The organism is Palleronia marisminoris (assembly GCF_900172315.1).
GTDB lineage: Bacteria > Pseudomonadota > Alphaproteobacteria > Rhodobacterales > Rhodobacteraceae > Palleronia > Palleronia marisminoris.
On the sequence record NZ_FWFV01000015.1, the window covers coordinates 1 to 52877 of the forward strand.

Here is a 52877-nt window from a genome sequence, read left to right on the forward strand (position 1 = left end):
GCCCCGGTCGTCATAGGGCGTCACGAGGATCCCCGAGATGCCCCGCAGGGCCGCATCCAGATCATGTGCCATCAGTAAATCTCCGGCTCGCCTGCCGCCTCGCCGTGCCCGCGTTCGAGGTAGTCGAAGTCGCAGCCCTTGTCGGCCTGGGTGACGTGCTTGGAGAACATGTGCCCCCAGCCGCGCTGGAACTTCGGCTCGGGCGGGGTCCAGTCGGCACGACGCCGCTCCAGCTCGGCCTCGTCGACCAGCATGTCGAGCGTGCGGTTCGGCAGGTCCAGTCGCACGATGTCGCCGGTCTTCAAGAGCGCCAAGGGGCCGCCGACGAAGCTTTCGGGCGCCACGTGCAGCACGCAGGCCCCGTAGGAGGTGCCCGACATCCTCGCGTCCGAGATCCGCAGCATGTCGCGATGCCCCTGGCGAACCAGAGCGGTCGGGATCGGCAACATGCCCCATTCCGGAAAGCCCGGCCCGCCGAGCGGCCCTGCATTGCGCAGCACCATCACGTGATCCGGCGTCACGTCGAGATCGGGGTCGTTCACCGCCGCCTTCATCTCGGGGTAGCTGTCGAAGACCAGCGCCGGACCCTCGTGGACGTGGTAGGCCGGATCGCAGGCGGCAGGCTTGATCACGGCGCCGTCGGGGCAGAGATTGCCGCGCAGCACCGCCAGCGATCCCTCGTGATAGACCGGGTTGGACAGCGGGCGGATCACATCGTCGTTGTAGACCTCGGCCCCTTCGAGGTTCTCTCCGATGGTCTTGCCGGTGACGGTGAGGCAGGAGGTCTCGAGCCGCTCTTCCATCTGCTTCATCAGGGCACGCAGGCCGCCGGCATAGAAGAAGTCCTCCATCAGGTAGTCCTTCCCGGCCGGGCGGACATTCGCGACCAGCGGCGTCGTGCGACCGAGCGCATCGAGGTCGTCGAGCGTCAGGTCCACGCCGGCGCGGCGCGCCATGGCGATCAGGTGGACGACGGCATTCGTCGAGCAGCCCGTGGCCATCGCGATGATGGCCGCGTTCCGGAACGCGGCGTCGGTCAGGATCTGGTCCGGCGTCAGGTCTTCCCAGACCATGTCGACGATGCGGCGGCCACATTCGGACGACATGCGCTGGTGCCCCGAATCGGCGGCAGGGATCGAGGAGGCGCCGGGCAGGGTCAGGCCGAGCGCGTCGGTGATCGCCGTCATCGTCGAGGCCGTGCCCATGGTCATGCAGGTGCCGACCGAGCGCGCGATGCCGCCCTGGATGCCGAGCCATTCCTCGTCACTGATATTGCCCGCACGACGCTCGTCCCAATACTTCCAGGCGTCCGACCCGGACCCGAGGATCTTGCCCGCGTAGTGCCCGCGCAGCATCGGCCCCGCCGGCAGGTAGATCATCGGCACGCCGGCGGTGATCGCCCCCATGACGAGCCCTGGGGTGGTCTTGTCGCAGCCGCCCATCAGCACGACGCCGTCTAGCGGGTGGCTGCGGATCGTCTCCTCCACTTCCATCGCGAGCATGTTGCGGTAGAGCATCGAGGTCGGCTTGGTGAAGCTCTCGTCCACCGACAGCGAGGGCATCTCGACCGGGAAGCCGCCGGCCATCTGCACGCCGCGCTTCACGTCCTTCACCCGCTCGGGGAAGTGGCCGTGGCACGAGTTCAGGTCGGACCACGTGTTCAGGATGCCGATGATCGGACGGCCGCGGAACTCTTCCTCGGCATAGCCCAGCTGCATCATCCGCGAGCGGTGCCCGAAACTGCGCAGGTCATCCGGGCCGAACCAGCGCGAGGAGCGAAGGGTGTCGGGGGTCTTCTTGGGTTTCGCGCTCATTCTCGTCTCCTGCCGGGCAAAATTCTCTTACATTAATGTATGCGCATCCATTGCTTGCGGTCAACCGCACCCCCTGCGCAATTTCGAATTCAGCGGCGCTTTTGGATGCTGTTGACAGAGTGCGCCGGTTGTGTTCGTTTAGCGTGTATGCGCATACATGCTGCATGACCACAACGGCCAACGCGACTGGCCAAGGGAGGAAACCATGACCATCACCCGTAGATATCTTCTTGCCGCAGCATCCGCCGCCGCGATGCTCGCGCAACCGATGATGGCTGCCGCGCAAGATCTTCCGCGCAACATCCGGCTCGTGATCGGCTCCACCTCGACAGGGGGCGACACCTACCAGAACTCGGCCATCGTGGCGGACGCGCTGAGCGAAAAGCTGGGCGTGAACATCAAGGTCGATGCCGTCGGCGCGACCGAGGCGTTCAAGGCGCTCGACCGCGACAGCCGCGGTACCACGATGATGATGTTCCACGACCAGTCGTATCTGGGGAACCTCTACGGCGTGACCGGCTACGACAACCCGTTCGAGAACTACACGGTCGGGCCGACCGTCGCGATCAACCCCGGCAACGCCTATCTCGTGCCGAAGGACAGCCCCTACCAGTCGATGGAAGACATCCTGGCGGCGGCCGAAAGCGGCGAGCGGGTGCGCGTCGCCATCCAGCCCGGCGGCGTGTCCGAGATCGGCTTCTCGGCCATGAAGAACGCGGCCCGTCTGCGCTCGCCCGGCTCGGAAGAGAACATCGTCGCCGTCAACACGGGTTCGCAATCCGACAAGAACCAGGCGATGTGGGACGATCTGGCCGACGTCATCAACGGTTCGATCCAGGCCAACGAGCAGTTCACGCAGCTGCCCGAGGACGACCAGAAAGCGATGCGCTTCGTCTGGGTGACCGCACGTCCCGAGACGCTGGAGCAGGCGCCGGCCGAAGGAATGGGCGACACGACGCGCGATCAGCTGCTGCAATACGCGGCGCCGAACTCCAGCGTGCCTGTGAACGAGGAGGGCGAGAACTTCACCTTCGACAAGGAGTTCTTCTTCCTCTTCAACCAGGAGACCCCGCAGGAATTCATCGACGCCGTGGATACCGCGCTGGCGGAGATCTACGAGGAGGGGACGATCCAGGAGCGTCAGAAGGCGGCCTTCTTCATCCCGAACTACCTGCCCACCGAAGAGGCGCAGCAGCACCTGCAGGACAAGCGGAGCACCTACGAAGAGGTGATCTCGGAGATCTCGGGCGACGCGTCCTGATCGTCTGAACCGTTCGCCCGGCCGGCTCTCCGGCCGGGCAGCTACCTTGGGGAGGGGCAAATGAACATCACCATTGACTTCGAGACGTCCCATCTGGTCTTTCCCACGGTGATCGGCGTGATCCTCGCGATACTGGGTCTCGCGATCCTCGTCCGCGACCGCCGGAGGATCGCCGCCGCCGGTAGCTATTGGCGCGAGACGCTGGGCTGGATGGACAAGAAGCGGTTCTTCGGAACGCTCGTCCTGACGCTGATCTACTTTTCGTTGATGGTCCCGGTCGGGAACTTCTGGCCGAACACCGGATACGGCTTCCTTTTCTGCTCGGTCCCCTTCGTCTTTCTGTCCGGCCTTCTCTTCATGCACGACTGGACCCTGCGCGGGATCATTCCCCTGGCGATCGTCGCTGTCGTCGGCCCGACATTCGTCTGGTGGCTGTTCACCTATCCCCTTTTCCTCACTCTGCCCTGAGGGTCCGATCAGATGTTCGAGATCATTACGCCCCTGTTCCTGTCGCTGATCGTCGGCGGCGTCTTCGTCGGCATCGTCTTCGGCGCCATCCCCGGCATGACCGCGACGATGGCCGTCGCCGTGTCGCTGCCGTTGACCTATTCCCTCGGGCTCGAGAACGGCCTTGCGCTGCTTCTGGGCCTCTATGTCGGCGGGATTTCCGGCGGGTTGGTGCCAGCGATCCTGCTCGGCATACCGGGGACGCCATCGTCGATCACGACGACTTTCGACGGGGTGCCGATGGCGCAGCGGGGCGAGGGGGAGGCAGCCCTCAGGATCGGCATCGTGTCGAGCCTTGTCGGCGGACTGATTTCGCTTCTGATCCTGTGGCTCTTTGCGCCGACGCTGGCGGATTTCGCCATCCGCTTCTCGTATGTCGAGAAATTCCTGATCATCTTCTTCGCGCTGTCGGTCATGGCGGCGCTGTCGTCGGACATGTTGCTCGGGATCTTCTCGGGGGTCCTCGGCGTCTTCGTGTCGCTGGTCGGCGTCTACGACATCTCGGACGGCGGCAACGGAGAGCTGCGCCTCGTGCCCCCCGGAACGGAATACTGGCTCGATGGGGGCTTCGCCCTGTTGCCCGTCCTCATCGGCCTCTTCGGCCTCGCAGCCATCCTGGAAGAGGCCGAGCGGGGCGTGCCCTCGGCCGCGTCATCGGACGAGATCGCGATCGGCAAATCGTCGAGCTTCTCGTTCTCGGTTTTCCGCGGGCAGACCTTGAACCTGATCCGGTCGTCCGGCATCGGCACCTTCGTGGGCATCCTGCCCGGTGTCGGCGGCTCGGCCGCCTCGATCATCAGCTATACGAACGCCAAGACGTTCTCGAAGCACCCGGAGCGCTTCGGGAAAGGCGAGCCCGCCGGCATCATGGCGTCCGAGGCCGGCAACAACGGCCTGACGGGGGGCGCGCTGGTGCCGCTCCTGTCGCTCGGCATCCCGGGCGACTCGACCACGGCGCTGCTGATCGGTGCCTTCACGTTGCAGGGCATCCAGGTGGGCCCGCTCTTCATCGGGAACAACCCGACCACGTGGAACGCGATGATCTTCGCCATGCTCATCGCAAACCTCGTGATGTTCGCGATGATGTACTTCGCGATCCGCTACTTCGCGCTGGTGGTCACGGTGCCCAAGCACATCCTCTTCCCCGTGATCCTGATGATGTGCGTGATCGGGGCATACACGATCAACTACGGCATCATGTTCGACGTCTGGACGCTTCTGATCTTCGGCGTCTTCGGATGGCTCGCGGTGAAGCTCAGGCTCGAGATCGCGCCCTTCATCATCGGGTTCATCCTGGGTCCGTCCGCAGAAGTCTATTTCGTCAAGAGCCTGGAATCGTTCGGCACCCTGTCGATCTTCTTCACCAAGAGCTGGATCGCGGTCGTCCTGTGGATCCTCATCGCCGGATCGATCGCGGGCTCGATCGCCATGTCGCGGAAGAAAGCCGGTCAGGTCGCCGATCCCTCTTGATCGTCAGTGCAATGCAGTGGTTCAAGACGCGATGCCCAATGATCGAATGAACTTCGCCCGACACCGCCGCGTCACCATGGAGGATGTGGGGCGCATGGCGGGGGTCAGCCAGGTGACCGTCAGCCGCGCGCTCAGCGACCCCTCGAAGGTCTCGCCGAAAACGCTCGAGAAGATCCGCGAGGCGATCGAGGTCACGGGATTCGTGCGCAACGCTGTCGCCGGCGCGCTTGCCTCGCGCAAGTCGCGGCTGGTGAGCGCGCTGGTGCCGTCGATCACCAACGTCGTCTATTCATCGATGATCCGGGCCCTGTCCGAACGGCTCAGGACGCACGGGTACCAGATCCTCCTGTCCGAGACAGGCTTCAGCCAGGCAGACGAGGAAGAGGCGATCCTGGCCCATCTGTCCCGCCAGCCGGACGCGATCATCCTGACCGGCATCCATCATTCCATGCAGGCCCGGCGGCGGCTGTTGGGGGCGGGCATTCCGGTGCTCGAGCTCTGGGATACGACCGACACCCCGATCGACCTCTGCGTGGGCTTCGATCACGCCGGCGCCGCCCGCGCGGCGGCCGGGTTCGCCCTTGAACGTGGTTATCGCAAGGCCGCGACCGTCACGGCATCCGACGAACGGGCCAGGCGCCGGCGCGCGGCCTTCGCAGACCGCTTCGCCGCGGGAGCCGTTCCCGACTTCGACGTGTGCGGCCCGGCCAGCATCGTCGCGGGCCGCGAGGGGCTCGCCCGGCTCCTGGACTCGCACGACCTGGCGGGTGGCATCGTCTACTGCAGCTCGGACATCATTGCGCACGGCGTTCTGATAGAGGCGCAATCCCGAGGCATCGCGGTCCCCGGAGATCTCGCGGTGATGGGGTTCGGAGACCAGGACTTCGCACGCCACCTCGAGCCGTCCCTGACGAGCGTGCGCATCGACCTCGAGCATCTGGGTCAGACAGCGGCCAACACCATACTCGACCGGATCGAGGGCCGGAACATCGCCGCACCCGTGACCGCCTTGAACTTCGAGATAATCGATCGCGCTTCGGTTTGAACCCGGCCAACGGAGCGCGCAGACCTTGATCGATGGGTCAAGCTCGTTGCGCGTGGGCTCGGCGCCGCAATATGTCTGCAAATGAGCCGGCACGCGGCTCGCCCGGATCGCCCGGTCTTCCTGAACCTGATCTGCACGAGATGGACGGCGCGCACACGGACCCCGGCGTCCCGGGGCGGGAACCCGAAGCGCTCGAACCTCGCGCGGATCGCAACCAGCCGCCGTTCGCACGCCGCGTTGACGGCATCCGACCGGTGCGCCCAACCTCGAAGCGTGAAATCGAGCTGCGGCTCGAACAGGTCCGGGTCGTGGAAGGCCATGACGAGGTTCAGGACAGTTTGGGTGAACGTCTCGGAATAGGCGCTGCGACATGTGTGATCATTTGTGTCATCCCTCGGTGCAGGACGCCCGGGAGGTGCACCATGTCGAACGACCCTCTTCTCCAGCCCTACGACCTGAAGCATCTGCGGCTGAAGAACCGGCTGATGATCACCAGCCATGAACCCGCCTACCCGGAGGACGGCATGCCGAAGGAACGCTACCGCGCCTATCATGCCGAGCGTGCCCGGGCCGGAGTGGCGTTGACGATGACTGCCGGATCGGCCTCGGTTGCACGCGACAGCCCGCCGGTCTTCAACAATATCCTTGCGTGGAAGGACGAGGTGGTCGGCTGGATGAAGCAGCTGACGGACGAGTGCCACGACCACGACTGCGCGGTGATGATCCAGCTTACCCACCTCGGGCGCCGCACCCGGTGGGACAAGGCGGACTGGCTGCCCGTCGTCTCGTCGAGCCACGAGCGCGAGGCCTCGCACAAGGCGTTCCCCAAGAAGGCCGAGGAGTGGGACATCCGCCGGATCGTCGGGGACTACGCCGATGCGGCGGAACGAATGAAGGTGGCAGGGCTCGACGGGATCGAGATTCAGGCCTACGGCCACCTGCTCGACCAGTTCTGGTCGCCTGCCACGAACGACCTCGACGGCACCTACGGGGGCAGCCTCGAGAACCGGATGCGGCTCTCGATGGAGGTGCTGGCGGCGATCCGCGAGCGGGTAGGGGAGGGTTTCCTGGTGGGCATCCGCTACGTGGCCGACGAGGATATGGCCGGCGGCATCACGAAGGAGGACGGGATCGAGATCTCGCAACGACTGAAGGCGAGCGGCCTGGTCGACTTCCTCAACGTGATCCGCGGGCATATCGACACCGATGCGGGGCTGACCGACGTGATCCCGGTGCAGGGCATGCCGTCGAACCCGCATCTCGACTTCGCCGGCGAGATCCGGGCCGCGACCAAGTTTCCCACGTTCCACGCCGCCAAGATCCAGGACGTGGCGACGGCGCGCCACGCCATCGCATCGGGCAAGCTCGACATGGTGGGAATGACCCGCGCGCACATGGCCGACCCGCACATCGTCGCCAAGATCCTGCGCGGCGAAGAGGCGCGCATCCGGCCCTGCGTCGGCGCGAACTATTGCCTCGACCGCATCTACCAGGGTGGCATGGCGCTCTGCCTGCACAACCCGGCCACCGGCCGCGAGCTGGAGCAACCGCACGTGGTGCCAAGGGCCGAGGTGCGCCGTCGTGTCGTCATCATCGGCGCCGGGCCCGCTGGGCTCGAGGCGGCGCGGGTCTCTGCGGAGCGCGGCCACGAGGTGATCGTGCACGAGGCGGCCAGCGATCCGGGCGGGCAGGTGCGGCTGACGGCCCGGACGCCCCGCCGGGCCGAGATGATCCAACTGATCCAGTGGCGGTTCGAGGAGTGCACCCGCATGGGCGTCACCTTCCGCTTCAACAGCTTTGCCGATGCCGGAACCGTGCTCGACGAGGCCCCGGACGTCGTCATCGTCGCCACCGGCGGGCTGCCACACACCGACGTGCTGATCGAGGGCAACCCGTTGGTCGTGTCGGCCTGGGACATCCTCTCGGGTGATGTCGCGCCGGGTGAGAACGTCCTCATCTACGACGATGCCGGTGACTACGCCGGTCTTCAGGCGGCCGAAAGGATCGCCGCGACAGGGGCGAAGGTCGAGATCGTGACCCGCGACCGCACCGTCGCATCCGAGGTGATGGCCATGTCGCTGACCCCGTCCATGCGCGAGCTTCAGCAGCGGGACGTGACCTTCACAGTGACCTGGAAGCTCGACGCGGTACGCAAGGACGGCAACGCTCTGCTCGCGACCCTCGGCAGCGACTATGGCGGCGTCACCCGGGAGCGACGCGTCGACCAGGTGGTGGTCAACCACGGCACGAGGCCGCTCGACCAAGTCTATTTCGACCTGCGCGACGGCTCAGCAAACCTGGGCGAGGTGGATTACGAGGCGCTGGTCGAAGGTCGCCCTCAGGAGGTGGTGCGCAACTTGGAGGGCACCTACCGGCTGTTCCGGATCGGCGATGCGGTCGCGGCGCGCAACACTCATGCGGCGATCTACGACGCATTGCGGCTGTGCAAGGTTCTTTGAGAGGTGATGGACGAAGACGATCTGAGCCGACGGGCGATCCTGGAAAGGCTTTGCCGGGAACGAGAGCTTCCTGTGGGCGCGCGGACCGATTGCGCAACCAGCGGTCGCGAAACATCTCGGGCTTCTGAAGGCCGCAGCACGAATTACAGCGCCAGGTGCCAGGCTTTGGCGCAGTTGCGTGACTGGACGGATGAAATGACCGGCTTCTGGGGGGTGACGACCTCGGAGATCCTCTGAAACGGACGGACGCATGACTGGAATTGACGCCGTGGAAAATGGACGCTCACCCCAACCGCGAAGGGCACCCGTCTGCGCATGGAGCGCGCGGGGTTCAAGGCGGACCAGAAACAGGCCTATGGTGGCGCGAAAGCGGGGTTGGGCGATGTTCTTCGACAAGCTGGAAAAGGTGCTGGACCTGCGACCCCGAGCCATCGCGGAACGCGCAGGACCTGCTCACAAGAGGGTGCCGACAATGACCGATGACGAAAAACCGAAGCTTCTGTCGAGCGGCAATCCCCAGATCCCGAAAGGTGACGGTGACGGACCGGTTCAGGCATACATCGCAGCAATGCCCGGCTGGAAAAGTGATGTCGGTCGCCGGATCGACGCGTTGGTCGAGCGCGCGTTTCCGGAGGTCAGGAAGGCGGTCAAGTGGAACACCCCCTTGTATGGCAAGGACGATGGGTGGTTCTTTTCGATGTATTGCTACAAGCGATACGTCCAGCTGACCTTCATGCGCGGAACGTCGCTATCGCCCGTCCCGCCCAAGAGCTCCAAGATCGAGGGCACCCGCTATCTCGACATCCATCAAGAGGATGAACTGGATGAAGCCTTGATCGAGGATTGGGTGAAACAGGCCTGCCGGCTGCCGGGTGTGTCCCTGTAGCGGTCGCGCCGTGAGAAACATCCGCATGATCGATGCCCGACCGACCAGTGCTAGCGCCCGCTTCGAGCCAATGGGTGCGGCCTTGGCAGGTTGAAAAGGGCGGTGAAGGTTCGACGCAGTTCCGGGTCTCCGATGACACGCACGCTGACTGCGTCGGGCTCCGCTTCCCCATAGAAGACGGCCGCGAGGGGCGGCGCCGACGGGGCCTCGAAGTGCAGATCGGGAGCTTCCGTCTCGCCGCGCTCCACCGGCATCGCGCCGTTCGCGAGCCGAGCGGTGAACTGCGCCGTGCCGATGGAGAAGACGACCGCGATCTCCATATCCCGCGCCGCCTCGGCATCCATCATCGTTCGCAGCGACAGCATGAACGAGGCGGGCGACAATGGCAGCGTGGGGTCGTGCAATGGCGAGGCGGCGGCCCAGCGGCCGAGTTCCCGGATGATCGGCTCGGCTTCGTGGCCCCACTCGGTCAGGCCATAGAGCTGCGCCGGCGTGGGTTCGGGCGCGGTCGTCCGGATGATCACTCCGCTGGCCTCGAGGCCGGATAGACGTTCGGTCAGCACCTTGGCGCTGATCCCCGGAAGGTTCGCGCGAATGTCGCTGAAGCGCTTTGGCCCGAACATCAGTTCCCGCACGATCAGCAGCGACCAGCGCTCGCCCAGAAGCTCCAGGCCGAAGGCGGTTCCGCATGCATCCTGGTACCAACGTCCGTGGGGGCCTGCCTCAGGCATAGTTACTTTTAGTGACTTCATAGTTGCTTTTTATAACGGTCCTCTCGTAGCTTGTCCATATCGACGGCGCGACTCGGAAGGCAACGCGATGTCACAGATGATCTTCATCAACCTGCCGGTGGCTGACCTCGACCGGTCGAGGGCGTTCTACGAGGCGGTCGGCTTCGTCGGGGATGCCAGGTTCACCAATCAATTCGCCGCCTGCATGGTCCTGTCGGACGAGATCCGGGTGATGCTGCTGACCCATGGCTTCTGGTCGGCCTTCACCGACCGCCGCAGGCTCGATCCCGCGGCCGAGGCGCAGGTTCTGCTCTGTATCAGCCGCGCGGACATGGCGTCGGTGGACGCCATGATCAAAGCCGCGGCGGCTGCGGGCGGCACGGCCGATCCTTGCCCGCCGCAGGACAACGGCTTCATGTATGGGCGCAGCTTTGGCGATCCCGACGGCCACATCTGGGAGCCCATGTGGATGAGCGCCGATGCGGCCGAGATGGGACCGGCGGAGATGGCCGATGCCGATTGACCCGAACGCACCGATCACGATCACCGCCTACGACTGGGTGCCGGACTTCGCCAAGGGGCAGGTCCGCGACCTGCGCGTCCGCTGGGCGCTGGAAGAGGTCGGAAGGGACTACGCTGTTCGCCTCCTTCCCCAGGGCCGGCAGAAGGACGCCGCGCATCGCACGCTCCAGCCATTCGGCCAGGTACCGACCTACGAGGAGGGCGACCTGACGCTCTTCGAAAGCGGCGCCATCGTCTGGTACATCGCAGAGCGGTTCCCCGGCCTCATGCCCGAGGATGCGGCGGGGCGGGCGAGGTCGCTCGAATGGCTCTTCGCCGCGCTGAACACCGTGGAGCCACCGATCACGGACCGGGCCACGGCGACACTCTTCGAGGCGGGGGAGCCGTGGTCGGCGCCCCGCCTGCCGGGGATCGACGCGCGGATCACCGAGCGGTTGCAGGAAGCGTCCGACAGGCTCGGCAGCGCCGCCTGGTTTGCCGGCAGCTTCAGCCCGGGCGACCTGATGATGGTCAGCGTCCTGCGGATCATCGAGGGCGAGGGTCTCGTCGAGGCCTTCCCCAACCTGGTCGATTACATCGCCCGGGGCACCGAACGCCCAGCCTTTCAGCGGGCGCTGACCGCGCAGATGGCCGGGTTCACCGGCAATCCGCCGCCCGGCTTCGAGACGCGGATGGCGGAACGGCAAGCACGGCAGAGAGAGATGACATGAGCTACGGGGCCGGACTCCTGGGCTCCATTCCGAACAAGGCTTGTGCCGAATGGGCACGCGCGGCCTCGCCTATCACGAAGGACTACCTCTTTCGGGACCATCGGCAGGGCAGGCGGCTTGCCAGACGTAACACCGCTCAAGCGCTCCGGAAAGGAGATTGACATGCCTGGCCGTCCCACCCTGGAACCCCGCAAGATCCTGCTGGCCGCCATCGCGCTCTGCGGCGTCTTGGCGCTTCCCACATCAGCGCAGGAGACTGGCGCTCGCGCCATGTCCGGCGATCTCGACATCTATTACGAAGTCCACGGTGACCTCGGCTCGGGCGACGTGCCCTTTCTGGTCCTGCATGGCGGCATGGGCTCGATCCATGGCGACTTCGGCGATCTGCTTCCGATACTGGCGAAACAACGCCCGGTGATCGGTGTCGAGCAACAGGGACATGGACGTACCGGCGGGCGCGCGACCCCGGTTTCGCTGGAGGCGATGCGCGCCGACACGCTCGCGGTGCTCGATGCGCTCGAGGTCGAACGCGTGCATGTCGTGGGCTTCTCCATGGGCGGTATGCTGGCACTCGACCTCGGCGTCGCCGCGCCGGACCGGCTCGAAACGCTCACTGCGATCTCGGTCAGCCAGAACGTCGATGGCATGCACCCCGCCATCGCCGAGATGAACCGCAACCCCGGGAGCCCGCCGTCGCCCGAGGTCCTGGAACTGATGCCGACCGAAGAGGATTTCGGAAAGATACAGGCGGGCTTCGCCGCGAACCCGGACGGCCCGGAACAGTTCCAGCGCACGTTTGCGCAGTTGCAGGCCTTCATGGTCAGCGATTGGGGATGGACCGACGAAGAACTCGCGTCGATCGAAGTCCCGTCCCTGATCGTGCTGGGTGACGCCGACTTCACGACGGTGGACCACGCCGCGCACATGTCGAAGCTGATCGGGGCGCAACTTGCCGTCCTGCCGGATACCACGCATCTGTCGATCATGCGACGCGCCCGATGGTTGGCGCCCCTGATCGAGAACCGGATCGCGACGGCAGGCGACTGACCGGAGGCCGCGTCGTCGAAAGACGCGGCGGCGGACCTTCCCTCGCCCGGCCGAGATGCGAGCTGCCTATCCCTGTCTTTCTTGAAGGCCGAGCAGTTCTGTGACAGACGTTGGTCAAGCGAGAACAGAGACAGATGGCACGATCGACTATCCATGATGTGGCGCGCGTCGCCGGGGTCAGCCTTTCGACCGTCGATCGCGTTCTGAACGGCCGGCACTCCGTCCGCCGCGCAACGAGAGAGCGGGTCGAGGATGCGATGCGCTCGCTCGACTATGTTCGGAACGCCGCGGCGGCCAACCTGTCCCGAGGCCGCAGCTTTCGGTTCCTGTTCCTGCTTCCGAGCGGCGCCAACAGCTTCATGCGCTTGCTCGAGAAGGAAGTCGTCGCGTATTCCGGCATGCTCGCCGCCGAAGGCGTCGAGGTCGTGGTGCGGATCGTCCCCCCGTTCGACGAAGGCGCCCTGCGCCAGGAGCTGATGGTCATCCAGCCGGACCAGTTCGACGGCGTCGCGTTCGTCGCAGTCGATTCACCGGGGGTGCGCGAGGCGGTGCGCCTGTTGCGGGAGAGGAAGCTGCCGGTGGTGACGCTGGTCTCGGATCTCCCCTCGGATCTGCGCGCGCATTTCATCGGGATCAACAATATCTGGGCCGGACGAACGGCGGCGGGGCTGCTGGGCCGGTTCTGTGGCGGTGCATCCGGACGGATCGCCGTCGTGGCGGGTTCGATGGTCGTGCAGGATCATGCCGAGCGATACCTCGGCTTTCAGCAGGTCCTCGGTGCAGATTTCCCGAGCCTGAAGGCCTTGCCGCCGATCGAGGCGCTCGACGATGCCAGCACGGCCGAGCGGCTCTTGACCCAGCTTCTGTCGACTGCGCCCGACATCGTGGGAGTCTACAGCATCGGTGCCGGCAACCGCGGGGTTGTCGCCGCGCTGGAACGCCTCGATACCTTGCCGCCGATCGTCGTGCACGAACTGACCGAGCATTCCCGGGGCTGGCTGCTTTCCGGCAAGATCGACGCCGTCATCCGTCAGGATCCGGCGCGCGAGGCGCGCTCGGCCGTTCGAACGCTCGTCGCTCTTTCGAACGGCAAGCCGTTTCACAAGGACGAGAACTGCGTCGGGATCGAGATCTTTCTGCGCGACAACCTTCCATAGACGCCGGGTTGCGCGCGGTGTTTTCTGGTCGCAAGCAACGAAGTCCGGAACCCCCTTTCATCTGCAATGAAATGAGGTACGTTAGTCAAGGATCGGGCACCTAGTGAATCGCCCGTCATGGGAGGAGAAATCATGAAGCTTTATGCAACCACCGCGCTTGCCCTGGCCCTTGGTACCGGGGCCGCTCAGGCCCAGCAGACGGAGGTCAACATCCTCCGCGTGCAGCCGGGCGACGATGAGCAGGTCTTCTATTCGGAAGTCGAGCGGGCCTACGAGGCCGAGCATCCCGACGTGGACGTCGTCTTCGAGTACATCGCGAACGAAGCCTACAAGTCGAAGCTTCCCACCCTGTTGCAGTCGGACGCCCGGCCCGACCTGTTCTACTCCTGGGGGGGCGAGACGCTTCGCGAACAGGCCGAAGCCGGGTTCCTGCGCCCCATCGGCGATGTCGTGTCCGAGGATGTCCTGTCGGGCTTCCCGCAAGCGGCGCTCGAGGCCTACACGGTGGATGGATCGCTCTACGGTCTGCCGCTCTACGCGACCGAGGTGATCTTCTGGGTCAACACCGAACTGACCGAACAGGCTGGCGTGGATCACGAATCCATCGAGACGTGGGACGACTTCCTGCAGGCCGTGCAGACGCTGAAGGACGCTGGCGTCACGCCGATCATCGCCGGCGGGCAGGACAAGTGGCCGCTGCATTTCTACTGGAGCTACCTCGCCCTGCGCGAAGGCGGGCCCGACGTCGTGACCTCTGCCATGGAAGGCGGCGAGATGAGCTTCGAAAGCGAAGCCTTCGTTGCCGCGGGCGAGGATCTGGTCGAGCTGGCCGAGATGGACCCGTTTCAACCTGGCGTCATGGGCACGACCTACGAGACCGCTTCGGGCATGTTCGCCGATGGCGAAGGCGCTTTCCACCTGATGGGCGACTGGGATTACTTGCCGATGCGCGGCCGTGCCACGGACGGAGAGGGGCTGTCGGACGAGCAACTCGCCATCATGGCGTTCCCGACCATCTCGGACCCGGTGACCGAGGGCGGCGCGAACGCGACGCTCGGCGGCATCAACGGATGGGCGGTCACGGCAGACGCTTCCGAGGCTGCGGTGGACTTCCTGACCTTCATGCTGAACCGCGAGAACCAGGAGACGATCGCCGAGCGGGGGATCTTCATTCCCATCGTCAAGGGCGCGGACCAGGCGCTGCAGAACGCCTTCTTCCAGCGTGTGGCCACGGACATCTCGGAATCCGACTACCACCAGATCTTCCTCGACCAGTTCCTGGGGGCATCCGTGGGTGCGACCGTGAACGACGTCTCGGCGGACCTGGTTGCCGGCGCGACGACGCCGGAGGAAGCCGCGGCCCGCGTGCAAGAGGCCTGGGACTTCCGCTGATCTGAACCCGGCGCGCCCCGTCAGGGGCGCGCCACGACCCCGGGAGGGCCCGACCAAATGTCCGATACCCCCGTGCCGCCGGATCGCCGGCCGGCATTCTCAGACCGTATGCGTCGCGCCGCGAGCAACGGCCGGCTGACCGCCGGGCTGATCCTGCTGCCGCCCGCGCTGATCCTCTTCACGCTCTTCGTGATCCTGCCGCTGGGCGAGTCGGGGATGTACGCCTTCTACGACTGGAACGGCTACGGCACGCCCGAGGATTTCGTGGGGCTGCGGAACTTCGAGCAGATGTTCGGCCACTCGGTCTTTTCGGTCGCCGTGGGCAACACGGTGAAGATCGTCGTCGTCTCGCTGCTGGTGCAGATGCCGCTGGCGCTGCTTTTGGCGCTGCTGATCTTTCGTCAGACCCCGACGAACGCGGTCTTCCGGCTGATCTTCTTCGTCCCCTACATCATGGCCGAAGTCGCCGCCGGCCTGATCTGGAGCTTCGTCTTCGACGGCAATTACGGCGTGACGGCGTCCATTGCCACGTCCCTCGGGGTGGAACGCTTCTTCATTCTCGCCGACCGCGAACTGGCCTTCTACGCGGTGATGACCGTGATCGTCTGGAAGTATTTCGGCTTCCACATGATGATCTACATCGCGGCGCTTCAGGGCGTGCCCGAGGACCACATCGAGGCCGCCAAGATCGAGGGCGCAAGCCGCACCCAGATCGTTCGCTACGTCCAGGTGCCGCATATCAAGCCGGCCATCGCGGTCAGCGCCTTCTTCGCCATCATCGGCGCGCTTCAGGTCTTCGACGTTATCATCCCGCTGACCAATGGCGGACCGAGCAACCAGACGCAGACCATCGTCACCTATCTCTACGAGTTCGGGCTGACCCGCCTGCGCATCGGTTTCGGCAGCGCCGTGGGCGTGGTGCTCTTCATCGTCGCGGTCCTCGTGGCGGTGTTCTACCAGCGCATCTTCATGAAGAAAGGCACGGCATGATCCGTCCAAACGTCTGGCGCAACGTCGCGCGGCTGGCGCTTCTTCTGGTGGTGGCGAGCTTCGTTCTCGCGCCGCTCTGGGCCACGGTGATGGGCGGCTTCAAGACGAATGCCGAGATCCGCACCTCGGCCTTCGGAATGCCCGACGCGTGGAACTTCGAATTCTACGGCGCCATCGTCACTGACCCGACCTTCTGGCGGTACCTCGGCAATTCGATGCTGATTTCGTCGGCCGCAGTGGTGCTGACGCTGATCGTGGGATCGGCCGCGGCCTACGTCTTCGCGCAGATCCGTTTCTTCGGGTCGGATTTCCTGTTCTCGTACCTGCTCTTGGGACTGATGTTCCCCTTCGCCACCGCGATCCTGCCGCTGTTCATCAAGATCCGCGACATGGGGCTGCTCGACACCTACTGGGCGGTGATCCTGCCGCAGACGGCGTTCGGACTGAGCCTTGCGATCCTCCTGTTCCGCACATTCTTCGCGCAGCTCCCGAAGGAGCTGTTCGAGGCCGCCTATATCGACGGCTGCGGCTACGTCCGGTTCTTCATCATGTTCACGCTGCCGCTTTCGACCCCGATCCTGGCGACCGTCGGCGTCTTCGTCTTCGTGCAAAGCTGGAACAACTTCCTGCTGCCCCTTGTGGTGCTGAACTCGCGCGAGGTGTTCACCTGGCCGCTGGGGATGATGCAGTACCGGGGCGAATACGTGACCCAGTGGAACCAGACGCTCGCATTCGTGACGCTGTCGCTGGTCCCGGCCGTCATCTTCTTCCTTGCCGCCCAGAAATACATCGTCGCCGGCCTGACTGGCGGCGCCGTGAAAGGCTGATCCATGAAGATCCAGAACCCGATCCTTCCCGGCTTCAACCCGGACCCCTCCATCGTGCGCGTCGGCGAGGATTACTACATCGCCACGTCCACATTCGAATGGTTCCCGGGCGTACAGATCCACCACTCGCGCGACCTGAAGAACTGGCAGCTCGTCACTCGCCCGCTGGACCGGGCCGAGCAGCTCGACATGCGCGGCGATCCCGACTCGGGCGGCGTCTGGGCGCCGTGCCTGACCCATGCGGACGGCCAGTTCTGGCTGATCTACACCGACGTGAAGCGCCGCGACGGGGCGTGGAAGGACAGCCACAACTACCTGGTGACCGCCCCCGCCATCGAAGGGCCGTGGTCCAATCCGGTCTACCTGAATTCCTCGGGCTTCGACCCGTCGCTGTTCCATGACGAGGACGGGCGGAAGTGGATTCTGAACATGATCTGGAACCATAACCGCAAGGGCGGAGACCGTTTCGGCGGGATCGTCATGCAGGAATATTCGGTCGACCGGCAGCGCCTCGTGGGCGAGGTTCACAACATCTATCGCGGGACGGATCACAAGCTGGTCGAGGGGCCGCATCTCTATCGCCGGGACGGGTGGTACTACCTGCTGACGGCCGAGGGGGGCACCGGCTACGACCACGCCGCGACGATGGCGCGGTCGCGCGACCTGTTCGGCCCCTACGAGACCGATCCCGCCAAGCACATCCTTACCGCAAAGGATACCGATCCCGATCATCCGCTCCAGCGCGCGGGCCATGCCGACATCGTCGAGACCCAGACGGGCGAGCATTTCATGGTCCATCTCTGCTCGCGCCCGCTGCCCGAAACGCGCAAGGCGGTCACCGGCGCGGGCATCCATTCCGACGACGTCCGCCGCTCGCCCCTGGGGCGCGAGACGGCGATCCAGCGCCTGACCTGGGACGAGGGCGAATTTCCCCGGCTCGCCCATGGCGGCAACGCGCCGGCGGCCGAGATCGACGGCCCCGAACTGCCCGAGGCCCCCGTCGAGCCCATCCCGGCAAAGCGCACGTTCGAGGACGGCTTGCCGCCCGAATTCCAGTGGCTGCGCAACCCCCAACGCGACCGGCTGTTCTCGGTCACCGAGCGGCCGGGCGTCCTGCGTCTGTTCGGTCGCGAAAGCCCCGGTTCGCAGTTCGAGCATTCCCTTGTCGCCCGCCGGCAGGACGCGCTGGCCTACACCGCCGAGACCGAGATCGAGATGACCCCCGGCGACTACCAGCACTTCGCGGGGCTGATCGCGTGGTACGGGCGGAACAAGTTCCACTACCTCGCCGTCACCGCCGACGAGGAGGGCGCGCGCGTGCTGACGATCTACAGCTGCGCCGCCGACTGGCCCGATGCGCGGATCAGCTATCCGATCGAGCCCGTGCAGCTGCCGGGCGAGGGGGTTGTCCGGCTCGGCTGCGACGTTGACGGGTCCGAACTTCGCTTCCGCTATGCGCTGGACGGCGAGTGGACCGACCTCGGCGTGGTGCTCGACCAATCGGCCATCTCGGACGAGGCCGGGAACGGCCCCGGCAACAACTTCACCGGCGCCTTCGTCGGCATGTGCGCCCACGACACCTCGGGGCGCGGGCGACCGGCCGATTTCCTTTCCTTCACCTACGAGGCCCGGAATGGCTGAAGTCCGTCTGGAGAACGTCACCAAGGCATTCGGCAAGCTGACGGTCATCCCCGACCTGTCGCTGACGGTGCCCGACAGGTCCTTCACCGTGCTCGTCGGCCCGTCGGGCTGCGGCAAGTCCACGCTTCTGCGCCTGATCGCGGGGCTGGAACGCCCGACCAGCGGCACGATCCGCATCGGCGGCGAGGATGTCACCGGCGAGGAACCCTCAAAGCGGGGCATCTCGATGGTGTTCCAGTCCTACGCGCTCTACCCCCACATGAGCGTCGCGCGGAACATCGATTTCGGGCTGCGGATTTCCAAGATGCCCGCCGAGGAACGCGAGAAGCGACTGGCCGAGGCCGCGCGCATCCTGTCGCTCGAGGATTTTCTGGACCGCAAGCCGTCCGAACTGTCCGGCGGCCAGCGGCAGCGCGTGGCAATCGGGCGGTCGATCGTGCGCAACCCAAAGGTGTTCCTGTTCGACGAACCACTGTCGAACCTCGATGCCGCGCTGCGGACGCAGATGCGGGTGGAACTGGCCGAGCTGCATCACTCGATCGATTCCACGATGATCTACGTGACCCATGACCAGGTCGAGGCGATGACGCTGGCCGACCAGATCGTCGTGATGAACAAGGGCCGGATCGAGCAGATCGGCTCGCCCATGGACCTCTACGACACGCCGGCCTCGCTTTTCGTGGCGGGCTTCATCGGTTCGCCCAGGATGAACCTCGTGCCGGGCAAGTCGCTGGGGCGGCCTGACATCGCCACCGTCGGCGTCCGGCCGGAAGACCTGGAAGTGACCGAGGGCGAAGGCTGGGACGCGACCGCCCGGGTGGTCGAGACGCTGGGATCGGATACCATCGCCCATGTGCGGGTGGACGGCGTGGGCGATCTGACGGTCCGCCTGCCGGGCCACATGCGGCTGAAGGACGGCGAGCGGCTGAAGCTTCGCGCGGATCCCGAACGGCAGCACCATTTCGACGAGGACGGCCGCCGGATCGAACGTGTGCCTGCATGAGCGAGACCAGCATCGGGATCATCGGCTGCGGTGTCATCAGCGGGATCTACCTCAGGAACATCGCGCGTCTGCCCGGCCTCGCGCTGCGCGCCGTGGCCGACCAACGCCCCGCGGCGGCCGAGGCCGCGGCCACGGAGCATCACGTGCCCGCTCTTTCGGTCGAGGCGCTTCTTGCCCGCGACGACATCGACATCGTCGTCAACCTGACCGTCCCCGCGGCACATTCGCCGGTCGGACGACAGGTTCTCGAGGCGGGCAAGCATCTCTACCTCGAGAAGCCGCTGGCAGCGACCTTGGGCGAGGCGCAGGAGCTTGCCCATCTGGCCGATGCGCGCGGGCTTCGCATCGGATGCGCGCCCGACACCTTCCTTGGCGGCGGTCATCAGGCGGCCCGCGCCGCGCTGGACGGTGGCCGGATCGGACGGCCGATCGGCGGAACCGCGACGATGATGGTCGCGGGGCACGAACGCTGGCATCCGAACCCCGACTTCTACTACAGCGCCCCCGGCGGCGGGCCGTTGATGGATATGGGACCCTACTACCTGACCGCGCTTGTCCATCTTCTGGGGCCGGTGCGCGAGGTCGCCTCGCTGTCGTCCCGGCCCCGCACCGTTCGCCGGATCGCCGCCGGCGACAGGGCGGGAGAGACCGTTCCGGTCGAGACGGATACCCACATCCTGGGCCTTCTCGCGTTCGAGGGCGGTGCGCTGGTTCAGCTTGCCATGAGCTTCGACGTGCAGGCGCATTGGCACAGCCCGATCGAGATCTACGGCACCGAAGGCTCCATGCGCGTCCCGGATCCCAACCGGTTCGACGGCGAGGTCGAGTTCGGGGACGGCGCCCCGCTCGCCGCCGCCGATCGCGCCCATGGCGCTGACAACTGGCGCGGTATCGGCCTTGCCGACATGGCCGCCGCGATCGGCGACGACCGGCCGCACCGGGCGAGCGGCGCCCTGGCCCTGCATGTGCTCGAGACCATCGACGCGCTCCAGCGCGCGGCCGACGCAAAGCGCACCATCACGATAACAAGCGACTGCGAGCGACCGCAGCCAATGACCGAGGAACTGGCATGAGCAACCCACGCGCATTGATCTTCTGGGGCGGTTGGGAAGGGCACGAGCCCGAATCCTGCGCCTCGATCGTCTCGGACATGCTCCGCACCGAGGGGATGGAGGTCACGTCGGTCGAGGGCACCGACGTTCTGCTCACCGGCGACCTGTCAAGCTATGCGCTGATCGTGCCGATGGTCACGCAAGTCGCGTCCGACAAAGGGGCGATCGGCCGGCTATGCGACGCGGTGCGACGCGGCACCGGCCTCGGCGGCTTCCATGGCGGGATGGGGGACGCGTTCAGGGATTCGCCGCCCTATCAGTTCATGGTCGGCGGCCAGTGGGTCGCGCATCCCGGCGACATCATCGACTACCGTGTCGAGGTCGCGCAGTCCGAGCATCCGATCACGACGGGGATCAATAGCTTCGACTACCGGTCCGAACAATATTTCCTGCATGTCGACCCGGGCAACGACGTGCTCGCCACCACGACATTCTCGGGCGAGCACGCACCAGAGACCGCCGGCACCGTCATGCCCGTCGTCTGGACGCGCCGATACGGCAAGGGTCGCGTCTTCTATTCCAGCCTGGGCCACCAGGCGCACGAGTTGTCGCACCCGGAGGCCCGCGAGATCCTGCGCCGGGGGCTGGTCTGGGCCGCGGATACGTCCAACGCAGGATCGTAGTGGGACCCTTTCGCCAAGACGAGCTGGATCGAGTCCCTCTTCCCTTGCAACGTCAGAGCAAGCCTCGGCCCGAGAGGTTGCGCATCAGAGCGCCGGTCCCGAAGGTCCACTCCGGCGCTTCCGTCGACAGGCGCACGATGTTGCGCAGACTGCCCAGCCTGTCTTCGCTGATCGTCACGACGTCGCCGACCTTGTGCGTGAAGCCGGCGGACGGAGCATCGCGATCCTGCGTCGGGGCGAAGAGCGTGCCGAGAAACAGCAGGAAACCGTCTGGATACTGGTGATGTCGGCCGATGGTCTGGGCGACGATATCGGCCGGGTCGCGGCTGATCTTGCGCATGGACGAGACCCCGTCCAGTTCGAAGCCGTCCGGCCCCTCGACGCGCAGGGTGACCTCGGCGTCGCGCACGTCGTCGAGCCCGTATGTCTCGTCGAAAAGGCGCAGCATCGGCCCGATCGCGCAGGAGGCGTTGTTGTCCTTGGCCTTGCTCAGAAGCAAGGCCGATCGCCCCTCGAAATCGCGCAGATTGACGTCGTTCCCCAGGGTCGCCCCCTTGATCTCGCCGCGGGACGTCACCGCGAGGACGACTTCGGGCTCGGGGTTGTTCCAGCGCGATTTCGGGTGCAGGCCGATCTCGGCTCCGTGTCCGACGGCCGCCATCGGCTGACACTTCGTGAAGACCTCGGCGTCCGGGCCGATCCCGACTTCGAGATACTGGGACCAAAGGCCCTCGCCCTGCAGCACGCGCTTGACCTCTGCCGCCTGGTCCGAGCCCGGAACCAACCCCGACAGGCTGTCTCCGATCACCTGGGCCACGCGGGCACGGATGTCGGCCGCGCGTCCCGGATCGCCCGCCGCCTGTTCCTCGATGACTCGCTCGACCATGGATTCCGCGAAGGTGACGCCCGCCGCCTTGACCGCCTGCAGATCGCAGGGGGCAAGGAAGGTCGGCTGGCCGCTGTCCCCGTCCGCGGCGGGATCGAGGATCACCACCTGTTCGCCCTGCGCATCCCGCGCGAAGGCGACCGTGTCGTCGCGTTCGAGCAGGTCGCGCACGGTCGGGACCTCGCGGCAGGTGATGTCGACCAGCGCCCCGTCCCGGAGCACCACGACACAAGGGCCACGACCGGGCCGCCAGAGCCGGCCCACGAACGTGCCGCCATCGGGAAGAACCATGTTCATGCAGGGATCCCTCCGTGCCGCGTGGGGTTGGACAGGTCCCTCGTCGAAGGGGGCCGGCGGCCCGTTCCGTCCTTGTCAGATTGCCACGATAGCGCCATCATTTCCTCCGCCACGCGGTTGCGCGTTCGATGGATTCCTATACCCAAGCAGGTGGACGCATCAACCGCCGCTGCCCGCACCAGCTGCCGGGCAACGCCGTTATCGGAGGGAGGACCGGGATGAGCAAACCAACCATCGGCTTCATAGGCGTGGGCTACATGGGCCACGGCATGGCGAAGAACCTGATCGCCTCGGGCTATCCGCTCGTCGTCAAGGGCAACCGCAACCGGGCCCCCGTCGACGACCTGGTCGGGCAGGGCGCGCAGGAGGGCGCATCCGCCCGCGAGGTCGCGGAACGCAGCGATATCGTGCATCTGTGCCTGTCGAACTCGGCACAGGTCGAAGCGGTGATCCGCGGGGAGGACGGCATTCTCGCCTCGGGCAATGCGGGGCTCGTGGTCATCGATACCACCACCGCCGACCCGACCTCGACGGACGCGCTTGCCGCCGAACTCGAGGCGGCGGGGATGACGCTTGTCGACGCCCCGCTCGGGCGGACGCCGAAGGAGGCCGAGGCCGGGACGCTCGACACGATGGTCGGCGCGAGCGCCGAGATGTTCGACCGCCTTCGCCCGGTGATCGAATGCTGGGCCGGCAACATCACGCATGCCGGGGACACCGGCGCGGGCCACCGCATGAAACTGATCATGAACTTCATTTCGATGGGCTACGCCGCGCTCTATTCGGAGGCGCTGGCAATGGGAGTCAAGTCCGGGCTGACCCCGCAGACGATCCACCGCGTGATCGGCTCCAGCCGCATGTCGAACGGGTTCTACGAGACCTTCATGGCCTACGCGATCGGCCGAGATCCCGAGGCGCACAAGTTCACCATCCAGAACGGCGCCAAGGACACGCGCTATGCCGCCTCGATGGCGCGCGATGCCGGGATCGCGAACCTGCTCGGCGCGGCCATCGCGAACAGCTTTCAGCTCGCCGAAAGCGCCGGGCATGGCGGCGACTACGTGCCGATGCTCGCCGACATCGTCGCACGTCAGAACGGAGTCGATCTGGCCGAGGCGGTACAGGCCGGGGGCGAAGGGTCTGCCGAAACGTGACGCTTCTCCGTAGGGACGGTCGGTCAAGATACTAGGGATGAGGGACGACATCATGAGTGATACACGCGCAAACCGCCGCTTCCGGTCGCAGGAGTGGTTCGACAACCCGAACAACCCGGGGATGACCGCGCTTTATGTCGAGCGCTACCAGAACCAGGGGTACACGCGCGAGGAACTGCAGGGCGAGAAGCCGATCATCGGCATCGCCCAGACCGGCAGCGACATCGCGCCGTGCAACAAGATCCACGTGTTCCTGATGGACCGGATCAAGGCCGGCATCCGCGCGGCGGGCGGCATCCCGATGGAGTTCCCGGTCCATCCCATCCAGGAAACCGGCAAGCGCCCCACGGCGGCGCTGGACCGCAACCTGACCTACCTGGGGCTGGTCGAGGTGCTTCACGGCTACCCGATCGACGGCGTCGTGCTGACCACCGGCTGCGACAAGACCACGCCGGCGCTGCTCATGGGCGCGGCCACGGCGGACCTTCCGGCGATCGCCCTGAACGGCGGCCCGATGCTGGACGGCTGGTGGAAGGGCAAGCGCGTCGGATCGGGCACGATCATCTGGGAAAGCCGCCGCCTGCTGGCCGAGGGCAAGATCGACTACGACGAGTTCATGAGCCGGGTCTGCGCCTCGGCGCCGTCGCTGGGCCACTGCAACACGATGGGCACGGCCTCGACCATGAACGCGCTGGCCGAAGCGCTCGGCATGACGCTGACCGGCCAATCCGCGATCCCCGCGCCGTTCCGCGAACGGATGGAGGCCGCTTACCAGACCGGCCAGCGCATCGTCGAGATGGTCTACGCGGATCTAAAGCCGTCCGACATCCTGACGCGGGAAGCCTTCGAGAACGCGATCGTGACCAACTCCGCGATCGGCGGTTCGACCAACGCACCACCGCATCTGGTCGCCGTGGCGCGTCACGCGGGGGTCGAGCTGAATACCCGCGACTGGCAAAGCGTCGGCTTCGACGTCCCGCTTCTTCTCAACATGCAGCCGGCGGGCGAATACCTGGGCGAGAGCTTCTATCGCGCCGGCGGCGTTCCGGCCGTGATGGCCGAGCTTGCAAGGGCAGGGCGTATCCACGAGGGTTGCATGACCGTCTCGGGGCGCAGCATGGGGGACAACCTCGCCGGGATCGAGGTTCTGGACCGGGAAGTGATCCGGTCCTACGACCGTCCCATGCGCGAGAACGCGGGCTTCCTCGTCCTGAGCGGCAATCTCTTCGACACCGCCCTGATGAAGACGTCGGTGATCTCGCCCGAGTTCCGCGCCCGCTTTCTCGAGCAGCCGGGCCACGAGGGCATCTACGAGGCGCGCGCCGTGGTCTTCGAAGGTCCCGAGGACTACCACGACCGCATCAATGACGCCGCGCTCGAGATCGACGAGGAAACGATCCTCTTCATCCGGAACGTCGGCTGCATCGGCTATCCCGGATCGGCCGAGGTCGTGAACATGCAGCCGCCCGATGCGGTATTGCGCAAGGGGGTAACCCACCTGCCGACGGTCGGCGACGGACGGCAATCGGGCACCTCGGAAAGCCCTTCGATCCTGAACGCGTCGCCCGAAGCTGTCGTCGGAGGAGGCCTGGCTTACCTGAAGACCGGCGACAGGGTCCGGCTGGACCTGAATGCCTGCACGATGGATGCCCTGGTGGACGAAGCCGAATGGCAGAGCCGCCGAGACGCCTGGCAGCCGCCCGAGATCCGCAACCAGACGCCCTGGCAAGAGATCTACCGGACACATGTCGGCCAGCTTGGCGAGGGCGGCTGCCTGGAACTTGCCACCGCCTACCGCGGAGTCAGTCGCGACCTGCCTCGCGACAACCACTGAAAGGCAAACGGGCCGGCCTTTCGCTTGGCCGGCCCGTTTCCCGTTGGTCTACCTGTACCAGAGAGCGATCTCGGGGAAGGCGATGACCAACGCAAGCGCCAGAACTTGCAACCCGATGAACGGCAAGAGTGACGTGAAGATCGTCCCGAGCGAAATATCGGGTGGCGCAACGCTTTTCAGGTAGAACGCGGCCGGCCCGAAGGGGGGCGACAGGAACGAGATCTGCATGTTCAACGAGAACAACACCCCGAACCAGATCGGATCGTAACCCAGCTCGACCACGATCGGCACGAAGATCGGCACGGTCAGAAGCGCGATGCCGACCCAGTCGAGGAACATGCCGAGCACGGTCAGGATCAGCATCATCACGATCAGGACCACCAGCCGGTTGTCCGAGACGCCGAGAAGCAACTGCTCGATGAAATCGATCCCGCCCATCAGGTTGTAGACGCCGATCAGGGCCGTGGCGCCGACGCCGATCCAGACGATCATGCCGCAGGTCCTGAGCGTCTGCAGAGCGGCGTCCGACAGAAGGGTCATGCTCATCTCGCGGCGCAGGACGATCGACAGCATCACGCCGATCACGCCGATCGCCGAGGCCTCCGTCACCGAGGCGATGCCGCCGTAGATAGAGCCCAGCACGAAGACCACAACCATCAGCGGCAGGATCAGGCCCTTCAGCAAGGTCAACCTCTCGGCCAGCGGGCGCGTATCGGTTTCGGTGGGCACCGGGGCCTTGTGCGGTTGGAAGTAACCGATCAGCAGAACGTAGCCGGCATAGAGCGCGGCAAGCATCACGCCCGGGACGAAGGAGGCGGTGAACAGCTCGCCGATCGACACGTTCGCGGAGAGACCGAAGATGATGAGCACGATCGACGGTGGGATCATCGTTCCGAGCGCACCGCCCGCGCAGACGATACCGATGGCGAGCTTCTTGTCGTAGCCCAGCCGAAGCATCTGCGGCAACGCGAGCAGGCCCAGAAGGACGATCTCGCCGCCGATGATGCCCGACATCGCCGCGAGGATCACCGCGACCAGAAGCGTCTGGACGCCGACCCCGCCGCGGACACGTCCCGCCACCAGCCGCATCGCGTCGAAGAGGTCGCGGGCGATGCCCGAGCGGTCGAGCAGAGAGGCCATCAGCACGAACATCGGCACCGAGACGAACACGTACTGCGTGATGAACGAGTAGATCCGGGTGGTCACGATGGGCACCGCCATCGTGCCGAACCAACCGAGGGCGAAGATCAGCGCCACCAGGATCGTGACGAAGGCCAGCGGCATGCCCGTGACCAGAAGGACGAGCAGCATCCCGAACATCATGAGGCTGCCGCCGCCGATGCCGAGGGAGGAAAGATCAAGCATCCTCGAAAGCCCTCTTCTCGTCCGCCCCTCGGGGCGGATCGTCATCCGGGTTGCGTCGAAGGTGACGGACGACCTGCAACGCGAACTGCAGTGTCATCGTGCACAGCGTAAGGAAGAGCACCGCTTTCACGATCGCCGGGGTCGGGGGGTTCCAGGCGCTGCCGCTGGTCTCGAGCCGGAACATCCCGGCGGGCGTGTAGAACGACCTGAAGGCGAGGCTCCACGCGGCCCAGGACATGAGGGCACAAGCCAGGCAGCCCACGATGCAGATGGCGACGTCCAGCCAGCGTCGGGCCGCGGGCGGGATCGCGTCGTAGATCAGGACGACCCGAATATGCTTGTCGATTGCGAGGCAATAGGCGCCTCCGAAAGCGAAACAGATCGCGGTCATGGCGATCGTCGTCTCGTGTACCCATGATGTCGGCGCATTGAAGGCGTATCGCATCGTCACTTCGTAAAAGGTGAAGAACGTCACCAGAAGGAAGGCGAGGCTGACAATCCGTCCGAGCGGCGCCAAAGCGGCCGAAAGCGGGTCCTGGGGCGTGACGGTCTCGTCACGCACCGTGTCGTCAGTTTCCATACGTGACCTCGGATGTTGGAGGCCGGGCGAGAGCGCTCGCCCGGCAAAGCCGAAATCGGCCGGTGAGTTCCGTCAGAGCAGGCCTTGCTCGGTCAGGTAGCTGGTCAGCGCATCGAAGACGCGCTGCGCGCTCTCGGAACGCCCGGCATATTCAGCCCACTGATCCTGCGCGATCTGACGGAATTCGCGCTTTTCGTCTTCACCCCAGCTATGGATGGTCACGTCGCCCTGCGCACGCAGCTCTTCGGCGACTTCCTCGTCGCGAGCGGAGATACGTTCTGCCAGTTCGTCCGCATACCAGACCACCGACTCGGTCAGGAGCTGGCGATCTTCTTCGGACATCTCGTCCCATGTCGACTTGCTGATCGACACTTCGTTCAGCGGCAGCGAATGGAAGCCCGGCCAGATCGGATGCTTGGCGACGTCGTGAAGGCCCATCGAGTGGTTCGTGGCAAGCGTCGTGGCGTCGGCCGCGCTGATCACGCCCTTGTCGAGCGAGGTGAACACCTCGGACTGGGGAAGGTTCACCGGCGAAGCGCCTGCCGCTGCGAAGGCGGACTGCACCATGCCTTCGGGCGCGCGCATCTTGACCCCGTCGAAATCCTCGACCGAGTCGATCGGCACCGCCGAGGGGATGGATTCCGCGGTTTGCGCCGCCGGGCCGATGAACTGCACGCCGTACGGGTTGAGGATCTCGTTGTAGAGCTCGGTGCCGCCGCCATCGTCGAAGAAGGCGCGCAGCTCTTCGGGCGAGGAATACGCCCCGACCGGGTTGCCGATCAGCGCGAAGGCGGCGTCCTTCCCGGTGAAATACGAGCTGTCGGTGATATGACCGTCGAGGATGCCGGCCCCGACCGCGTCGAGGGTTTCGTTGTATTCGACGATCGATCCGACCGGAAGCATCTCGACGCTGATCCGGCCGTCGGACATCTCACCGACATGTTCGGCCCAGGCCTGCTGAACCTCGAATGCAGCGGTACCGGAGTTGTCGCTGCTCTGGAAACGCAAGTCGAAGCTGTCCTGTGCAAGCGCGGCGCTGCTCAGCGCCGCCACTGCGACCGTTGCGGCAAGCATTGACTTCATCATCGTTCTCTCCTCCCTGAAATTCGCTCGGACCCCACCAAGCCGGCGGGCACTCCTCGCGAAACGATGGGGGGACTGTCTATCAAAGCCCCACGTGACGCAAGGATTCGGGCTGCGGAGCCGGGCGGGCCGCTCATGTGCTTCAGGCGTGCCGTCCGCTCGAGCGATCTACCACCGACGACAGGTGTCCGACCTCGTGATTCCAGGCCTTACGTCTGAAGCCACTTGCGCAGATCCTGTTCGGCGGTTTCGAGGCTCTCTGCATTGATCGCGCGCAGGCTGAGGGCACGGCTGATCGCGCGGGTGCGCTTGTTGACCGAGAGCGGCCCGGTATTCGACGGCAGATCGGTCACGCCGAGCTTGTCGTAGAGCGAAAGCAGCCGGTTCTGGACCGTGCGCAGCGACAGCCCCGTGCGCTCTGCGATCACCTTGTCCGGCAGACCCAGGGCCATGTCGAGCAGGACCGCATGTTCGCTGTCGGTCAGGGCGTCATGGGTGCGGATGTGGCGCTGCTGCGCGCGGTGGACTTCCTGATCCACGACGATCTGCCCCTCGAGCAGAACCGCGCGGAGGGCAAGCTGCAGCCGCGCCTTGGCCGCCGTCTTCAGCACGTATCCGTAGGAGGATGCGGCGGGCACGATCCGGGCGATGCCGCGCAGGTAGGCCTCGTCCGAATAGTTCGACCAGAACAGGATGCGGGTCTCGGGCCGCTCTGCCCAGATCGTGCGCGCGGCATCGACGCCGTTCCGGTCGGGCATATGCAGATCCATCACCGCCGCGCCGACCTGCGCGCGCCGCGCCGTCTCGGCGCCTTCGCGCCCGTTGGTCGCACAGAGGATCTCGGTTGCTTCGGGCAACGCCTCGCGGACGGTGTCGTAGAGATAGCGGGCGTGGAACTTGTCGTCTTCGACCAGAAGCACCTTCATCGGCCCGCTCCCTGCGCGAGGGGCCGAGACGCGCGGCCGGGCAGGCGCACCTCGATCCGGGTGCCGCCCTCGCTCCGGAGCCGGAACTCGGCCGCGATCAGCCGCGCCCGGGTGCGCATATGCGCCATGCCTCCGCGGGCGCGTCCGGTCGCGCAATCGGGCTCTTCCGGGGCGCCGCTTCCGTCGTCCTCGACGGCGAGCACCAGATCCGCACCGTCGCGCCACACCTCGACCGAGATGCGGCTTGCCCCGGCATGTCGGGCCGAATTGTTGATTGCCTCCTGCGCGATGCGGAACAGGGCGGTGCGTGCTGTGTCGTCGATCACATCGACCTCGCCGCCGGTGCGGTCCGTCACCGAAAGCTCCACCCTCGGATTGGCCACCGCGCGTTCGAGGTGAATCCGCAGCGCATGGGCGAAGCCGAACAGCTCCAGCAGGCTGGGCACGGCGGTCTCGATGATCCGCCGCAGGTCCTGGATGCAGTTCTTGAGCCGCGCCTGTATCTCGTCGCCGTCCGGTGGTGCGCCGTTCCCGCGCTCCAGATCGCGCATCAGGCGCGTCAGGTCCGCGAGCGTCTGGTCGTGCAGATCCATTCCGATCCGCTGACGTTCCTGTTCGAGCACGCGGGTCAGCTCCAGCGCGCCCTGCCGCAATCCTTCTTCGCGGGCCTGCGCCTCGGCGCGAACAATGGCGGCCTGCTTGGCCTTCTCGCTCTGGGCAAGCGAATAGAAGTAGGGCGCGAGCACGTCCGCGACGTGACGCACGCGTTCCACGGTCGACTCGTCATAGAGGTCGGCCTGCCGGGACGAGCAGTTCAGCGCCCCGACCGTCCGCCCGAGCACCTTCATCGCGACGTTGACGCGGCTGCGCAGGCCGTGGCGGAAGATCGGCTGCGAAATCGCCCCGGAATAGGTGTAGCGGGGGTCCTCCATCGCGTTTCCGGTCAGCAGGTGATCCGTCTCGCCCAGCAGGATGCGCCGGATCGGAGACAGCGCGACCAGCGTCCGCGACTGGCTCCACCGCGTGCGGATCCCGACCTCGTAGCTGGTGTTCCACTCGGCGCGGTCGTCGATCAGGCACACGTCGAGATGGTCGATCGCCACGATGTTCTCGATCTCGGCCTTCACGGCCCGCAGCGCGGTGCGGATCTCGACCTGTCCGGCAAGGTGGCTCGAGATGCGCAGCAGCGACTCGAGCGGATTGACGGTGGACCGCGCGGCGTCCTGATCAAGTTTGCCCATGTGTCACAAGCTCCTCTCCGGCAGCGCGCAGTCTGCGCCAACATCCCGCGCTCCAGCAAGCACCGGCCGGGGCGGCTCTGCGCAGGGCGGTTGCGGGAACCCGCAGATGGCATGCGGCCCCGTGTCTTTACTGGGGGTCAAAGCGCGCGCATCGTTGAATTTCATCTCGGGGGAGAGATGCGAGATCGACAATAACGGCGCAGAATTGCGCTGAGGGAGGAACCATGAATACCAAGGCGAAGCTCCTCGGAGCAGCGGCGCTTCTGAGCGTTGCAATGCCGGCGCTGGCACAGGACCAGACCGGCGATGCGCGCATCGCGCTGTCCAACAACTACGCAGGCAACTCCTGGCGTCAGGCGATGCTGGAAAGCTGGGAGAAGGTGGGCCAGCAAGCTGTCGAGGAAGGCACCGTCGCCGCCGCCGACACCTTCACCACCTCGGAAAACCAGGCGACCGAGCAGGCCGCGCAGATCCAGAACATGATCCTGCAGGGCTATGACGCGATCGTGGTCAACGCCGCGTCGCCCACCGCGCTGAACGGTGCGATTGCCGAGGCGTGCTCGGCCGGAATCACGGTGGTGTCCTTCGACGGGATCGTCACCGAACCCTGCGCCTGGCGCATCGCGGTCGATTTCCAGGAGATGGGCCGCCAGCAGGTCGATTACCTCGCCGAGCGACTGCCCGAGGGCGGCAATCTGCTCGAGATCCGTGGTCTCGCCGGCGTTTTCGTGGATGACGAGATCCATGCCGGCATCCAGCAGGGCGTCGAAGAGAACCCGCAGTTCGGGATCGTGGGCGAAGTTCACGGCGACTGGGCACAGGACGTGGCGCAGAAGGCCGTGGCCGGCGTCCTTCCCAGCCTGCCCGAGATCGTCGGCGTCGTGACGCAAGGCGGCGACGGCTATGGTGCAGCGCAGGCGATCAAGGCGGCCGGGCGCGACATGCCGATCATCGTCATGGGCAACCGCCAGGACGAGATGCAGTGGTGGGCCGATCAGCGGGATGCGAATGGCTACGAAACCATGTCGCTGTCGATCGCGCCGGGCGTGGCGACGCTGGCCTTCTGGGTGGCACAGCAGGTGCTGGAGGGGGCCGATGTCCCGAAGGACCTGACCGTGCCGTTCCTCAAGGTCACGCAGGACAATCTGGACGAGGCGCTGGCCAGCACGCCAGATGGCTCGGTGGCGAATGTGGAGTACAGCCTCGAAGACGCCAAGGCCGTGATTGAAGAAGCCCAGGCACAATAACGGCAATATCGATGGCAACCGATGAGTCACCTCTGGTTGCCCTATCGGACGCGCGCATGCATTTCGGTGCCGTGCGCGCGCTCGACGGGGTGTCGCTGACGATCCGGCCTGGCGAATGCGTCGGGCTGATCGGCCATAACGGGGCGGGCAAGTCCACCGCGGTGAACGTGATCAACGGCGGGCTCACCCCGACCGCCGGCACGGTCACCTACCGGACCACCGGCACAGGGGCGGCGAGCGCCCGGGCCGCGGGCATCCGCAGCGTGTTTCAGGAATTGTCGCTCTGCCCGAACCTGACCGTCGAGGAGAACCTGCGGATACCGCAGCGCGACCTGACCGGGCCGGGCTGGCGCCGGCGCGCGCGGCAGCGCATCGCGGACGCGCTCGACACCGTCTTTCCCGGTCACCGGCTTCAGCCCCGCATGACGGTCGGCGACCTGACCCTGGCCGAGCGGCAGATGGTCGAGATCGCAATCGGCTTTGCCGAGGGCGCGGTTCCGGCGCGGCTCGTGATCCTGGACGAGCCGACTTCGTCCCTCGACGCGTCGATCGCGCGGCAACTGCTCGATCACGTCCGTGACTTCTGCAATCGAGGCGGCGCCGTCATCTTCATTTCGCACATGCTCGGCGAGGTGTTCGACGTCGCCACCCGCATCGACGTGATGAAGGACGGCCGGATCACCGACAGCCGGCCGCGCAACGAATTCACGCAGCAGGGCCTGATCGACGCGATGGGCCACGTCGCGACGGCACCCGCCGAGGCGCGCAAGGAGACCTCGGCCGCCGAGCGGATCGGCGACGAGGTCCTGCGCACAGACGAGGGCCTGACCGCCCGCCGGGGCGAGATCGTCGGCCTGTCGGGCCTTGCCGGACACGGCCAGGCCGAGGCACTTGCGCGCTTCTTCCTGTCGCGCTCGAAGGGGCGTCGCCACGCGCGCCACCCTGAGGTGGTCTTCGTCGCCGGCGACCGTGGCCGCGACGGGATCATGCCGCTCTGGTCGATCCTGCGGAACGCCACCCTCACCACGCTTCCCGCGCTGTCCCGCCGCGGCATCGTCGATCGCGAGGCCGAGGATCGCCTGGGCGCCGACTGGAAGAAGCGCATCGGCATCCGGACCGACAACATGAACAACCCGATCCTGTCGCTGTCGGGGGGCAACCAGCAGAAGGTGCTGTTCGCCCGCTCGCTTGCCTCGACCGCGCCGATCGTGGTGATGGACGATCCGATGCGCGGCGTCGACGTGGGCACCAAGCGCGAAGCCTACGAGATGATCCGCGCCGAGGCGGCCAAAGGGCGCACCTTCCTGTGGTACTCGACCGAGACCGAGGAAGTCTGCCAGTGCGACCGCGTCTTCGTGTTCCGCAACGGGCGCATCTCGGCCGAACTGACCGGGGACGAAATCGATGAGCAGCACATCCTCGCCGCCTCGTTCGAGATGAAGGAACCCGCGGAATGAGCTCTCGCTTCCGCATATTGCTGCCGGTCCTGTCGCTCGCCGTGCTGCTGGCGGCCGTCTTCTACATGCAGCCGCGGGCGATGAGCTATTTCGGGCTCAACCTGCTGTTCAATCTGGCGGTGCCAATCGCGCTGGCCACCGTGGCGCAGATGATGATCATCATGGTCAACGACATCGACCTGTCCACGGGCACATTCGTCAGTTTCGTCGCCTGCGTCACCGCCACGTTCCTGAACGACGCGCCGCTGGTCGGCCTGCTGATCCTCGCGGGCGCCATCGCCGTCTATGCCGCACTGGGGGCGCTGATCGAGGCGCGCCAACTTCCGGCGATCGTGGTGACGCTCGGCATGTCCTTTGTCTGGGGCGGCCTTGCCGTCCTTATCCTGCCCTCGCCGGGCGGATCCGCGCCGGGATGGATCCGGGCGCTGATGACGGCGAAGCCGCCATTGGTGCCGATGGCCATCGTCGCCAGCGTCCTGTTGGCGGCCGTGGCGCATTTCGTCGTCATGCGGACCTCGACGGGAGCCATCCTGCGCGCCGTCGGCGGCAATGCCCGCGCGGTGTCTCGCTCGGGCTGGTCGGTGATCCGGTTGAGGGCAGGGGCCTACGCGCTTGCCGGGTTCTTCGGCGTGCTGTCGGGCATCACTCTGGTCGGGTTGACCACCTCGGCAGACGCCAACATCGCGCTGCGCTACACGCTCCTGTCGATCGCGGGCGTGATCCTTGGCGGCGGCGAGTTCACGGGCGGGCGCGTCTCTCCGGTGGGGGCGGTGATCGGGGCGCTGACCCTGGCCTTGGCGGGCAGCTTCCTGTCGTTCATGCGCCTTTCTCCCGACTGGCAAATCGGCGCGCAGGGGGCGATCCTGATCCTCGTCCTCGCGGTGCGGCTGGTCTTCGCACGAAACGGCCGGCGCAAGGAGGCACAGCATGGCTGACACCAGCGTCAACCGTCCGTCCTTCATCGCACTGAGCCGGCGCCCGTGGTTCTGGGCCTGGGTCGCCAGCGCAGCAGCCTACGGGGCGACGCTGCTACTGATCGACGGCGGCGGCGGCATAGACCTGATCCAGGCGGCGCTGACCTTCGCGGCTTTTTCGGCCATTGTCGGTATCGGGCAGATGTTCGTCATCACGCTGGGGCCTGGAAACGTGGACCTGTCGATCCCGGCGACGATGACTCTGGCCGCGACGCTTTCGCTGAAGTTCATGGGCGGGTCGGCGGGATTGATCCTTCCGGGCCTGGTAGTGGCGGTCGGAGTGGGCTTCAGCGCCGGCGTGGCGAACTACCTGCTGATCCGGATGCTTCGCATTCCGCCCATCATCGCGACGCTCTCGGCATCGTTCCTCTATCAATCGCTGGCGATCTGGTCGAACCGCGGGCTTCGGATCAAGCCCCCGCAGGCCCTGTCGGACTTCACCACCGGGACGCTTCTGGGGGTGCCGAACGTTGCCCTCGTCGGACTTGCCGTGGCGCTTGCCGCCTGGGTCCTGCTGGAACGCTCGACGTTCGGGCGCTGGATCTCGGCCTTCGGGCAGAACGAGCGCGCGGCCCGGCTCAGCGGCGTCCCGGTCGAGATGGTCCGCGCCCTGACCTTCATCGGCTCGGCAGTGCTGGCGGGATTCACGGGCTACCTTCTCGCCAGTTTCTCGGGCGGTGCGGCTCTCAACATGGGGACGGAGTACCTGCTGATCTCGATCGCGGTCGTCGTCATCGGCGGCTGCTCGATCGCGGGGGGCTATTCGAACGTGCCGGGGATCTGGGGCGGGGCCCTGTTCATGTTCCTGATCGTCTCGATGCTGAACTCCTACGGACTCGGTGCCGGCTTCCGTCTCATGATCACCGGCGCGATCATCATCGGGATCGTCGCCGCAGCCTCGGGCAGGGACCCCCAATGAACTTCGCGAACCCCTACGAGATCGTCGATCCGCGGTTCCGGGCCCTGATCCAGCCCAACGCGCATCTGCGGCAGTTGGCGACGGGGTTCGAATGGACCGAGGGGCCGGTCTGGTTCGCGGACCTGCAGGTGCTGCTCTTCTCGGACATTCCGGGGGACCGGATGATGCGGCTGACCCCGGACGGGCAGGTCGGGACGTTCCGGCAGCCCTCGCACTACGCCAACGGCAACACGCGCGACCGTGAAGGGCGGCTCGTCACCTGCCATCACGGCACGCGCTCCGTCACGCGGACCGAGCATTCCGGACAGATCACCGTTCTGGCCGACGGCTACGACGGCCGCCGGCTCAACTCTCCCAACGACGTAATCGTGCAGTCGAACGGTGCGATCTGGTTCACCGACCCGACCTACGGGATCCTGAGCGATTACGAAGGCCATGTCGCCGAACCCGAGCAGCGCGCAAGGCATGTCTTCCGCCTCGACGCGGATGGCTCGCTGGCCCCGATGATCGACGACTTCACGCAGCCGAACGGGCTGGCGCTGTCCCCCGACGAGCGGATCCTCTACGTCGCCGAGTCCGGGTCGAGCCACGATCCCGGCGTGCTGTCGGTGATCCGCGCGTTCAATCTGTCCGAGGGGCGCATCTCCGGCGGGAGGGTGTTCGCAGAGGTGGATCGGGGTCTGCCTGACGGCTTCCGCGTGGACAGCGAGGGCCGTCTCTGGTGCTCGGCAGCCGACGGGGTTCATTGCTTCGGTCCGGACGGCGCGCTGCTGGGAAAGATCCTGGTGCCGGAGGTCGTCTCGAACCTGTGCTTCGGCGGGCCGCGGGGGAACAGGCTCTACATCACTGCCACGACGTCGGTCTATTCCGTGCCTTTGAATGCCCGAGCAGCGGCGTAATGCCTGTTGCTGCCGCCCTTTCGTCCGCGAAAACGCGGCAAGCGAGTGTCGACTAGGGCCCGTAGCCGAGCTTCCCTCAGCGTCCTCGGCCGTCGAGTATGCCTATGAACCCTGCGGGCATTTCTTGTCGGATGCGGTGACCGTCCCGCTTGGAAACGTGCATCTCTGCAGGATCCGCAGCAGATACAGATCGTTCCGCGCGTTCCGGTGACGCTGCGAACGTCCTAGACGATAATCGCTTGGCCGTCCGGGAATTCGCCATAGACATACGTGACGCCCGCGAGAAACTCGGAGAACTTGACCCGCAACGGTATAGACTACCGGGTTACGGGTGCTCGGGAGAGATCCCTAGGCGGATCGGCCGGGGGGGCCGTGAGAATAGAAGCTGCAGCGTGTCTAGATGGAGGGACACTTCGTATACGACGCCGGCAATTCTCTTAAACGGCTGTATGTACCGTACTCGGCATTGAGGAACGGCGCGAGGATAACAGTGCGGTTCGGCTCTGAACCTTTGGCAGATGATTCGAGTTCGAAACGATCATGTGCCGCCGGCCGGTCAGTCAGCAGGCCACCCGAACCGCGGGCGGAGTTGCCATCGGAACCAACAGGTTCAACGTCCGCTTCTAAGCCGAGGGAGCCTTCCGAGAAACATCGCGTTGCGCTTCGAATGCTCGCTTATAGGCGGGTCGCTCCGAAGCCCGCGTGATGTAGTCGGACACCACCGGATACTCGTCGATGATCCCCGAACCCTCAAGCCTGCGTAATACGTGGACCATCAAGATATCGGCCGCACTGAAAGCCTGGAGCCACTCGGATTTGCCAAGGGTGGCAGCGAGTTGGTCTAGTCGGGTTCTGATCCGCTCATCCACCATTGCGAGCCTTTCGGCTTGCCAGCTTTTGCCCGCCTCGATGTATCTCACGTAGGCGCGCTCTACGATAGGTGGCTCAACCGTGTTCAACGCCGCGAACATCCAGCTTATTGCCTTCGCGCGTGTCGCTTTGTCCGTCGGAAACAGTTCCCCATGACGTTCGGCGATGTGGAATACGATGGCACCCGACTCGAACATCGACAGATCATCATCTTCGGAAGTCGGAATTTGCCCGAATGGTTGAAGCTTAAGATGAGCAGGTTCCTTCATCTCCTCGAATGTCACCAAGCGCACATCGTACGGCTGACCGGTTTCCTCAAGTGCCCAGCGGATGCGCATATCTCGGGCCAAGCCTGCGCCTCGGTCTGGGGATGTCTCGAACGCAGTGATCATCGGCATGTTGCGCGTGCTTGAAGTGATTCCGGGCCTTGTTTGCGATCCTATGTTTCAAAAAACCAAACCGTCACAAAGCACCGGCATTCGACACCAAGAGCTCGAAGCGGTAATCCGCCAAGCTGCTCGGACGGCCACTGCGCGCTTAAGGCCGACGTCACTCCCGGCGCGGAAGTGAGGTGTCAAACGCATTGCCGTTGTCCGCGCGGTGGCCACCACTCAGACAAACCGGTAGCCGCGACCCCTCGGGGGCCGCACACCGTCCCCAACGGGGGATCTCGGATTCACGCTCGAACTTCACGCCGTCCCCCTCAATCGCGAGGATAGCCTTGGCATCGATCGGCAAGACCTCACGATGTTGCGGGCTAGTCTTGAGTGGCGCGAACAACCTGCCTTTGCTGAAGACCGGCCTCGAGGCCGTCGGACCGGTGCTGTTCGTGTTGGCAGCAACCATGGCCGTGACGGGCTGGATGATGGGGCGCCTCTATTTCTACCTCAGTGACGGAGAGGATCGAGATTGCGGTCGAGGCGGCGATCCAGAACTGGCCCATGGAGTCACCCTGGACGTGATCATTGAGACCGCAACGGATTTCACGCGGATCGCGATGCCATCGGACCTCTATGCGCTAACGATGTACCTGACGATCCTTCCTTTCGTACTGATCAAATCAGGGCCTTGATCTGCGTTTGCTCGGAGACGTCGGCCTGAGATCGACCCGCGTTGTTGGCGCGCGCGGCGAACTCCACTCCTCGCCGCTTCGGGCGTGCCGTCGTGATGGAAATGGTCGGCTAGTTGGGGTGGCAGCTGCGGAATCCGGGCGGCCGGGGCGGGGACACTCTTGTGCGGAAGTCGAGACACCCAGCGCACCTACCACCTCGGTTCCGGCTGTCATGCGTTAAGTGGTCTTACCAATTGTGCCCATGTTTCGGAAATCTGTGTCTAGTGCAACAAGTTGATTTGAATATGAAAATCAACTTCTGCACTGTGAGAGTGTGGAGAATTCCCTAGTTGCGACGTAGAAAATGAGAGACCTATTGCGTGTGGTAGTACACTTGAGCCACCATTGAGGCGCTTTGGGAGGAGCAGGCGGCATGAACGAAGTCCTTGTCAGCGAGAGCAAGCAGCCCGGCTCGAAGCGGATCGTCGCGTATTTCAAGGAGCGACTGCTTCGCGGCGAACTGAAGGTCGGCGATCGCATCATGCCTGAGCGCGAACTCGCGGTTGAGCTGGAGGTGGGCCGGCCGCTGCTGCGCGAAGTTCTCAGGTCGCTGTCGATGCTGGGGCTGTTGGACGTACGGCATGGCAGCGGCACCTACATCGGCAAAGCCGACATCCGGGTCCTGTCCGATTTCTTCACTTTCTGCCTTTCACAAGAGCAGGACATCCTGGATGACACGATGCAGGCGCGCATGGCGATCGAATGCCAAGCGATCCGTTTGGCCTGCAGTCGTGCGAATGAAGCGGATCTCGCCAGAATCGGGCAGTGGCTGGGAGTTCTGATCAAGACGCTCGGCGATCCCGAAGAGGGTGGAAAGGCCGACTTCATGTTTCACCAGTCGATTGTGGCGGCGAGCCACAGCCGGTCTCTGACAACGCTCTATGGCGCGCTCGCCGAACTGCTACAGCTCAGCCACGTCGAGCGTCGAAAGACGACCTACAGAAATCCCGAGATCATCGGAGACCTGGGCGAGGCGCACCGCGAGGTGTTCCTGTCCATAGTCGCAAAGGACCCCGACCAGGCCGATCAAAGGCTTCGGGAACACTTCGCGATTGGCGACGAGGTCCGTCGCAAGAGCCTGATCGAAGCCTACAGGAAAGGCTCCGAAGGGGCATGAAGCTGAAATCCAAAGGGAGGATACCAGAATGTTCATGAGAACCGGCCAAATCATCGCGGTTGCCGCCGCGACGCTGACGGCGCTGCCCGCGGTCGCCCAGGAACTGCGCTATGCGCATGTGGGGGCGGAAGGCGACATCCAGACCCGTTACGCAGAAGAAGCCGCCGCTGAAATCGAGGAAGCAACCGACGGAGAGGTCACCGTTCAAGTGTTTCCGGCCAGTCAACTTGGCGGCGTCTCCGAGATGGTCGACGGAGTGCGGATGGGTTCGATTCAGATGGGGCATCATGATTTCGCGTCACTGGCTCAGATCGTGCCCGATGTATCTGTCTTCAACGCACCTTTCATCTACCGTGACGGAGCCCATGCGCTGGCGGCGACCGATCCCCAGAGCTCTCCCGCGCTGCAGCAGATCAACGAGCAGTTGATCGAGGAAGGCGACGTCAGGATCATCGGTCGCATTTATCGGGGCGCCCGGCACATTTCGTCGAACTTCGAAGTGAAATCGCCCGAGGACCTTGCGGGGAAGCCCTTCCGCGCCGTGCCGCTCGATCTTTGGGTTTCGATGGTAAAAGGGTTCGGAGCGACACCGACGCCGGTCGAAGTGGCCGAACTGCCAACCGCCCTGATGACCGGCCTTGTGGTTGGGCAGGAAAACCCGCTCACGATGATCACGTCGAACAGCTTGCATGAAGTTCAAAGCCATGTCGCGATGACCGGCCACATGCAGTCTGTCCTGGCCGTCTTCATCAACGAGGACGTGTGGCAGGGGCTTTCGGAAGAAAACCAGACAGCGATCACCGAAGTGCTGGACGCGAAAGCCGAAGAGTCGCTGCAATGGGCGCAGGACTCCGAGGAAGATCTTGTCGCTGAACTTGAAGAGGCCGGCATGACGGTCATCACCGAGGAAGACGGTCTCGACATAGATGCCTTCCGTGAAAAGGTTCTGGCGCAGATCAATACCGACTTCCCTGAGTACGAGCCCCTCATCGAGCAAATCATGGCGATCGAGTAAGGTTACGCAATGGGTCGGCATGCCATGCAAAAGCGTGCCGACCCTAAACCACGTCCCGGGAGATGAACGATGCGACGAATCCTCGAGATCATTTGCGTTCTGTTGCTGGGCGCACTCGTAACCGTGCCCTTCGTGCAGGTGATTGCGCGCGACGTGTTCGGTTCGGCCATTGTTGGCGCCGAAGAACTGACGCGGTTTCTGCTGATCTGTTCGGTATTCGCAGCTTATCCGCTGGTCGTGAATCACGGCGAGAACATCGTCATGGGCGAGTTGCTCGAAGCGTTGCCACCTCGCGCGAACAAGATCGTGAACTTTCTGATCTCATTCGGCGCCATTGCGACCTGTGGTTTTTTGGGCTTGGTCGCCATCATCAACATCTCGGAGAACCTGAATAACGCCACTCCGACGCTCAAGATCCCGTTCTGGATATTCATGGGCGCGACCGCCTTCGGCTTTGTCGGTGCCTGCGTCGTTCATCTTTTCAATCTTCGCCGCCAGCCCAAGGCACACAGTTCGGTGTCGCTCTGACATGGGTATCGCTCTGATCCTGCTCTTCCTGGCCCTCTTCATCGTCGGCTTTCCCGTCGTCTACGCGATCTTGATCCCCGCGATCGGCTACGTTCTTATCGAGGGTCTGCCGCTCGGCCTGCTGACACAGCGTGTCACATATGCCCTCGACAGCTTTCCTCTCGTCGCGGTCCCAATCTTTATCTTCGTCGGAAACCTGATGAACCTGGCCGGCGTGACCGACCGCATCTTTCGCTTCGCCGATACCTTGGTCGGTCGTCTGCCGGGGGGGCTTGCCCAGGTGAACATTTTCTCCAGCTTGATCTTTTCGGGTATGTCAGGCGCTGCTCTGGCCGATGTTGGTGGCCTTGGCCGGATCGAGATCGAGGCGATGAAGAAGCGTGGTTTCTCCACGTCCTACGCTGGCGCAGTCACCGCCGCCTCGGCGGTCGTGGGCCCGATTTTTCCGCCGAGCATTCCACTGATCGTCTATGGCTCGGTCACGAGCGTCTCGATCGTGCAGCTTCTGCTCGCCGGCATCGTTCCCGCACTGGTTTGCATCGCCCTGCTGATGGCGACCGCCGCCATCATCGCAATCGTCACGCAAATGCCCCGCGCGGAACGCTGGCCCACTTTCCGCGAATTGTTCGGCAGCCTGCTGCCCGCCTTGCCTGCGCTGTTTGCCCCTGTGCTCATGATCCTGGGCATGCTGCTGGGTCTCTTCACGCCAACCGAGGCGGCGGCGGTCACGGTCGTCTACGTCTTGCTGATCAGCACGTTGTTCTACCGCGAACTCACGTGGCCGCACCTGTGGGGCGCAATGCTCATGACCGTGCGCAGCACCTGCGCGATCCTGATCATCGTTGCGGCAGCCTCCCTGTTCGGCTGGATCCTCGCCGTCGAGCAAATCCCGCAGGATTTCTCGCGCTGGATACTTCAGTTCGCGGAGAACCCGATCGTGCTTCTGCTGATCGCGAACCTGATCTTCTTCATCGCGGGCATGTTCCTGGATTCCACTACGGCCACGCTCCTGGTGGTTCCCGTTATTGCTCCGCCGCTGGTTCTTGCGGGCATTGATCCGGTACATCTTGGGATCATCGTGATCTTCAATCTGATGCTTGGCCTGCTCACGCCGCCGATGGGACTGTCGCTATTTCTTATCTGCGATATCGCGAAAATCTCGCTACGCCAGCTTCTCAGGGCCCTGCTGCCGTTCTACGTTCCGCTCCTCGTGACACTTGTCATCATCACCTTCGCCGAAGATCTGGTTCTTTGGCTGCCGGGGCTACTTCGTTGATCAAACTGGAAAGGAAAATACATGCGCATCGTCATAGGCTCGGATCACGCCGGCTTCCCGCTCAAGGCAACAGTTGTCGATCATATCCGGAAACTTGGCCACGAGGTCGATGACGTCGGATCTTTCGATGATAAGCCGGTTGATTTCCCGGACATTGCGAAGCTGGTGACGAGTGCTGTCGCGGAGAAGAAGGCCGATCGCGGGATGCTCGTCTGTGGGACAGGTGTGGGTGCCTCGATCGCGGCGAACAAGGTCAGAGGAATTCGTGCCGCTGTCTGCCATGACATCCACTCGGCACACCAGTGTGTAGAACACGACGACGTCAACGTAATGTGCATCGGTGCCCAGATCGTCGGGCCTTGGCTCGCACTCGATCTAATCGACTCCTACCTGACGGCCGAGTTCTCGACGAACGAAGACTTTCGGCGCCGAGTGGAGATGTTGCACAAGATGGATGAGGAACGCTAAGCCGGAGCGAATTCATGTCTTCGGCTCGATCGACGGCAATCTCATCCGCCGCGTTGCCACAATTGCACGTCCAGGAGAAACTGTCCTATCGCCGGCGTACGAGAAGCATCCTAGTGGCAAGGGAGCGAACACGCTTCCGCGCGTGTCGTGATCGCCGCCTGGGGTATCGACTATGACTCCGAGCGACCGCACTTGGACTTGGGTTGCGAGACCCGATCGCCCGCCCCGCTGCTCGAGATGAAAGTTCCGCGCGTTGGCAAACGCTCCGATCACCAGCAGAAGCGCTCCCATCATGTGCAGAAGCGACGTCTCGGGCATTGGAACAAGTTCGACCAATAGATGCCCTTGTGGAAATCTTCTCGTTTGTGCGTCGTCACGAAGCGCGTCGAAGACTGGGTCGCATATGCGATGTAGATGCTGGCGAGACTCGGTAGATGAGGAGGCGCATGCTTGCCGCGTTGCGCGCGACCCAAGTAGGTAGGGGAGCCATGATCCCTCGGCTCCCCACGCAGTCGGTCGAAACGAACATATCCGCGGACTGTCAGACGACCTTGACTGTCAGCGTGTCGACACCGTCCAGCGAGGCTTTCATAACCTGACCCCGCTCGACAGGCCCCACTCCTGCGGGAGTGCCGGACATGATCACGTCGCCCGGCGCCAGCTCGAAGTAGTCCGAGAGGTAGGAGATCATCTCGGGCACTTTCCAGATCATCTGGTTCAGATCACCTTCCTGCTTGAGCTCGCCATCCACATGCAAGGTGATGGTTCCGGCATTGGGATGACCTACTTCGGACACCGGCCGGAGAGGACCGACCGGTGCAGAGCGCTCAAACGCCTTCCCGATCTCCCATGGGCGGCCCATCTTCTTCGCCTCGCCCTGCAGGTCGCGGCGGGTCATGTCGAGGCTGAGTGCATAGCCGTAGACATGATCGAGCGCGTCTTCGACGGCTATGTTCTTGCCGCCAGACTTCAGCGCGACCGCCAGTTCCACCTCGTAATGCACGTCCGAGGATTGCGGCGGATACGGGAATTCGCCGCTGGGATCGAGGTTGTCGGGGTTCTTCTGAAAGAAGAAGGGCGGTTCCCGATCGGGGTCGTGACCCATCTCGACAGCATGCGCGGCGTAGTTTCGGCCAATGCAGTACACCCGCCGCACAGGGAAAGTCGCATCCGTATCTGCAACCGGAATGGTAACGGTCGGCGGTGTCGGGATCACGTGCTCAGTCATTCTGATGCTCCATCCAAAAACTTGCTCCTGATGGTCGTAGCTTGCCGATTGATCGCGATCAATCCAAATCGTTCTTCGATTTGTGTCGACAGAGCCTGAAATGTGTGCACTCATGGTTGAAGGAAGCAGGTTTGCCGCAATTGATCGATCAATGTGGCTAGGCGGTTGTTAGGACTCTCCATGGACTCTGAGCAGGTTTCGGCGCCAAGTGCAGAGAGCGGCCTTATGCGGCTGCGCAGCTATATCGAACGACATGAACTCGCACCCGGCGACAGGCTTCCTGCAGAACGCCGATTGATCCCCGAGCTCGGGCTGAGCCGTACCGAGTTGCGCAAGGCTCTCGATCGGCTGGAACGTGACGGGGTGATCTGGCGGCACGTCGGCAAGGGCACGTTTTTGGCGGAGCCAGAGAGCGGCGCCGATCGGGCGATGACGGCGGTTGCGTTGGGTCGGAGACTGACACCGGTTCAGATGATGCGCGCGCGGATTTGCTTCGAGCCGGCGCTGGCGCGTGAAGCCGCGCTGAACGCCTCTGGTGCGGCGCTGCACCGGATGGCGGAGGTAATTGCGCAGAGTGAAGCAGCGAGTAGTTGGGAAGAATACGAGCGGAACGACGACCTGTTCCATGAAGCGATCGCCGGAGCGAGCGATAACCTGCTGCTGCAGGTCCTGTTCGACAAGCTGAACCAGGTGAGGCGGGCCGTGGCCTGGGGAAGCGTCAGACGCGAAACCCCGCATCCGGCACCCGATCACGGCAGCTTCGTCCAGCACAGGCGCATCCTAAGCACGATCTCGGAGCGGGATCCCGACGCCGCGCAGGACGCCATGCGGGCACACCTCAACGCAGTCTCGCGACGTCTTTTCGGAGGATGAAGACGTAACGGGAAAAACCGGGACGGAGGAGGTGCCGGCAGGACAAGAGGCGACGACAGCAACAACTGAACGAACGGGAGGATGATATGTCGATGATAAGAAGAGTGTTCCTTGGGGCCGCCGGTGGTATCTTCACCGCAGCAACCTTGGGTCTGACAACGCCGCTCATGGCCCAGTCCGACCCGATTGTCGTCGCAATGGGCGATATCGCCAGCGTCGAAAGCCTCAACCTGCTGATTGCCATGGAACGCGCGAAAGAGCGTGGCGTCCCGATGGAGATGACCTTCTTCAACTCGGAAGACGTGGCCGTACAGGCGGTGCTCAGCGGCCAGGCCGATATCGGTGTCGGCGCACCATATGCCTTCATCGGTAACTCGGGCGCGCCGATCCGGATGTTCTTCCGGATGAGCACGTTGCTGTTCTTTCCAGTCGTCAACAGCGAGGTCTATTCCGGCTGGGAGGATCTGGATGGCCAGGAAGTGACCGTCCATTCGCGCGGTTCGGGAACCGAGGCGTTGATGCGGCTGATGGAGGAAAAGCACGGTATCAGCTATTCGAATGTTTCCTACGTTCCGGGCTCCGAAGTGCGGGCGGGGGCGATGCTGCAGGGGACGGTGAATGCCACGATCGTCGATGCCGGCAACTTCCGGCTGTTGCAGGAGCAAGGCGGCGACAAGTTCATTCGTTTGCCGGTGGATGACGTCGATGCGACAGATGAAGCGCTCTACGCGAACACAAACGTGCTTGAAAACCGCGCCGACGAAATAACGATCTTCGTCGAAGAGCTGATACGCACCTGGGAAGACATCAACGCGAATCCGGCGATCGTCGGCGAACTGCGCGAGCAGTACAACCTGCTGCCGGACGTACCTGCCGAACTGATGGCAGAGGCCGTGCCATATTACGAAGAGGCAGTGGCGAGCGGCATTTATCCTGCTGACGGCGGATCGCCCGAGAACGTCCGCGAAGATATCGCGTTCCTCGCCGCGGCTGGTCAGGTTTCCGGAGATCCGGAGACAATCGACCCGGCGGACTACTGGACCTTCGCGCCGCTGGATGCGGTCCGCTAAGCCAGCCCCCGCTTCCCTCCCCACCCCGGTCACCGGGGCGGGGCACGCAGGTCCGAATGGAGCGATCTAACATGCCATCCATGCATACAGGGACAGCAGATCCCGGATTGAGCGAAGGCCCCCTTGGCGGTGCGCTATCGCGCTTTGCGTCGATGCCTGTCGTCTGGCGCATTTTGTCGCTGGCGATCTTCTTCACGGTCTGGGAGATTGCGGGGCGCAGCAATTTCAACTGGGCTTTTCCGAGCTTCAGTAAAACCCTGATGGCCTTCTTCGAAATGTTAGGCGATGGCTCCCTCGGAGCGGCCTACCTGCGGACGATTGAGCCGTTGGGGATCGGATTGGTGATTGCCCTGGGTGTCGGCATCAGCGCCGGCGTCATGATGGGCCTGCGCCGGGACGTGGAATGGTTAGGCCTTCCGATCTTCATCACCATGCAGGCTGCCCCGATGGCCGCGCTCATTCCGCTCGTCACCTATGTTTATGGCATCGGGCTCACGTCAAAGGTGCTCGCCGTGGTCATGCTCGCGATGCCGGTAATCACCATCAACAGCTACAAGGCTGTTCGCAACGTGCCGGCTTCTGCCGTCGACATGTGCAAGTCATTCATGGGCACGCGCCGTCAGCAGGTGTTCAAGATCATCCTGCCGGCGGCCAGCCCGATGATGTTCGCCGGAATCCGGCTTGGTGTCGCAGAGGGGTTCTCCGGCGTCGTGCTGGCAGAGCTTCTGATCACGCCGACTGGGATCGGAGACCTGATCACCTTCAACCGATCAATTGCGCAATACCCACATATGTACGCGGTCATCACCTCGATCGTCGTATTCGCAGTCGTCGCAGTCACACTTCTCCACCGCTTGGAAATGACCCTGTTCCGGCCCGAAAAAAGAGGCACTTGATGACAATGGCAAAACCCCTCGTCGCTGAAACGGCAGTCCGCGCGGAAGACAGCGATGCAGTGATCACGGTGCGCGGCCTGCACAAGGTCTATGGAAACAGCACCGTCGCGCTCGATAATATCGACCTGTCATTCATGCGGGGCCACCTGACAAGCCTGCTCGGCCCATCTGGCTGCGGAAAGACCACGCTGCTCAAGATCATCGCGGGGCTTCTGAAGCCGACGTCCGGCGAAGTGCTCGTGAACGGGAAGCCGGTTCGAGGTCCAGGGCCCGAGCGCGCCTTCGTTTTCCAGGACTTCGCGCTGATGCCGTGGGCCACCGTCCTTCGCAACGCCGCGTTCGGGCTGGAAGTGCGGGGTGCGCCCAAGGCCGAGCGCGAGGATCGCGCGCGCCACTACATCAACGAAGTCGGCCTGGCGGGATTCGAGGACAAGTACCCGCACGAGCTCTCGGGTGGGATGCGACAGCGAGTCGGGCTTGCCAGGGCGCTGGCGGTGGACGCCGACGTGCTGCTGATGGACGAACCATTCTCGGCGGTCGACGAGCAGACCCGGCGCAAGTTCCAGGAGGATCTGATCCGCCTGCGCGAAGTCGAGAACAAGACGTTCATCCTGGTGACGCATTCCATCGAGGAGGCCGTGTACCTCTCTGATCGGATCGTACTCCTGTCGCCACGGCCGGGTCGTGTTGCAGACATCATGGAGCCCGATATCGACCGCAACGTCGACCCCGACCTGATCCGCCGCGAACCCGCGTATCTGGATCTCATCGACGATATCTGGCGCGGTCTGCGTCACTACGTGGAGTAACTTCATGACCCTCTATGGATATCGCATTCCCAGCATGGCGGCGCTTCTCGTCTGGGCCGTCATCTGGGAGATCATTGGCCGCTTCGAACTGGTGATGCTGTTCCCGCCCTTCACGAAGGTGCTGGCAGCGCTCGGGGATGTGATTTCGACGCCAAGCTTCGCTGCAGCGGCGCGGATCACCATGTTCAGTTACCTCGCCGGACTCGCCATTGCCGTCGTCTTCGGGATCGCGCTCGGGATGCTTATGGGGTTGGTCAAGCCGGCGGACCGGCTCTTGAACATGTGGGTGAACATCTTTCTCTCTGCGCCCCTGTCTGCGCTGGTTCCAGTCATAATGATCCTTCTGGGCATGGGCACACCGACGGTCATCGCCACCGTCTTCATGTTCGCCGTCTGGATCATCGCATTGGATACACGGGCAGGCGTGCAGCATGTCTCACCTTCGTTGATGGAGATGTCGCAGTCATTCGGTGCTTCTCGGTTCAAACGCCTGAACATGATCCTGCTCGCGGCGCTGCCCGAAATCCTGGCGGGCGTGCGGCTGGGGGTCATTCGCGGAGTCAAGGGCGTGGTGATCGGGCAGCTTCTGGTGTCCATCATCGGGGTCGGGGCGCTGTTCAACCTCTATTCGCAGAACTTCCTCATGGCTCATTTCTGGGCGCTGATCTTGATACTCTTCGCCTTCGCGCTGAGCTTGGCTGCGCTGGTCGGTCGGCTTGAAACCAGGGTGGAATATTACGCGGGCTCAAGAGGATAGCCTGCCTATCGCACTTCGATGTCATGGAGTTTTTGCGATGATGCGCAGACGGGATGCTGGCTGCATGATCAGCGGCTAACCCACTGGGAAATATTGCGTACTTCGTACTCATGGCTGGGGTGGCAGGATGTCGATCCCACCGCGCCGGCCCAGCCCGCTTCCCGCGAAATGAAGGGCAAGGGGTCTTTCCAAGGGCGGCAGCCGCACTGCGCGAGATTGACTCATCCGCGCCTGGTCATTGCCGACGTGCCGTGTGTGCGCAAGGTCGCGGTGCCGGCGGATTTATCGAGAACGAGTCTCCGGCGGACCTGGGGCGGTTCAGTGGCCACGTCCTGGCGGAAGCAGATCAGACGGGCAGGGGGTGGATCATTGCGCGGGGGCGGCCAGCCTCGGCCCAGAGGAAGGCCAGCGTGATCGGCAGGCGGAAGCGCCGGGGGCCGGCGGCGCCAGGGTTGAGCCAAAGGGTGCCGCCCGTATCCTCGATGCCGGGCTTGTGGGAGTGGCCCGAGATCACGACGTCCCATCCCTCCGCTTGCGGATCGGCTTTCAAGGCATTGCGGTCGTGGATCATGTGGATCCGGAGACCTTCTATCGTAACGGTCGCCGTGTCGGGCAGGGCCTCGGCCCAGTCTCCGCGGTCGATATTCCCGCGGATCGCCATCACCGGGGCGATCCGCGCCAGGGCGCCGAGATGGTCGGGGTTGCCGATATCGCCCGCGTGCAGGATGCGGTCGACGCCCTCGAGAGCCTCGAGCGCCTCGGGGCGGAGCAGGCCGTGGGTGTCGGAAATGACGCCTATGCGTCCCAGCGGGGACGGCTGGCCGAGTGGGGCATGGACGTAGCTCCGTGCAGCTGAGAGATGGGCGGGGCCGAAGCGGGCGAGGAAGAGGTTCACGGCAATGGGGCATGATTGGCTTCCTGCGGGACCCAGCGCGGAACCCTGTACCGCGGTGGCCCAAGAGGCGATGGCGAAGACCGGCATCATCGACGCGGGCCCATCCCCGCCAACCAGCGCTTGTGCAATCGGCGTGAGGGGATCCCGGAACTCATCGAACTCGTTCAGGCTTCGAGATGGACTTCGGCTGTCCGTGGTATCGGCTGGACGCGAGTATCGACGCGTCCGCCGGGGGCAGGCAAAAGGGTCCGCGTCGCTTTCCAGCAGGCTGGAGAGATGAAAGAAACCGGCCCTGGGCTCCCGCTCTCGATCAGGCCCCGGGCCAGAAGCTTCATACACTTGAGCGGAGCATTCTCGGGATTTTCGTGACAGCCCGGTTCCTCGCAGTCTCACCGTCGAGGCTCCAATCGGACGCGGCGGTTCGCTGCACTCTGCACGAGCATTAGAATTGCGCCGAAAGCGGATTAGCGACGGACGGGCACGACCGAGCGGCTGCCGGATGTGTGGAAACGGGATTGGAATCGTGGCCATGGAACTGACCAACGTGGCGCGAGCCTCAGTCATCAAGGTTCACAGTACCCGTCAGAGTGATTTGCTCGAAGTCGCTGACGAGTATCCGCAAGCTGATCGTCCATTCCCCCGCGAGCGGCAGAAGCACGAAGGGCGCCGACCACCTGCCGCCCCCGACGCTCTCTGCGGTGGCCCGGATCGGCTCGAGCGCATCGTCGTTGCGGGAAAAAGAGACCTCCATCCCGCGCACTGCAAGCGGTGCTCCGTCGGCTTTGCTCAGATCGATCCTGATGTCGTTGGCGCCCACCGTTCCCGGCTCGACCCTCACTAAGGCAATCGCGGCAGGATCGTGGAGGTGCAGATCCAAGCCTGACACAGCGACGTCGACGGCTCGCGTGGGAGGCGTCAGCCGGAATCCTGCGGCGGCGATGAGGATCAGTACCGCGAGACAGATCTCTATCCGGATCGAAAACCGCATTGCCGCCACTGCCCGTACCGCGCCGGCCGTGACCGCAGATGTCAGCCGCAGTCGATTCCATGCCGCGAGCACCAGCAGCAGCGCGAAGAGGACGAGCTTCACGCCAAGGAGCCGCCCGTAGTCGGACTCGACCAGCGCCACGAAGCTTCCAGACTGCAGCCAGGCGAGCCCTGACCCGGTAATGACGAGGACCGCCACTGCGGCCATTGCTACGCTCGAGAACCGCGACAGGATACGCCCTGCCTGCGGTGTCGGCACCAGCCACAGCAGGGGGACCAGCGCGCCGATCCAGAAGAGCAGCGCCAGCGCATGCAGGAACACCAGCACTTGCGCCAGCCATGCCGGATCGGCGGTGAGGGCATGTCCGGCGACGGCGATCGAGCCGGCGCCGAAGCCGAACGCCGCGAGCTGCACCGCGGCGGTACCGTGACGGATCCGGCCGGAAAGGATGACCGCCGCGCCCGCCAGCAGGACGAAGAGGCACGACCAGGCAAGCGGGCTTTGTAACCCGGCCCGCCACGGTTGAAGCGTCAGCAGCGCAGGCACCGGAAGAGCGAATAGATCAAGCCCCTGCACCCCGATCGACAGCAGCGCCAGCAGGCCGGCGGCGACCGAGCCCGCCTGCTGGGTAACGCGGGCAGGCCCGGCAAGCGGTCTGCCGAGGACGAGCGCGGCGAACCCGGCACCACCGGCCCCGAGCGCGAGGCCGACGAAGACCGCAGCGCGCAACGCCACGGCGATGACGCCCGCTCGTTCGCCCGCCGCTGCGACCGGCGGCTCCGATCGCCTTCCGACCGAGAAGACGAGACTACCGCCGATCGGGTGCCCGTCCGCCGAAACGACGCGCCACGACAGCAGGCGCGTGCCTTCGTTCAATCCCTGCGGCGCTGCCACGACGATCTGCCGGTCGCGTGCCACGGCGCGGCCCTCGACGACCTCGCCGCCGGGTCCGAACCATCGGAACGCCGTCGGAGCGACGGGCTCGCTGAAGTCCAGGACCACCTCGGTCGGCTCGGTATCGAGCAGGACGTGCGCCGCAGGCTCGGTCTCACGCAGCTGGGCATGTGCCAGCACGGTCTGCGGCAGCAGGACGGCGAGAAGGAGGAGGACGAGGCGTTGCATGAGCATGGTGCCCCGGGCCCGAGCAGCCCGGGGCTCTTTCGGTCAGTCAGTCGCGGCGGGATGGACCATCACACCCGGCGCCGGCATCTCGAGGCCGTCACTCGACTGGCCTTCAGCGGGGATCTCTATCCAGCGTTCGACCGCATCGGCGCATTCCTGCACGACCGGCACGTAGAGCATTCTTTCGGCTTCGACGGTGTCGGTAATTCGTCCGCGGAACACGAACTCGTCGTAATGCGCATCGTCAAGTTCGCCTGACCAGACAATTTCCTGCACTCCTTCGGTCACGGTGATGCCGTGGTGATCGTGGGGCTCCGCATAGGGCGCAACCACACTCTTCAGGGTCCATCCCGCCTTGGGCATCGGCTTGACCGCGATCATGCCCGCGGGGATGCGCACACGGACGCGGAGCGTGGGCGTACCGTCGCAGCCGTGTCCGAGACGCACCGTCAGTTTCTCGGTGGCGTTCTGCGTGACGCTTTCCTGCTCGAGCGTGGCATGGGCAGGGGCGTTCTGGGTCGCGGCCACGAGCAGCGCCGCAGCAAGGGAAAAGGTTCTTGTCGACATCGGTCGATCTCCGGATTTCGGCATGTGATGCTCGCCCCGCAAGTTCGCTGAGGCTTCAGCGCCAGCCGAGCAATGCCGTGAAAAGTGGTCCCGCAGGACGGATGAAACGTCAGGCAGCGACACGTCGCGGTGGCGCGCGGGGCTGACATGGCGTCGTCCATGCCGCAAGGTGGCATGATGCCGAATACCCACCGGCGACCTGTTGCAGGGGCCGGCGGTGGACTTCAACGGTTGTGGGCCTCGAAGGCAGGTCCGCCGCCTTGGCCAAATGGCAATAGAGACAATCGTCGGAGCCACCATGATGGTTGTAGTCCAGCGGGATATTGCCGTGGTGATCGGCATGGGTGGCAGCATCGCTGCTCATGGCCGCAGGTGCCGAGATCGGCATCATCTCCATGCCGATTGCCGTGATTCCGGTCACGAGAACGGTCAGCATGAGGAGGATCGCGCGAACGCGCTGCATCACCATCTGCCTCCTGGTCGCATCGGGAACCCCCGCGCCGCTCTCGTCGGACCCACCGGAGCAGACACTCCGTGCGTATGCTAGAACTTTCTCCGCGAAAAGCGGCGCGGGCGACGGGATCCGCTCTGTGACGCCAGTATACCGCCTATTTCCGCTTCAGGCTCAAGTCGACCCGTTCGCCGCATATCCACGACACGATGCGGCGGCCATCAGCGGCTTCGCCACACCAATCCGAGGCAATAGGCGCAGGTGCCCATTACTGACGCTGCCGCCGTGCAAAGCCAGTTGACGTGCCGGGCGCCGCGAGATCGTCAGAATAGGGAACGGGAGGCGCCCACGCCAGCGGCTGGGAAAGCCCGAAGCGCAATGTTTGTCGGCTCCTGCCCGAACAGCACTGCGAAGCCGAACAGGCCGATGGTGATGAGAGACAGATTTTTCACGCCAGCCACGCCGTAGGGAACGCCCTGCATCCTCCGACAATGGCGCGCGACTCCTAGAATACCGCGGACCAGGAGCGGCTGATCGCCAAGGCCATCGACAGACAACAAGCGTCAGGTTCGACCCTAAGGCGGTGTTTCCGCCGCGCCGCAAGCTCGTAAAAGCCGCTCGAAAGCCGCGAAGAGGGCAGAATAGTACTATGACGCGCGCGCGCTAGGTGCTGTGATGATTTCGTTCGACCACATTTCAACAGGGAACATAACGATGAGAAGACTGATAGCCACGTCCCTCGCTCTCGGGACCATCGCCACCGTCGCCCTTGCCCAG

General features: G+C 64.5%; 51 protein-coding genes and 1 pseudogene. 37 read left to right on the plus strand and 15 right to left on the minus strand.

Going from position 1 to position 52877, the window contains the following annotated elements; genetic code table 11:
* Positions 1 to 71 precede the first annotated feature (71 nt).
* Positions 72 to 1814, minus strand: a complete 1743-nt coding sequence (gene araD, locus PAM7066_RS16960) for an L-arabinonate dehydratase (RefSeq protein WP_085855412.1) — start codon at positions 1812 to 1814, stop codon at positions 72 to 74.
* Positions 1815 to 2019: 205 nt separating this feature from the next.
* Between araD and PAM7066_RS16965 the strand changes: the two genes are divergently transcribed.
* From PAM7066_RS16965 to PAM7066_RS19420, 7 genes are all read left to right on the plus strand, one after another.
* On the plus strand, positions 2020 to 3075 hold the full coding sequence (locus PAM7066_RS16965; protein ID WP_085855413.1) for a type 2 periplasmic-binding domain-containing protein: 1056 nt from the start codon (positions 2020 to 2022) through the stop codon (positions 3073 to 3075).
* Between the two features lie 60 nt (positions 3076 to 3135).
* Positions 3136 to 3543, plus strand: a complete 408-nt coding sequence (locus tag PAM7066_RS16970; protein WP_085855414.1) for a tripartite tricarboxylate transporter TctB family protein — start codon at positions 3136 to 3138, stop codon at positions 3541 to 3543.
* A gap of 12 nt (positions 3544 to 3555) precedes the next feature.
* Complete coding sequence (locus tag PAM7066_RS16975; RefSeq protein WP_085855415.1) at positions 3556 to 5052, plus strand: tripartite tricarboxylate transporter permease; 1497 nt, start codon at positions 3556 to 3558, stop codon at positions 5050 to 5052.
* Between the two features lie 46 nt (positions 5053 to 5098).
* Entirely contained in the window at positions 5099 to 6097 is a 999-nt protein-coding gene (locus PAM7066_RS16980) for a LacI family DNA-binding transcriptional regulator (protein ID WP_245749744.1), read from the plus strand.
* Between the two features lie 422 nt (positions 6098 to 6519).
* Entirely contained in the window at positions 6520 to 8556 is a 2037-nt protein-coding gene (locus PAM7066_RS16985; RefSeq protein WP_085855416.1) for an NADH:flavin oxidoreductase, read from the plus strand.
* Between the two features lie 6 nt (positions 8557 to 8562).
* Entirely contained in the window at positions 8563 to 8793 is a 231-nt protein-coding gene (locus PAM7066_RS16990) for a hypothetical protein (protein ID WP_217639995.1), read from the plus strand.
* A 145-nt stretch (positions 8794 to 8938) separates the two neighbouring features.
* Positions 8939 to 9442 carry a DUF1801 domain-containing protein gene (locus tag PAM7066_RS19420; RefSeq protein WP_085855457.1) on the plus strand — a complete coding sequence of 168 codons (504 nt, stop codon included), beginning with the start codon at positions 8939 to 8941 and terminating at the stop codon, positions 9440 to 9442.
* Between the two features lie 50 nt (positions 9443 to 9492).
* On the opposite strand, the gene PAM7066_RS17000 is transcribed toward PAM7066_RS19420, so the two are convergent.
* Positions 9493 to 10173 (minus strand): winged helix-turn-helix transcriptional regulator, encoded by a 681-nt coding sequence (locus tag PAM7066_RS17000; RefSeq protein WP_175484712.1) that lies wholly within the window; start codon positions 10171 to 10173, stop codon positions 9493 to 9495.
* An 88-nt stretch (positions 10174 to 10261) separates the two neighbouring features.
* Here PAM7066_RS17000 and PAM7066_RS17005 point away from each other — a divergent pair, with 88 nt between their 5' ends.
* The 11 genes from PAM7066_RS17005 to PAM7066_RS17055 all read left to right on the plus strand — a co-directional run bounded on the left by PAM7066_RS17005 (position 10262) and on the right by PAM7066_RS17055 (position 21197).
* Positions 10262 to 10696, plus strand: a complete 435-nt coding sequence (locus tag PAM7066_RS17005; protein ID WP_085855418.1) for a VOC family protein — start codon at positions 10262 to 10264, stop codon at positions 10694 to 10696.
* Complete coding sequence (locus PAM7066_RS17010; RefSeq protein WP_085855419.1) at positions 10686 to 11405, plus strand: glutathione S-transferase family protein; 720 nt, start codon at positions 10686 to 10688, stop codon at positions 11403 to 11405. The genes PAM7066_RS17005 and PAM7066_RS17010 overlap by 11 nt, the downstream gene beginning before the upstream one ends.
* Before the next feature lie 162 nt (positions 11406 to 11567).
* A complete protein-coding gene (locus PAM7066_RS17015; protein ID WP_085855420.1) occupies positions 11568 to 12452 on the plus strand; it encodes an alpha/beta fold hydrolase in 885 nt (294 codons plus the stop codon).
* Positions 12453 to 12586: 134 nt separating this feature from the next.
* Positions 12587 to 13609: a LacI family DNA-binding transcriptional regulator gene (locus PAM7066_RS17020; RefSeq protein WP_085855421.1), complete on the plus strand. Its 1023-nt coding sequence runs from the start codon at positions 12587 to 12589 to the stop codon at positions 13607 to 13609.
* Between the two features lie 132 nt (positions 13610 to 13741).
* Positions 13742 to 15001, plus strand: coding sequence for an ABC transporter substrate-binding protein (locus PAM7066_RS17025; RefSeq protein ID WP_217639996.1), 1260 nt, complete (start codon positions 13742 to 13744; stop codon positions 14999 to 15001).
* Positions 15002 to 15058: 57 nt separating this feature from the next.
* Positions 15059 to 15991, plus strand: coding sequence for a carbohydrate ABC transporter permease (locus tag PAM7066_RS17030; protein ID WP_085855423.1), 933 nt, complete (start codon positions 15059 to 15061; stop codon positions 15989 to 15991).
* Complete coding sequence (locus tag PAM7066_RS17035) at positions 15988 to 16818, plus strand: carbohydrate ABC transporter permease (protein ID WP_085855424.1); 831 nt, start codon at positions 15988 to 15990, stop codon at positions 16816 to 16818. The genes PAM7066_RS17030 and PAM7066_RS17035 overlap by 4 nt, the downstream gene beginning before the upstream one ends.
* Positions 16819 to 16821: 3 nt before the next feature.
* Positions 16822 to 18459: a glycoside hydrolase family 43 protein gene (locus tag PAM7066_RS17040; protein WP_085855425.1), complete on the plus strand. Its 1638-nt coding sequence runs from the start codon at positions 16822 to 16824 to the stop codon at positions 18457 to 18459.
* On the plus strand, positions 18452 to 19462 hold the full coding sequence (locus PAM7066_RS17045) for an ABC transporter ATP-binding protein (RefSeq protein ID WP_085855426.1): 1011 nt from the start codon (positions 18452 to 18454) through the stop codon (positions 19460 to 19462). Before PAM7066_RS17040 ends, PAM7066_RS17045 begins: the two co-directional genes overlap by 8 nt.
* Positions 19459 to 20535, plus strand: a complete 1077-nt coding sequence (locus PAM7066_RS17050) for a Gfo/Idh/MocA family protein (RefSeq protein WP_085855427.1) — start codon at positions 19459 to 19461, stop codon at positions 20533 to 20535. Before PAM7066_RS17045 ends, PAM7066_RS17050 begins: the two co-directional genes overlap by 4 nt.
* On the plus strand, positions 20532 to 21197 hold the full coding sequence (locus tag PAM7066_RS17055) for a ThuA domain-containing protein (RefSeq protein WP_085855428.1): 666 nt from the start codon (positions 20532 to 20534) through the stop codon (positions 21195 to 21197). Before PAM7066_RS17050 ends, PAM7066_RS17055 begins: the two co-directional genes overlap by 4 nt.
* A 52-nt stretch (positions 21198 to 21249) precedes the next feature.
* On the opposite strand, the gene PAM7066_RS17060 is transcribed toward PAM7066_RS17055, so the two are convergent.
* Positions 21250 to 22380 carry a fumarylacetoacetate hydrolase family protein gene (locus PAM7066_RS17060; RefSeq protein ID WP_085855429.1) on the minus strand — a complete coding sequence of 377 codons (1131 nt, stop codon included), beginning with the start codon at positions 22378 to 22380 and terminating at the stop codon, positions 21250 to 21252.
* 218 nt (positions 22381 to 22598) lie between these two features.
* On the opposite strand from PAM7066_RS17060, the gene PAM7066_RS17065 reads away from it, so the two are divergent.
* Together PAM7066_RS17065 and PAM7066_RS17070 are read left to right on the plus strand one after the other, a co-directional pair.
* Positions 22599 to 23534, plus strand: coding sequence for an NAD(P)-dependent oxidoreductase (locus PAM7066_RS17065; protein WP_085855430.1), 936 nt, complete (start codon positions 22599 to 22601; stop codon positions 23532 to 23534).
* A gap of 52 nt (positions 23535 to 23586) precedes the next feature.
* Positions 23587 to 25368: an IlvD/Edd family dehydratase gene (locus PAM7066_RS17070; RefSeq protein ID WP_085855431.1), complete on the plus strand. Its 1782-nt coding sequence runs from the start codon at positions 23587 to 23589 to the stop codon at positions 25366 to 25368.
* Positions 25369 to 25416: 48 nt separating this feature from the next.
* Here the strand turns inward: PAM7066_RS17070 and PAM7066_RS17075 are convergent, their stop codons facing one another.
* The 5 genes from PAM7066_RS17075 to PAM7066_RS17095 all read right to left on the minus strand — a co-directional run bounded on the left by PAM7066_RS17075 (position 25417) and on the right by PAM7066_RS17095 (position 30563).
* Positions 25417 to 26733, minus strand: a complete 1317-nt coding sequence (locus PAM7066_RS17075; RefSeq protein ID WP_085855432.1) for a TRAP transporter large permease — start codon at positions 26731 to 26733, stop codon at positions 25417 to 25419.
* A complete protein-coding gene (locus tag PAM7066_RS17080; protein ID WP_085855433.1) occupies positions 26726 to 27313 on the minus strand; it encodes a TRAP transporter small permease subunit in 588 nt (195 codons plus the stop codon). The genes PAM7066_RS17075 and PAM7066_RS17080 overlap by 8 nt, the downstream gene beginning before the upstream one ends.
* Before the next feature lie 72 nt (positions 27314 to 27385).
* Positions 27386 to 28399, minus strand: a complete 1014-nt coding sequence (locus PAM7066_RS17085) for a TRAP transporter substrate-binding protein (RefSeq protein WP_217639997.1) — start codon at positions 28397 to 28399, stop codon at positions 27386 to 27388.
* 206 nt (positions 28400 to 28605) lie between these two features.
* On the minus strand, positions 28606 to 29322 hold the full coding sequence (locus PAM7066_RS17090) for a response regulator transcription factor (protein WP_085855434.1): 717 nt from the start codon (positions 29320 to 29322) through the stop codon (positions 28606 to 28608).
* The gene (locus tag PAM7066_RS17095) at positions 29319 to 30563 is read right to left on the minus strand and encodes a GAF domain-containing sensor histidine kinase (protein ID WP_085855435.1); all 1245 of its coding nucleotides are present in this window, start codon (positions 30561 to 30563) and stop codon (positions 29319 to 29321) included. The genes PAM7066_RS17090 and PAM7066_RS17095 overlap by 4 nt, the downstream gene beginning before the upstream one ends.
* Positions 30564 to 30787: 224 nt before the next feature.
* On the opposite strand from PAM7066_RS17095, the gene PAM7066_RS17100 reads away from it, so the two are divergent.
* The 5 genes from PAM7066_RS17100 to PAM7066_RS17120 are packed head-to-tail and all read left to right on the plus strand — an operon-like array spanning position 30788 to position 36059.
* Entirely contained in the window at positions 30788 to 31810 is a 1023-nt protein-coding gene (locus PAM7066_RS17100) for an ABC transporter substrate-binding protein (RefSeq protein ID WP_085855436.1), read from the plus strand.
* Positions 31811 to 31821: 11 nt separating this feature from the next.
* The gene (locus PAM7066_RS17105; RefSeq protein WP_085855437.1) at positions 31822 to 33267 is read left to right on the plus strand and encodes a sugar ABC transporter ATP-binding protein; all 1446 of its coding nucleotides are present in this window, start codon (positions 31822 to 31824) and stop codon (positions 33265 to 33267) included.
* Positions 33264 to 34202, plus strand: a complete 939-nt coding sequence (locus tag PAM7066_RS17110) for an ABC transporter permease (RefSeq protein WP_085855438.1) — start codon at positions 33264 to 33266, stop codon at positions 34200 to 34202. The genes PAM7066_RS17105 and PAM7066_RS17110 overlap by 4 nt, the downstream gene beginning before the upstream one ends.
* Entirely contained in the window at positions 34195 to 35160 is a 966-nt protein-coding gene (locus tag PAM7066_RS17115; protein WP_085855439.1) for an ABC transporter permease, read from the plus strand. The genes PAM7066_RS17110 and PAM7066_RS17115 overlap by 8 nt, the downstream gene beginning before the upstream one ends.
* The gene (locus tag PAM7066_RS17120) at positions 35157 to 36059 is read left to right on the plus strand and encodes an SMP-30/gluconolactonase/LRE family protein (RefSeq protein ID WP_085855440.1); all 903 of its coding nucleotides are present in this window, start codon (positions 35157 to 35159) and stop codon (positions 36057 to 36059) included. The genes PAM7066_RS17115 and PAM7066_RS17120 overlap by 4 nt, the downstream gene beginning before the upstream one ends.
* 623 nt (positions 36060 to 36682) lie before the next feature.
* On the opposite strand, the gene PAM7066_RS17125 is transcribed toward PAM7066_RS17120, so the two are convergent.
* Entirely contained in the window at positions 36683 to 37327 is a 645-nt protein-coding gene (locus tag PAM7066_RS17125; protein ID WP_085855441.1) for a glutathione S-transferase family protein, read from the minus strand.
* 365 nt (positions 37328 to 37692) lie between these two features.
* Between PAM7066_RS17125 and PAM7066_RS17130 the strand changes: the two genes are divergently transcribed.
* The 7 genes and pseudogenes from PAM7066_RS17130 to PAM7066_RS19670 form a co-directional block, all read left to right on the plus strand.
* Entirely contained in the window at positions 37693 to 38001 is a 309-nt protein-coding gene (locus PAM7066_RS17130) for a hypothetical protein (RefSeq protein WP_085855442.1), read from the plus strand.
* Between the two features lie 412 nt (positions 38002 to 38413).
* On the plus strand, positions 38414 to 39157 hold the full coding sequence (locus PAM7066_RS17135) for a FadR/GntR family transcriptional regulator (RefSeq protein ID WP_085855443.1): 744 nt from the start codon (positions 38414 to 38416) through the stop codon (positions 39155 to 39157).
* Positions 39158 to 39185: 28 nt separating this feature from the next.
* Complete coding sequence (locus tag PAM7066_RS17140) at positions 39186 to 40172, plus strand: TRAP transporter substrate-binding protein (protein WP_085855444.1); 987 nt, start codon at positions 39186 to 39188, stop codon at positions 40170 to 40172.
* Positions 40173 to 40241: 69 nt separating this feature from the next.
* Positions 40242 to 40700: a TRAP transporter small permease gene (locus PAM7066_RS17145; protein ID WP_085855445.1), complete on the plus strand. Its 459-nt coding sequence runs from the start codon at positions 40242 to 40244 to the stop codon at positions 40698 to 40700.
* A 1-nt stretch (position 40701) separates the two neighbouring features.
* The gene (locus tag PAM7066_RS17150; protein ID WP_085855446.1) at positions 40702 to 41976 is read left to right on the plus strand and encodes a TRAP transporter large permease; all 1275 of its coding nucleotides are present in this window, start codon (positions 40702 to 40704) and stop codon (positions 41974 to 41976) included.
* Positions 41977 to 41997: 21 nt separating this feature from the next.
* Complete coding sequence (gene rpiB / locus PAM7066_RS17155; protein ID WP_085855447.1) at positions 41998 to 42444, plus strand: ribose 5-phosphate isomerase B; 447 nt, start codon at positions 41998 to 42000, stop codon at positions 42442 to 42444.
* Between the two features lie 132 nt (positions 42445 to 42576).
* Positions 42577 to 42722 (plus strand): annotated as a pseudogene (locus tag PAM7066_RS19670) (integrase core domain-containing protein); the annotation flags it as partial.
* 263 nt (positions 42723 to 42985) lie between these two features.
* On the opposite strand, the gene PAM7066_RS17160 reads toward PAM7066_RS19670, so the two are convergent.
* A complete protein-coding gene (locus PAM7066_RS17160) occupies positions 42986 to 43672 on the minus strand; it encodes a fumarylacetoacetate hydrolase family protein (RefSeq protein WP_085855448.1) in 687 nt (228 codons plus the stop codon).
* Between the two features lie 180 nt (positions 43673 to 43852).
* Here PAM7066_RS17160 and PAM7066_RS17165 point away from each other — a divergent pair, with 180 nt between their 5' ends.
* From PAM7066_RS17165 to PAM7066_RS17185, 5 genes are all read left to right on the plus strand, one after another.
* Positions 43853 to 44545, plus strand: a complete 693-nt coding sequence (locus tag PAM7066_RS17165) for a FadR/GntR family transcriptional regulator (protein ID WP_246799794.1) — start codon at positions 43853 to 43855, stop codon at positions 44543 to 44545.
* Positions 44546 to 44631: 86 nt separating this feature from the next.
* Positions 44632 to 45615 (plus strand): ABC transporter substrate-binding protein, encoded by a 984-nt coding sequence (locus PAM7066_RS17170; RefSeq protein WP_090929510.1) that lies wholly within the window; start codon positions 44632 to 44634, stop codon positions 45613 to 45615.
* A gap of 107 nt (positions 45616 to 45722) precedes the next feature.
* Positions 45723 to 46511, plus strand: a complete 789-nt coding sequence (locus PAM7066_RS17175) for an ABC transporter permease (protein ID WP_245749746.1) — start codon at positions 45723 to 45725, stop codon at positions 46509 to 46511.
* The gene (locus PAM7066_RS17180) at positions 46511 to 47320 is read left to right on the plus strand and encodes an ABC transporter ATP-binding protein (RefSeq protein WP_085855450.1); all 810 of its coding nucleotides are present in this window, start codon (positions 46511 to 46513) and stop codon (positions 47318 to 47320) included. Before PAM7066_RS17175 ends, PAM7066_RS17180 begins: the two co-directional genes overlap by 1 nt.
* A 4-nt stretch (positions 47321 to 47324) precedes the next feature.
* On the plus strand, positions 47325 to 48077 hold the full coding sequence (locus tag PAM7066_RS17185) for an ABC transporter permease (RefSeq protein WP_085855451.1): 753 nt from the start codon (positions 47325 to 47327) through the stop codon (positions 48075 to 48077).
* Between the two features lie 346 nt (positions 48078 to 48423).
* Here PAM7066_RS17185 and PAM7066_RS17190 read toward each other — a convergent pair whose 3' ends face one another.
* The 5 genes from PAM7066_RS17190 to PAM7066_RS19075 form a co-directional block, all read right to left on the minus strand.
* Positions 48424 to 48972, minus strand: coding sequence for a metallophosphoesterase family protein (locus PAM7066_RS17190; protein WP_245749747.1), 549 nt, complete (start codon positions 48970 to 48972; stop codon positions 48424 to 48426).
* A gap of 556 nt (positions 48973 to 49528) precedes the next feature.
* Positions 49529 to 51088, minus strand: a complete 1560-nt coding sequence (locus PAM7066_RS17195; RefSeq protein ID WP_085855452.1) for a copper resistance CopC/CopD family protein — start codon at positions 51086 to 51088, stop codon at positions 49529 to 49531.
* 36 nt (positions 51089 to 51124) lie between these two features.
* Entirely contained in the window at positions 51125 to 51649 is a 525-nt protein-coding gene (locus PAM7066_RS17200; protein WP_085855453.1) for a YcnI family copper-binding membrane protein, read from the minus strand.
* A gap of 109 nt (positions 51650 to 51758) precedes the next feature.
* Positions 51759 to 52118 (minus strand): DUF2946 family protein, encoded by a 360-nt coding sequence (locus tag PAM7066_RS17205; protein WP_085855454.1) that lies wholly within the window; start codon positions 52116 to 52118, stop codon positions 51759 to 51761.
* Positions 52119 to 52423: 305 nt separating this feature from the next.
* Positions 52424 to 52582, minus strand: a complete 159-nt coding sequence (locus PAM7066_RS19075) for a hypothetical protein (RefSeq protein ID WP_175484714.1) — start codon at positions 52580 to 52582, stop codon at positions 52424 to 52426.
* Positions 52583 to 52877: the final 295 nt, after the last annotated feature.

Excerpts from the sequence above, each read along its gene's own strand:
- araD (WP_085855412.1), bottom strand. The coding sequence starts at position 1,814 with ATGAGCGCGAAACCCAAGAAGACCCCCGACACCCTTCGCTCCTCGCGC.
- PAM7066_RS16965 (WP_085855413.1), top strand. The coding sequence starts at position 2,020 with ATGACCATCACCCGTAGATATCTTCTTGCCGCAGCATCCGCCGCCGCG.
- PAM7066_RS16970 (WP_085855414.1), top strand. The coding sequence starts at position 3,136 with ATGAACATCACCATTGACTTCGAGACGTCCCATCTGGTCTTTCCCACG.
- PAM7066_RS16975 (WP_085855415.1), top strand. The coding sequence starts at position 3,556 with ATGTTCGAGATCATTACGCCCCTGTTCCTGTCGCTGATCGTCGGCGGC.
- PAM7066_RS16980 (WP_245749744.1), top strand. The coding sequence starts at position 5,099 with ATGAACTTCGCCCGACACCGCCGCGTCACCATGGAGGATGTGGGGCGC.
- PAM7066_RS16985 (WP_085855416.1), top strand. The coding sequence starts at position 6,520 with ATGTCGAACGACCCTCTTCTCCAGCCCTACGACCTGAAGCATCTGCGG.
- PAM7066_RS16990 (WP_217639995.1), top strand. The coding sequence starts at position 8,563 with ATGGACGAAGACGATCTGAGCCGACGGGCGATCCTGGAAAGGCTTTGC.
- PAM7066_RS19420 (WP_085855457.1), top strand. The coding sequence starts at position 8,939 with ATGTTCTTCGACAAGCTGGAAAAGGTGCTGGACCTGCGACCCCGAGCC.
- PAM7066_RS17000 (WP_175484712.1), bottom strand. The coding sequence starts at position 10,173 with ATGCCTGAGGCAGGCCCCCACGGACGTTGGTACCAGGATGCATGCGGA.
- PAM7066_RS17005 (WP_085855418.1), top strand. The coding sequence starts at position 10,262 with ATGTCACAGATGATCTTCATCAACCTGCCGGTGGCTGACCTCGACCGG.
- PAM7066_RS17010 (WP_085855419.1), top strand. The coding sequence starts at position 10,686 with ATGCCGATTGACCCGAACGCACCGATCACGATCACCGCCTACGACTGG.
- PAM7066_RS17015 (WP_085855420.1), top strand. The coding sequence starts at position 11,568 with ATGCCTGGCCGTCCCACCCTGGAACCCCGCAAGATCCTGCTGGCCGCC.
- PAM7066_RS17020 (WP_085855421.1), top strand. The coding sequence starts at position 12,587 with ATGGCACGATCGACTATCCATGATGTGGCGCGCGTCGCCGGGGTCAGC.
- PAM7066_RS17025 (WP_217639996.1), top strand. The coding sequence starts at position 13,742 with ATGAAGCTTTATGCAACCACCGCGCTTGCCCTGGCCCTTGGTACCGGG.
- PAM7066_RS17030 (WP_085855423.1), top strand. The coding sequence starts at position 15,059 with ATGTCCGATACCCCCGTGCCGCCGGATCGCCGGCCGGCATTCTCAGAC.
- PAM7066_RS17035 (WP_085855424.1), top strand. The coding sequence starts at position 15,988 with ATGATCCGTCCAAACGTCTGGCGCAACGTCGCGCGGCTGGCGCTTCTT.
- PAM7066_RS17040 (WP_085855425.1), top strand. The coding sequence starts at position 16,822 with ATGAAGATCCAGAACCCGATCCTTCCCGGCTTCAACCCGGACCCCTCC.
- PAM7066_RS17045 (WP_085855426.1), top strand. The coding sequence starts at position 18,452 with ATGGCTGAAGTCCGTCTGGAGAACGTCACCAAGGCATTCGGCAAGCTG.
- PAM7066_RS17050 (WP_085855427.1), top strand. The coding sequence starts at position 19,459 with ATGAGCGAGACCAGCATCGGGATCATCGGCTGCGGTGTCATCAGCGGG.
- PAM7066_RS17055 (WP_085855428.1), top strand. The coding sequence starts at position 20,532 with ATGAGCAACCCACGCGCATTGATCTTCTGGGGCGGTTGGGAAGGGCAC.
- PAM7066_RS17060 (WP_085855429.1), bottom strand. The coding sequence starts at position 22,380 with ATGAACATGGTTCTTCCCGATGGCGGCACGTTCGTGGGCCGGCTCTGG.
- PAM7066_RS17065 (WP_085855430.1), top strand. The coding sequence starts at position 22,599 with ATGAGCAAACCAACCATCGGCTTCATAGGCGTGGGCTACATGGGCCAC.
- PAM7066_RS17070 (WP_085855431.1), top strand. The coding sequence starts at position 23,587 with ATGAGTGATACACGCGCAAACCGCCGCTTCCGGTCGCAGGAGTGGTTC.
- PAM7066_RS17075 (WP_085855432.1), bottom strand. The coding sequence starts at position 26,733 with ATGCTTGATCTTTCCTCCCTCGGCATCGGCGGCGGCAGCCTCATGATG.
- PAM7066_RS17080 (WP_085855433.1), bottom strand. The coding sequence starts at position 27,313 with ATGGAAACTGACGACACGGTGCGTGACGAGACCGTCACGCCCCAGGAC.
- PAM7066_RS17085 (WP_217639997.1), bottom strand. The coding sequence starts at position 28,399 with ATGATGAAGTCAATGCTTGCCGCAACGGTCGCAGTGGCGGCGCTGAGC.
- PAM7066_RS17090 (WP_085855434.1), bottom strand. The coding sequence starts at position 29,322 with ATGAAGGTGCTTCTGGTCGAAGACGACAAGTTCCACGCCCGCTATCTC.
- PAM7066_RS17095 (WP_085855435.1), bottom strand. The coding sequence starts at position 30,563 with ATGGGCAAACTTGATCAGGACGCCGCGCGGTCCACCGTCAATCCGCTC.
- PAM7066_RS17100 (WP_085855436.1), top strand. The coding sequence starts at position 30,788 with ATGAATACCAAGGCGAAGCTCCTCGGAGCAGCGGCGCTTCTGAGCGTT.
- PAM7066_RS17105 (WP_085855437.1), top strand. The coding sequence starts at position 31,822 with ATGGCAACCGATGAGTCACCTCTGGTTGCCCTATCGGACGCGCGCATG.
- PAM7066_RS17110 (WP_085855438.1), top strand. The coding sequence starts at position 33,264 with ATGAGCTCTCGCTTCCGCATATTGCTGCCGGTCCTGTCGCTCGCCGTG.
- PAM7066_RS17115 (WP_085855439.1), top strand. The coding sequence starts at position 34,195 with ATGGCTGACACCAGCGTCAACCGTCCGTCCTTCATCGCACTGAGCCGG.
- PAM7066_RS17120 (WP_085855440.1), top strand. The coding sequence starts at position 35,157 with ATGAACTTCGCGAACCCCTACGAGATCGTCGATCCGCGGTTCCGGGCC.
- PAM7066_RS17125 (WP_085855441.1), bottom strand. The coding sequence starts at position 37,327 with ATGCCGATGATCACTGCGTTCGAGACATCCCCAGACCGAGGCGCAGGC.
- PAM7066_RS17135 (WP_085855443.1), top strand. The coding sequence starts at position 38,414 with ATGAACGAAGTCCTTGTCAGCGAGAGCAAGCAGCCCGGCTCGAAGCGG.
- PAM7066_RS17140 (WP_085855444.1), top strand. The coding sequence starts at position 39,186 with ATGTTCATGAGAACCGGCCAAATCATCGCGGTTGCCGCCGCGACGCTG.
- PAM7066_RS17145 (WP_085855445.1), top strand. The coding sequence starts at position 40,242 with ATGCGACGAATCCTCGAGATCATTTGCGTTCTGTTGCTGGGCGCACTC.
- PAM7066_RS17150 (WP_085855446.1), top strand. The coding sequence starts at position 40,702 with ATGGGTATCGCTCTGATCCTGCTCTTCCTGGCCCTCTTCATCGTCGGC.
- rpiB (WP_085855447.1), top strand. The coding sequence starts at position 41,998 with ATGCGCATCGTCATAGGCTCGGATCACGCCGGCTTCCCGCTCAAGGCA.
- PAM7066_RS17160 (WP_085855448.1), bottom strand. The coding sequence starts at position 43,672 with ATGACTGAGCACGTGATCCCGACACCGCCGACCGTTACCATTCCGGTT.
- PAM7066_RS17165 (WP_246799794.1), top strand. The coding sequence starts at position 43,853 with ATGGACTCTGAGCAGGTTTCGGCGCCAAGTGCAGAGAGCGGCCTTATG.
- PAM7066_RS17170 (WP_090929510.1), top strand. The coding sequence starts at position 44,632 with ATGTCGATGATAAGAAGAGTGTTCCTTGGGGCCGCCGGTGGTATCTTC.
- PAM7066_RS17180 (WP_085855450.1), top strand. The coding sequence starts at position 46,511 with ATGACAATGGCAAAACCCCTCGTCGCTGAAACGGCAGTCCGCGCGGAA.
- PAM7066_RS17185 (WP_085855451.1), top strand. The coding sequence starts at position 47,325 with ATGACCCTCTATGGATATCGCATTCCCAGCATGGCGGCGCTTCTCGTC.
- PAM7066_RS17195 (WP_085855452.1), bottom strand. The coding sequence starts at position 51,088 with ATGCTCATGCAACGCCTCGTCCTCCTCCTTCTCGCCGTCCTGCTGCCG.
- PAM7066_RS17200 (WP_085855453.1), bottom strand. The coding sequence starts at position 51,649 with ATGTCGACAAGAACCTTTTCCCTTGCTGCGGCGCTGCTCGTGGCCGCG.
- PAM7066_RS17205 (WP_085855454.1), bottom strand. The coding sequence starts at position 52,118 with ATGGTGATGCAGCGCGTTCGCGCGATCCTCCTCATGCTGACCGTTCTC.
- PAM7066_RS19075 (WP_175484714.1), bottom strand. The coding sequence starts at position 52,582 with ATGCAGGGCGTTCCCTACGGCGTGGCTGGCGTGAAAAATCTGTCTCTC.